Source organism: Serratia sp. 2C06 (assembly GCF_050037615.1).
Taxonomy (GTDB): Bacteria; Pseudomonadota; Gammaproteobacteria; order Enterobacterales; family Enterobacteriaceae; genus Serratia; species Serratia ureilytica.
This window is the reverse complement of sequence record NZ_CP188299.1, coordinates 5,043,118-5,099,619: the sequence shown is the minus strand read 5'-3', so window position 1 is coordinate 5,099,619 and position 56,502 is coordinate 5,043,118. Positions and strand designations below refer to the sequence as shown.

The following is a 56,502-nucleotide window of genomic DNA, read 5'->3' as shown; positions in this document are numbered from 1 at the left end:
CAGCGATCTGGGCCAGATCGAATACCGTGAAGTGCCGCTGGAAATGCAGCCGACCGTGCGCGTGGAAGGCGGCCAGCACCTGAACGTCAACGTGCTGCGTCGCGAAACCCTGGAAGACGCGGTCAAGCATCCGGAAAAATACCCGCAGCTGACCATCCGCGTGTCCGGCTATGCGGTGCGTTTCAATTCCCTGACGCCGGAACAGCAGCGCGACGTTATCGCCCGCACCTTTACCGAAAGCCTGTAATCGGCGGCGCAGTCAATCAGGGAGCTTCGGCTCCCTTTTTTGCGCTTGATGGCCGAAAACTGAAGGCGGATCACATTCTGCACAAAGATAAGCATTCCTGATACAGAACTCATCCGACCTGCCGATAGCTAAATCAGCACCTATTCAGGTGCTAAATAAAAAAGTCTATCGACAAGGAGTCGGCATGAGTATGCCTTTAAGTTTTACCTCTGCAGTATCCCCGGTGGCCGCGATCCCTACACCTCGCGCCGCTGCCGAAACGGCGACGGCGGCGCAGCCTGCGGCAGCGCCGGCAAATCCGGCGCCGGTGGCCACCCCTTCTCAGAATACGCTGAACGCGCAGAACCTGTTGAATACGCTGGTCGGCGATATCTCCGCGGCGGCGCCGACGGCGGTTGCGCCGGGCGTGACCCGGGGACAACAATCTCAGGAAGGCGATTATGCGTTGGCGCTGTTGGCCAAGGACGTTTACTCGCTGAACGGCCAGGGCGCCGCCGGGTTCAACCGTCTGAGCGACAGCGCGTTGCTCGGGTTCGGCATCGATCCCGCCAGCCTGCACGACGCGGGCAGCGGTTTCCAGGCCGGGATTTACAGCAACGACAAGCAGTATGTGTTGGCGTTCGCTGGCACCAACGACTGGCGCGACTGGCTGAGCAACGTGCGGCAGGCGACGGGTTATGACGATGTGCAGTACAATCAGGCGGTTGCCGCCGCCAAAAGCGCCAAGGCGGCCTTCGGCGATGCGCTGGTGATCGCCGGTCATTCGCTCGGCGGCGGTCTGGCGGCCACGGCGGCGCTGGCGACCGGCACCGTCGCGGTCACCTTCAACGCGGCCGGGGTCTCGGATTACACCCTGAATCGCCTGGGCATCGATCCGGCGGCGGCGAAGAAAGATGCCGAAGCCGGCGGTATTCGCCGCTACAGCGAACAATATGACATGCTGACCAGCACCCAGGAATCGACCTCGCTGATCCCGGACGCCATCGGCCACAACATCACCCTGGCCAACAACGATACCCTGACCGGCATCGATGACTGGCGGCCGAGCAAGCATCTGGATCGCAGCCTGACGGCGCACGGCATCGACAAGGTGATAAGCTCGATGGCGGAACAAAAGCCGTGGGAGGCGAAGGCCAATGCCTGAAGGGCGTCGCTTGCGGCGGGCGCTGGCGATAGCCTTACTGGCGCTGGTCGCGGTGACCGGTTTACTGATGATGGCTAAGGAGCAACAGATGGGGCAGGAGATTTCACCGTTTGACGGCCGCAGCAACCAGGCGCTGGCTCAGGCGGTGGCGCGCGGCGATACGCAGGGCATCGGTGCGCAGGCCACACAGGAGCGCTTGCGCGAACGGGGCGAGCGGCAGGTCACGCTGTTGCAGTGGGCGGTGCTTTCGCAACAGCCGACCAGCGTGCAGACGTTGCTGGAGCTCGGTGCCGACCCGGCGACGGCGGGGCTGGACGGCAACAGCGCGCTGCACACCGCGGCGATGTTGCAAGACGCACAGTATCTGCGGTTGTTGCTGACCGAAGGGGCGCCGGTGAACGTGCGCAATGCCGTTACCGGCGCCACGCCGCTCGCGGCGGCGGTGCTGGCCGGGCGTGAGGAGCAGTTGCGGCTGCTGCTGGCGGCCGGGGCGGACACCACGTTGAGCGATCGGCTGGGGGATACCCCGCTGCATCTGGCGGCGAAGATCAACGCGCCGCACCTGGCGCTGTTGCTGTTGCAGGCCGGTGCCGATGCCCGGGCGCGCAATCAGCAGGGTTATGCGTTCCAGTTTTACTTCTCGCAAACGCCGGCGCATTTGCAGAATGACGAGCTGAAGGCGCAGTTCCGCGAGCTGGATAAATGGCTGCAGGGGCGCCGCCTGGCCACGCATTACGCGCAGCAGTAAACGCCCATAAAAAAACCGCCTGTACAGGCGGTTTTTTCTTAGGCAGCGGCGGTTATTGCGCGTCGCCGGCCGGTTTGGCCTTCGCCTGACGGCGTTTGCCGACGTTTTTGGCGTCGCGATGGCGCACTTTCACCTTGGCCTTTTCTTTGTTCTTCGCCTTGTCTTCCGCGCGCTTGGCCAGCACTTTCTTCGACGGTTTACCGTTGCTCTTCTCGTTCGGCACCTTGGTTTTCGGCCGCAGTTCATCGATCACGCGCGCTTTCAGCGGCTCGTTCAGGTAACGGCCCACTTTGCCCAGCAGCAGATGATCGTGCGCTTCCACCAGCGAAATGGCGGTGCCTTTGCGCCCGGCGCGGCCGGTACGGCCGATGCGGTGCAGGTAGGTATCCGCAGTGCGCGGCATGTCGAAGTTGAACACATGGGTGATATCGAGGATATCCAAGCCGCGCGCGGCAACGTCGGTGGCCACCAGCACGTTAACCCGGCCATCCATCATGCGTTTGACCGCTTCGTTGCGTTTGGCCTGCACCATTTCGCCTTCGAGATAGCAGGTGTTGATGCCCGCTTCGCGCAGCCAGGTGGCCAGTTCGTGCACGCGCTCGCGCTTGCGCACGAAGATCACTGATTTCTGCACGTCCGGCTGCTTCAGCAGGTGGATCAGCAGCGCGGTTTTGTGCTGCACGTCATCGGCGCGATAGTACCATTGCAGGATCTTTTTGCGTTCGCGGCGCGACGGATCGGCTTCCACTTCCACCGGCTCTTTCAGGATGCGCTCGGCGAATTCGCGGATCGCTTCGCCTTCCAGCGTGGCGGAGAACAGCAGCGTCTGGTTGCGCCAGCGGGTTTCGGCAGAGATGGTTTCGATGTCCTGCGCGAAGCCCATGTCGAGCATGCGGTCGGCTTCGTCGAGGATCAGGGTTTCCACCGCGCGGCAGTCGAAGTTCTCTTCTTTAATGTATTGCAGCAAGCGGCCGGTGGTGGCGACCACCACGTCCTGGTTTTCGCTGAACACTTCCGCGTGGTTCATGTAAGCGACGCCGCCGGTGATGGTGGCGATATCCAGAGAGGTATGAGCAGCCAATTCACGCGCCTGGTCGGCGACCTGCATCGCCAGTTCACGCGTTGGCGTCAGGATCAGCACGCGCGGCGGGCCGGATTTCTTGCGTGGAAAGTCCAGCAGGTGCTGCAACACGGGCAGCAGGAAGGCGGCGGTTTTGCCGGTGCCGGTCGGAGCCGAACCTAAGACGTCGCGCCCGTCCATCGCCGGCGGGATCGCAGCGGCCTGAATGGCGGTGGGGCGATCGTAGCCTTTGTCGCGCAGCGCGTCGATCAGGCGATCATCGAGTTCGAGTTCGGAAAAAGTGGTTGCTGTCATGGTCTACCTCTACTTGGGGCGCCGATTATAGACGGGTTGGCCGCGATCTTCACCTATTTAAGCGGAAAGCCGCTCTTTTCCCGCCGATCAGATTGCCTTATGCTACGCCAGTTTTATAGCCAGGTGGTGAGTGTGAGCAAGCGATCGAAAGCCGATTTTACCCCGCGCCGCGGGGGTTTTACCTTTAAACAATTCTTTGTCGCCCACGATCGTTGCGCCATGAAAGTGGGCACCGACGGGGTGCTGCTCGGCGCCTGGGCGCCGCTGGGGCAGGCGCGCCGGGTGCTGGACATCGGCAGCGGCAGCGGGCTGATCGCGCTGATGCTGGCGCAGCGCAGCGGCGACGAAGTGACCATCGACGCGGTGGAGCTGGATGAAGCCGCCGCCGGCCAGGCGCGCGAAAACGCGGCGGAATCGCCGTGGCCGCAGCGCATCCGCGTGCATGCGCAGGATATTCACCATTATGCGCAGCAGCATGCCGCTGAGTATGATCTGATCGTCAGCAATCCGCCTTATTTTGAGCCGGCGGTGGCCTGCCGCGATCAGGCGCGCCACAACGCGCGCTACACCGAAACCCTGACGCACGAGGCGCTGTTGGCCTGCGCCGCGCAGCTGTTGGCCGCGCAGGGCACGTTCTGCGTGGTGCTGCCGCACGACATCGGCGCCGAATTCGAACGCCTGGCGCAGCAAAGCGGTTGGCACACGGCGGCGAAAGTGAACGTCAGCGATCGGGCCGATACGCCGCTGCACCGGGTGTTGCTGGCGTTGACGCGGCGGGAAACGCCGCTGCGGGAGCAGGCGCTGGCGATCAAACAGGCCGACGGCAGCTATACCGACGATTTCCGCCGGTTGATCACCGACTTCTACCTGTTCTACTGAAAAGAAAAGGGCGCCGATAAGGCGACCTGTCGCAGAGTTTAAGGCTGCAAAATGGTCGGCAGTGCTTCCGGCAGCAAATCCGGGTAGTCCAGCGTGTAGTGCAGGCCGCGGCTCTCTTTGCGCGCCATGGCGCTGCGCACGATAAGCTCGGCCACCTGCACCAGATTGCGCAGTTCCAGCAGGTTGTTGGAGATGCGGAAGTGAGCGTAGTACTCGTCGATTTCCGCCTGCAGCGTGTTGATGCGGCGCAGGGCGCGCTCAAGGCGCTTGGTGGTGCGCACGATGCCGACGTAATCCCACATGAACAGCCGCAGCTCGTGCCAGTTGTGTTGAATCACCACACGTTCGTCCGCATCGTCCACCCGGCTTTCATCCCAGTGCGGCACCTGTTTGGCCTGCTGGATGAACGGCAGGCGCTGCAGAATGTCTTCCGCCGCCGACCAACCGTAAACCAGGCACTCCAGCAGCGAATTCGACGCCATGCGATTGGCGCCGTGCAGGCCGGTGTAGCTGACCTCGCCGATGGCGTACAGCCCGTCGAGATCGGTGCGGCCGTGCTGATCGACCATCACGCCGCCGCAGGTGTAGTGCGCCGCCGGGACGATGGGGATCGGTTGCCGAGTCAGATCGAAGCCCAGCGTCAGCAGCTTTTCGTGGATCATCGGGAAATGCTGGGTGATGAACTCCGCCGGCTTGTGGCTGATATCCAGGTACATGCAGTCGGCGCCCAGGCGCTTCATTTCATGGTCGATGGCGCGGGCGACGATATCGCGCGGGGCCAGTTCGCCACGCGGGTCGAAATCGGGCATAAAGCGGCTGCCGTCCGGGCGCTTCAGGTAAGCCCCTTCGCCGCGCAGCGCTTCGGTCAGCAGGAAGTTGCGCGCCTGTGGGTGGAACAGGCAGGTCGGGTGGAACTGGTTGAACTCCAGGTTGGCGACCCGGCAGCCGGCGCGCCAGGCCATGGCGATGCCGTCGCCGGAGGAGATGTCCGGGTTGGTGGTGTATTGGTATACCTTGGCCGCGCCGCCGGTGGCCAGCACCACCGTTTTGGCGCGGTAGGTTTCCACCCGCTCGAGCTCGCGGTTCCAGACGTAAGCGCCCACGACTCGGCGGGTGCCCGGCAGGCCGATTTTGTTCGAGGTAATAAGGTCAACCGCGTTGCGGCGTTCCATCACGCAAATATTGGGGTGAGCGCTTGCTTTCCCCACCAGCGTGGTCTCTACTTCCTTACCGGTAGCGTCCGCGGCGTGCAGGATGCGGCGATGGCTGTGGCCGCCTTCGCGCGTGAGGTGATAATGCGCCTCGCCCTGCGCGTTGACCTCGGTGTCGAACAGCACACCCTGATCGATCAGCCACTGCACGCAGTGGCGCGCGTTGCCGGCGATGAATTCGACGGCCTCTTTGTCGCACAGGCCGGCGCCGGCAATCAAAGTGTCATCAACGTGTGAGGCAATGCTGTCCGTCTCATCGAACACCGCGGCGATCCCGCCTTGGGCGTAAAAGGTGGCCCCCTCGCTGAGCGGCCCCTTGCTGAGAACGGTAACCTTGCAATGCTGCGCCAGGCGCAGCGCCAGTGACAGGCCCGCAGCGCCGCTGCCGACGATCAGTACATCGCTAACATGTTCAGATGATGGTTGCATAACGTATGATGTGTGCAGAAGAAGAGTGAATTTCATGTTAGCCTAACTGTCCGGGCAAAAGCCACGGATAGGGTGACATCAACAGAAAAAACAATGGCGATATGGAACTTCGTGTTCTATATGAACTCCAAGCGAGTGCTTGCTCAGGAAAATAATGTATGGCTGGCAGTACAATTTTACGCGTGGAGACGGATTTGGGGAGAGTTTACCTCGGATGAGCGAGCAGTTAACGGATCAAGTTCTGGTTGAGCGGGTCCAAAAGGGCGACCAGAAATCGTTTAACCTACTGGTAGTGCGCTATCAGCATAAGGTGGCGAGTCTCGTTTCCCGCTATGTGCCGCAGGGCGATGTGCCCGATGTGGTGCAGGAGTCGTTTATCAAGGCCTATCGCGCACTGGAATCGTTCCGTGGCGACAGCGCTTTTTATACCTGGTTGTATCGAATCGCCGTGAACACGGCAAAGAATTATCTGGTTGCTCAGGGGCGCCGTCCGCCATCCAGTGATGTGGACGCCAACGATGCGGAAAATTACGAAAGTGCGGGCGCACTGAAAGAAATTTCGAACCCTGAGAACTTAATGTTGTCAGAAGAGCTGAGACAGATAGTTTTCCGTACCATTGAGTCTCTCCCTGAGGATCTTCGCATGGCGATTACCCTGCGGGAGTTGGATGGTCTAAGCTACGAAGAGATAGCCGCCATCATGGATTGCCCGGTCGGAACCGTACGTTCGCGTATTTTCCGCGCCCGGGAAGCTATCGATAATAAAGTTCAACCGCTGATCCAGCGTTAGCAATGGCGGGCACAGGAAGGGTACTTAGGCATGCAGAAAGAAAAGCTTTCCGCTCTGATGGATGGTGAATCGTTCGACAGCGAGCTGTTGAGTTCTCTGTCGCAAGATCGAACGCTTCAGCAAAGCTGGCAGAGCTATCACCTGATACGTGACACACTGCGGGGTGATATCGGACAAGTGATGCATTTCGATATCGCCGATCGCGTCGCCGCTGCACTTGAGAAAGAACCTGCCCGGCTGGTGCCTTCCGCCGTCCAGGAATCTCAGCCGCAGCCTCACACCTGGCAGAAAATGCCGTTCTGGGACAAAGTGCGTCCTTGGGCGAGCCAGATTACGCAAATCGGCATGGCGGCCTGCGTGTCGCTGGCGGTCATCGTCGGCGTGCAGCACTACAACCAGCCTTCTGCGTCATCGAACGCGTCCGAATCGCCGGCCTTCACCACGCTGCCGATCATGGGCCAGGCCTCACCGGTCAGCCTGGGCGTTCCTGCCGACAGTTTCTCCACCGGCAGCGGCCAACAGCAGCAGGTGCAGGAACAGCGTAAGCGTATCAACGCCATGCTGCAGGACTATGAACTGCAACGTCGCCTGCATTCGGATCAGCTGCAGCTTGAGCAAAGCAATCCGCAACAGGCTGCCATTCAGGTTCCCGGAACTCAGTCTTTAGGAATGCAACAGCAGTAATGAAGCAAATCTGGTTCTCCGTTTGTTTATTGACGGGCAGCCTGCTCTATTCCAGCATCGCCCCGGCGCAGCCGACTGCGTCCGGGGCGTTATTGCAACAGATGAGCAGCGCCAGCCGTTCTCTCAATTACGAGCTCGCCTACATCAGCATCAGCAAGCAGGGAATCGAGTCGTTGCGCTATCGCCATGCGGTGATCGGCAACGTGCCGCTCGGCCAGCTGTTGCACATGGACGGCCCGCGCCGCGAAGTGCTGCAGCGCGGCGGCGGGATCAGCTACTTCGAACCCGGCCTGGAGCCGTTCACGCTCACCGGCGATCACATCGTCGATGCGCTGCCGGCGATCGTTTATGCCGATTTCACCCGCCTGGCCAAGTACTACGACTTCATCTCCGTGGGCAGCACCCGCATCGCCGATCGGCCGTGTGAAGTGCTGCGCGTGGTGGCGCGCGACGGTTCCCGCTACAGCTACATCGTCTGGATGGACGAGGACACCAAGCTGCCGCTGCGGGTGGATTTGCTCGATCGCGACGGCGAAACGCTGGAGCAATATCGGGTGATCTCCTTCGCGGTCGGCGCCGACGTGCAGGGCGCGATGCAGGGGCTGCTCAAAGCCAACCTGCCGCCGCTGCTGTCGCTGCCGGCGGTGGAAAACGTCCAGCTGAGCTGGAGCACCGGCTGGCTGCCGGCGGGGGTAGACGAGGTGGCGCGCAACCGCCGCAAATTGCCTAACGTCGCCGTGCCGGTTGAATCCCGCCTTTACAGCGACGGCTTGTTCAGCTTCTCGGTCAACGTCAGCCCGGCGGGCAGCGGAGCCGGGCAGCAGTACTACCGTCAGGGGCGCCGCACCATTCAGACCGAAGTGCGCGCGGGCAACGAAATCACGATTGTGGGCGAATTGCCGCCGGCTACGGCCAAGCGCATCGCCGACAGCATTTCTTTCAAGGTATCGCCGTAATGATGAAAGAGTGGGCCACGGTGGTGTCGTGGCAACAGGGCGTAGCGCTGCTGCGCTGTGAACCCAAGGCCGGCTGCGGCAGCTGCACCGCGCGTTCCGGCTGCGGCGCACGTGCGTTGAACGAGCTGGTGCCGGAAACCGAGCATCAGCTGCAGGTGCATATCGATCAGCCGCTCGAACCGGGGCAGCGCGTCGAGGTCGGCATCGCGGAAGGCAGCCTGCTGCGCTCCGCCATGCTGGTTTACCTGACGCCGCTGCTGGGCATGATGCTGGGCGGCACGTTGCTGCAATATTGTTTCGGCAGCGACGCCTCGGCGGCAGTCGGCGCCGTGCTGGGCGGCGGGGCGGCCTTTATGCTGGCGCGCCGGTTGGCCCGGCGTCTGGGCGAGCAGGCCGACTATCAGCCGGTGGTGCTGCAGATTGGGTTGCCGCCTACCGCGATGCGCATGCAGACGGAAAACTCCCCGCTGATTTAAACCGACGGTCGCGTCATCGCCGGGTTGTGATAGGCGGGGATGCGGTTGTGGATCATATGCTCCAACAGCGCGATGAACAGATCGGCGCTGAGCAGCGAATCGTAGTTAATCGCGAACAGCACATTTCCCTGGCCGTCGAGCAAGCGGATGCCGCGCTGCGGATGATTTTCCAATGCGCGGATCTGTTCGATGGGCACGTTTCCCCGTTCAGTGGTCAGCAAGGTGGCGCTCAGCCGCAGCGTTTCGGTCGGCGTGCCTTGCCGTTTGCCGAGCAGCAACTGCCACAGCCAGCGTGCGTCGCCCTCAACCGTGTGAAACGACACCGTCTCCCCCTGATAGAGCGCGTTCAACGCCAATGGCCCGCGCTGCTGCAGCTGCTGATCGACGATCACGTCCGCCAGTCGCCACGAATGGGCGACATTGCTGAAGACCGTGCACCAGGGCTGATCCGCGCCGGCGCGGAACGCCGTGACGTCAAACAACCCGCCAAAAGCCTTGCCGCCGCGAAAGCGATAGATGTCGCCGATTTTCTCAAACGGAATGAAACGCTCTTTGTGATGGTGGCCGTCAAAGACCCGCACGCCGTGCTCGTAGAGCCGATACGTCAACACCGGGCGCAGGTAATGCCGCAGCGCCAGCAGCGTACAGCCGAGTAAAATTGTGCCCGCGCCGGCCTGCAACAGCGTGATGACGTCGTTCTCATCAATGCTGCTCAGCAGCGGCAGCACCAACAGCGCCGCACCCACGCTGAACAGCAGCGCCGCCGCCGCCAGAATGCCCCAGTTGACCTTCGAAAAATCGTGCCGGCTCAGCATTTGCCCTTTATCGATCATATGCACCTTCCAATCAACGTACGCAGATATGCTGGTGAACCCCGGTGGGCTGCCGATGTAGTGCCCGGAATAATGTTTTGTCGCGGAGTTCATGCCCTTTCTATCCGAGGGACGGTGGTGGCGTATATGGGGTTTTTCCTAAAGGATGTGGGGCAAAATCGAATTCTAAGAGGTTGATCCAAATATTCTTTTTCGATAATTTCAGAAGGGGTTTATTGCGCTGCGGCCGGTTATGTATTAGCGCCGGAGTTTGACGGCCACGGAGCGCCTGCAAGCCTTGGGTTCAGGCCGTATAGCCCGTGTTAACATCTGTTTTCATCAGCCGGGGCGCCCTGTAACATTTAGCTGCGCATAATAGAATGCCTTCACTGCACCGATCGCTAGGTTTTCAGTGGTGTGGCATGTAGAATGCAGCGATTCAGGTGCAAGACGGCCTAACCCATTCACTGTCGCTTTAGGTCCATGCGGGTTTCTATAGGCGAGTAATTCAGAAATACCAAGGCAGAAAAACTTTTATAATGAAGCATATACGAAATTTCTCCATTATTGCCCATATTGACCACGGTAAGTCGACGCTGTCTGACCGCATTATCCAAATTTGCGGTGGCCTGTCCGACCGTGAAATGGCTGCGCAGGTGCTCGATTCCATGGATCTGGAGCGCGAGCGCGGCATCACCATCAAGGCGCAAAGCGTCACGCTGGATTACAAGGCGCTGGATGGGCAGACCTATCAGCTTAACTTTATCGACACCCCAGGCCACGTTGACTTCTCCTATGAAGTGTCCCGCTCGCTGGCGGCCTGCGAAGGCGCGCTGCTGGTGGTGGACGCCGGCCAGGGCGTAGAAGCCCAGACGCTGGCCAACTGCTACACCGCGATCGAAATGGATCTGGAAGTGGTGCCGGTGTTGAATAAAATCGACCTGCCGGCCGCCGATCCGGATCGCGCCGCGCAGGAAATTGAAGACATCGTCGGCATCGACGCCACCGATGCCGTGCGCTGCTCGGCCAAAACCGGCGTCGGCGTGCCCGACGTGCTGGAGCGCCTGGTGCGCGACATTCCTGCACCGCAGGGCGATCCGGATGCGCCGCTGCAGGCGCTGATCATCGACTCCTGGTTCGATAACTACCTGGGCGTCGTGTCGCTGGTGCGCGTCAAGAACGGCACGCTGCGCAAGGGCGACAAGATCAAGGTCATGAGCACCGGCCAGGTGTACAACGCCGATCGTTTGGGCATTTTCACGCCGAAGCAGGTCGATCGCGACGTGCTGAACTGCGGCGAAGTGGGCTGGCTGGTCTGTGCGATCAAAGACATCCTCGGCGCGCCGGTGGGCGATACCCTGACGCAGGCGCGTCAGCCGGCGGATAAAGCGTTGCCGGGCTTCAAAAAAGTGAAGCCGCAGGTGTACGCCGGTCTGTTCCCGATCAGCTCCGACGACTATGAATCTTTCCGCGATGCGCTGGGCAAGCTGAGCCTTAACGACGCCTCCCTGTTCTACGAACCGGAAAGCTCCACCGCGTTGGGCTTCGGCTTCCGCTGCGGCTTCCTTGGTCTGCTGCACATGGAGATCATTCAGGAGCGTCTGGAGCGTGAATACGATCTGGATCTGATCACCACCGCGCCGACGGTAGTCTACGAAGTGGAAACCACCGGCAAAGAAGTGATCTACGTCGACAGCCCATCCAAGCTGCCGCCGTTGAACAACATCCAGGAACTGCGCGAGCCGATCGCCGAATGCCACATGCTGATGCCGCAGGAATACCTGGGCAACGTCATCACCCTGTGCGTTGAGAAACGCGGCGTGCAGACCAACATGGTCTACCACGGCAACCAGGTGGCGTTGACCTATGAAATCCCGATGGCGGAAGTGGTGCTCGACTTCTTCGACCGCCTGAAGTCCACGTCGCGCGGTTATGCGTCGCTGGATTACAACTTCAAGCGCTTCCAGGCCTCCGACATGGTGCGCGTGGACGTGCTGATCAACAACGAGCGCGTGGATGCGCTGGCGCTGATCACCCACCGCGACAACTCGCAGTATCGCGGCCGTGAATTGGTGGAAAAGATGAAAGATCTGATCCCGCGTCAGCAGTTCGACATCGCGATTCAGGCGGCGATCGGCACGCACATCATCGCGCGCTCCACCGTGAAGCAGCTGCGTAAAAACGTGCTGGCGAAATGCTACGGCGGTGACGTCAGCCGTAAGAAAAAGCTGCTGCAGAAACAGAAAGACGGTAAGAAGCGCATGAAGCAGGTCGGCAACGTCGAGCTGCCGCAGGAAGCGTTCCTGGCCATTCTGCACGTCGGTAAAGACGGCAAGTAACCGCGACGAGTTCGCGAAACGAGGGAGTTTGCATGGCGAATATGTTTGCCCTGATCCTGGCGTTGGCCACCCTGGTCACCGGGATCATCTGGTGCTTCGAGCGCTTTAAATGGGCGCCGGCCCGCCGCGCGAAGATTGCGGCGGTCAACGAGCAGACCGCGGGCGCAGTAGACGATAAAACGCTGGCGAAAGTGGCTAAGCAGCCAGGCTGGGTAGAGACCGGGGCATCGGTCTTCCCGGTGTTGCTGCTGGTCTTTGTGGTGCGCTCGTTTATTTACGAACCGTTCCAAATCCCGTCCGGCTCAATGATGCCGACGCTGTTGATTGGCGATTTCATTCTGGTGGAGAAATATGCCTACGGCATTAAAGATCCGATAACCCAGACCACGCTAATTGAAACCGGTCATCCGAAGCGCGGCGATATTGCGGTATTTAAATATCCGCTGGATCCGAAGCTGGATTATATCAAGCGCGTGATTGGCCTGCCGGGCGACCGTATTACTTACGATCCGGTGAATAAGCGCGTTACGGTGCAGCCGTCGTGCAACAGCGGGCAGTCCTGCGATACCGCGCTGGCGGTCACCTACGCCGACGCGCAGCCGAGCGACTTCGTACAGCTGTTCAGCCGCAGCGGCATGGGCGAGGCCAGCAACGGTTTCTACCAGATCCCGCTGAATGACAACGTGCCGCAGGGCGGCATTCGTCTGCGTGAACGTCAGGAGAGCCTGGGCAACGTGACGCACCGCATCCTGACCGTGCCGGGCACGCAGGATCAGGTGGGCGCTTACTACCAACAGCCGGGCAAACCGCTGGCGGAGTGGGTGGTGCCGGCCGGGCATTACTTCATGATGGGCGACAACCGCGACAACAGCGCGGACAGCCGTTACTGGGGCTTTGTGCCGGAGAAGAATCTGGTGGGTAAAGCCACGGCCATCTGGATGAGCTTTGAAAAGCAGGAAGGCGAGTGGCCTACCGGCGTGCGTTTCAGCCGGATTGGCGGCATTCATTAATCGCTGATTTATTCCCTGTCAATTTCACGCCGCAGCCTGCTGCGGCGTGAAAGATTAAGGGGATATAAACACAGCATTATGTTTCCACTCGTTGTAGAATACTTTCTCGAGCGATAAAAGTTGGCTCCTGCTGGGAGCCACTGCAAACGAAACAGCTTTGGATCGGCTTTCGGCGAAGCAGGCCTGTTCCGTATGCTGCAAGTTTTTGACGCATTCTTGATCTATTGGTAACTCATGAACCCCATCGTAATAAACAGGCTGCAGCGGAAGCTGGGCTACACTTTTCAACAGCAGGAGCTTTTACTGCAGGCTTTGACTCACCGCAGCGCCAGCAGTAAACACAATGAACGTCTTGAGTTTCTGGGTGACTCGATTCTTAGTTTTGTCATCGCCAATGCGCTCTATCACCGCTTTCCTCGCGTAGACGAGGGCGATATGAGCCGCATGCGCGCCACGCTGGTGCGCGGCAACACGCTGGCGGAGATGGCGCGCGAGTTTGACCTGGGCGAATGTCTGCGGCTTGGGCCGGGCGAATTGAAAAGTGGTGGGTTCCGCCGCGAGTCAATCCTGGCGGATACGGTGGAGGCATTGATCGGCGGCGTGTTCCTGGACAGCGACATCCAGACCGTCGAGCGCCTGATTTTGGACTGGTATCGCAGCCGGTTGGACGAAATCAGCCCCGGTGATAAGCAGAAGGACCCGAAAACCCGTTTGCAGGAATTTTTGCAGGGGCGTCATCTGCCGTTGCCTTCTTATTTGGTGGTGCAGGTTCGCGGTGAAGCGCACGACCAAGAGTTTACCATCCACTGCCAGGTGAGTGGTTTGAGCGAGCCCGTGGTGGGCACCGGCTCGAGCCGCCGTAAAGCCGAGCAGGCGGCAGCGGAACAAGCGCTGAAAAAGCTGGAGCTTGAATGAGTGAAGTAAAACAACACTGCGGTTTTATCGCCATCGTCGGCCGCCCGAACGTGGGCAAATCGACGTTGCTGAACCAACTGCTGGGGCAGAAGGTTTCCATTACGTCGCGTAAGCCGCAGACGACCCGTCACCGCATCATGGGCATCGACACCGATGGCGCCTATCAGGCGATCTACGTCGATACCCCAGGGCTGCACATCGAAGAAAAACGCGCCATCAACCGTTTGATGAACCGCGCGGCCAGTAGCTCGATCGGCGACGTCGAACTGGTTATCTTCGTGGTCGAAGGCACCAACTGGACCGCCGACGACGAAATGGTGGTCAACAAGCTGCGCAGCCTGCGTTGCCCGGTATTGCTGGCGATCAACAAGGTCGATAACGTCACCGACAAATCCAAGCTGTTGCCACACATTGCGTTCCTCAGCCAGCAGATGAATTTCCTCGACGTGGTGCCTATCTCAGCCGAGAAAGGGATGAACGTCGACACCATCGCCGGCATCGTGCGCAAGCTGCTGCCGGAAGCGGAACACCACTTCCCGGAAGACTACATCACCGATCGCTCCCAGCGCTTTATGGCGTCCGAGATCATCCGTGAGAAGCTGATGCGTTTCCTGGGTGAAGAGCTGCCGTATTCGGTGACGGTGGAAATCGAACAGTTCGTGGCCAACGATCGCGGCGGCTACGATGTGCACGGCCTGATCCTGGTCGAGCGCGAAGGCCAGAAGAAAATGGTCATCGGCAACAAGGGCGCCAAGATCAAAACCATCGGCATCGAAGCGCGCCAGGACATGGAACAGATGTTCGACGCTAAAGTGCATCTGGAGCTGTGGGTGAAAGTGAAATCCGGTTGGGCGGACGACGAACGTGCGCTGCGCAGCCTGGGCTATGTTGACGATCTGAAGTAACGATCCGTGGACGGCTGGGAGCGCGCTTTCGTCCTGCATGGGCGGCCGTACAGTGAAACCAGTCTGATGCTGGATTTGTTTACCGAAGGTCATGGGCGGGTGCGCTTGCTGGCAAAAGGCGCGCGCAGCCGCCGCTCCAATCTGAAGGGTTGCCTGCAGCCCTTTACCCCCCTGTTAGTGCGCTGGGGCGGCCGCGGCGAAGTGAAAACGCTGCGCAACGCCGAAGCGGTCTCTCTCGGTTTACCCCTCAGCGGCATGATGCTTTACAGCGGCCTGTACGTGAACGAACTGCTGGCGCGCGTGCTGGAGCAGGAAACCAACTACTCGGTGCTGTTCTTCGACTACCTGCAGTGCTTGCAGGCGCTGGCGGCGGAAGACAGCTCGCCGGAACAGGCGTTGCGCCAGTTCGAACTGGCCTTGTTGCAGCACCTGGGTTACGGCCTCGATTTCCTGCACTGCGCCGGCAGCGGCCTGCCGGTGGATGACGCCATGACCTACCGCTACCGCGAAGAGAAGGGCTTTATCGCCAGCCTGGTGGTGGATCACTACAGCTTCACCGGGCGCGAACTGCGCGCGCTGGCGGAGCGGCAGTTTCCCGATGCCGAGACGCTGCGCGCCGCCAAGCGTTTCACCCGCATGGCGCTGAAACCCTACCTCGGCGGCAAGCCGTTGAAGAGCCGCGAACTGTTTCGCCAATTCGTGCGCAAACAGCCGAATGCGCCGGTCGACGACGCCTGACCTTTTCCCCTTTTGCCGTTCTGCACCCGCGTGTAAACTGCTGGCACTGAAAATCGTATTTAGAGGTTGTCATGGCTGATTTACTGCTGGGCGTCAATATCGATCACATCGCCACGTTACGTAACGCGCGCGGAACCCAATACCCGGATCCGGTTCAGGCGGCATTCATTGCCGAACAGGCGGGGGCCGACGGCATTACCGTGCATCTGCGCGAAGACCGCCGCCACATCACCGACCGCGACGTGCGTTTGCTGCGCCAGACCATCCAGACGCGCATGAATCTGGAGATGGCGGTGACCGACGAGATGCTGGACATCGCCGTGGAGCTGAAGCCGCACTTCTGCTGCCTCGTGCCGGAAAAGCGTGAAGAAGTGACTACCGAAGGCGGCCTGGACGTTGCCGGCCAGCTGGACAAAATGAGCGTGGCGGTCGAGCGCCTGGCGCAGGTGGGCATTCTGGTCTCGCTGTTCATCGATCCCGATCATCGCCAAATCGACGCGGCGGTGGCGGTGGGCGCCCCCTATATCGAAATCCACACCGGCGCCTACGCCGAAGCGCAGGGCGAGCTGGCGGTACAGGCCGAGCTGCGCCGCATCGCGGTCGCCGCCGCCTACGCGGCCGAGAAGGGGCTGAAGGTCAACGCCGGCCACGGCCTGACCTATCACAACGTGCAGCCGATCGCCGCGCTGCCGGAAATGCACGAGCTGAACATCGGCCATGCGATTATCGGCCAGGCGGTGATGAGCGGGCTGCCGGCTGCGGTTGCCGACATGAAAGTGCTGATGCGGGAAGCGCGCCGGTAATGGCGGTGCTCGGGCTGGGTACCGACATCGTCGAGATGGCGCGTATCGAAGCGGTGGTGGAACGCAGCGGCGATCGTCTGGCGCGCCGCGTGCTGAGCGACGCCGAATGGGCGCTGTACCAGCAGCACCAGCAGCCGATTCGCTTTCTGGCCAAGCGTTTCGCCGTGAAAGAGGCCGCCGCCAAGGCGTTCGGCACCGGCATTCGCAACGGCCTGGCGTTCAACCAGTTCGAGGTTTTCAACGATGCGTTGGGCAAACCGAATATTCGTTTGCACGGCCGCGCCGCCGAGCTGGCGGGGGAGATGGGGGTCACCGCGATCCACGTTTCGCTGGCCGATGAAAGGCGCTATGCCTGCGCGACGGTGATCGTCGAAAGCTGAAAATAGAAAGGGCGCCCTGCGGCGCCCTTGTCAGTCCTGCGGCGGGTTAAATGCGATCGGCGTGGTGCAACACCACGAACTTATCCCACAGCTGCTCATTAGTCTCGCGATGCTGCGGATCGGTAATGATGGTGTTGTCGATGGGGCAGACCTGCTGACAGGTTGGCGTATCGTAATGGCCAACGCACTCGGTGCAGCGGTCGGTATCGATTTGGTAGATCTCATCGCCCATCGAAATCGCCTGGTTTGGGCATTCCGGCTCGCACATGTCGCAGTTGATGCATTTGCGTGTGATTAGCAGGGCCATGACGTATCTCTCATTATTAACAGGGGTATTTTTCGCAGCGGCGATTATACCGGTTAAACCAACTTTTTCATCAATTGTTCGCTGTGCCTGATACGGTCGCGGGCATGATCGAGGTCGTGCTGGATCAGCGCCATAAACAGCAGGTCGGTGAGAGCGTACTGGGCGGTGCTGGAAGAGATGGCCGCGCTGCGGGTGCGGGGCTCTTCGGCGATGGTATAGAGGCAGTGATCGGCGCGTTGCTGCAGGCCGTTGGGCGAGAAGCTGGTCAGCGCCAGCACCCTGGCGCCGGCCTGGCGCGCTTCTTCCGCCGCCAGATTGATTTCACGCCGCTCGCCGCTGAAGGAGATCGCCACCAGCAGATCGCGTTTGTCCAGCGCCTGCACCGCCGCCAGTTGAACGTGCATATCCGCTTCGGCCACCGCCATCACCCCGATTTTCAGCAGCTTGAAGGAAAAATCCTTGGCCACCAGCCCGGAGGCGCCGATGCCGATCAGCATCACCCGGCGCGCCTGGCGCAGCATGTCCAGCGCCTGATGCAGCCGTTCTTCGCTGTTGATGTCCAGCGTCGCGCGCAGCGCCGCCTGCTTTTCCGCCAACAGCTTTTCACCGACGGTTTTCAGCGTGTCGCTGCTGAGAATGTGGTTATGAACGGTCACTACCGGTTCGGCCTGCGGCTGGGCCAGCGTCTCGCTCAGCGCCAGCTTCAGCGCCGGGAAACCTTTATAGCCCAGCTTTTGGGCGAACTTCACCACGCTCGACTGGCTGACGCCGGCCAGCTGGGCCAGCTTTTGCGAGCTGAGATGGCGCGCCTGTTCGGCGTTGTTCAGCAAAAAATCCGCCAGCTTGCGGTCGTTTTGCGCCAGTGTCGGATACATCTGGCGAATGCGCAGAAGGGTACTCATTGATCTTTCCCTGGAAACCAGCGGCCATTTTGCCACGCAGGCAGCGAAAACGCGCGGTGAAAATTTTTGTGAGCTCGTCGTTAAAATAGCAAATAGCGCTCGCTTTGTTGAATAAAATATTCAAATATTGATTTAATTTTGTGAATTAAAAATTCAAAGGTGAACAGATGAACTTAGGCGCACTGGTATCGGAAACCCGCAACCCGGCCACCATGGGGCTGGATGAGATGTCGACGCTGGACATGGTCCGCTGCTTTAACCAGGAAGATCGCAAGGTGCCGGAGGCGATTGAAAAGGTGCTGCCGGCGATCGCGCAGGCGGTCGATTTGGCCGCGGTGGCGCTGAAGGCCGGCGGGCGGCTGATTTATTTGGGCGCCGGCACCAGCGGGCGCCTGGGCGTATTGGATGCCTCCGAGTGCCCGCCGACCTTCGGCGTGCCGCACGGCGTGGTGGTGGGGCTAATCGCCGGCGGGCCGGGCGCGCTGCTCAAAGCGGTGGAAGGGGCGGAAGATGACGCAGCCCTGGGCGAGGCCGACCTCCGGGCGCTGAACCTGACCGCCGTCGATATGGTGGTGGGGTTGGCGGCCTCGGGGCGCACGCCCTACGTGATCGGCGCGCTGCGCTATGCGCGCGGGCTGGGTTGCCCGACGGCGGCCATCTCCTGCAACCCGGATTCGCCGATCGCGCACGAAGCGCAGGTGGCGATCTCGCCGGTGGTGGGGCCGGAGGCGCTGACCGGTTCGACGCGCCTGAAATCCGGCACCGCGCAGAAGCTGGTGCTCAACATGCTGTCGACCGGCGCGATGGTCAAGCTGGGCAAGGTCTATCAGAACCTGATGGTGGACGTGAAGGCCACCAACGTCAAACTGGTGGATCGCGCCTGCCGCATCGTGGTGGAGGCCACCGGCGCCGAACGCGCTCAGGCGGAGGCGGCGCTGGCGCAGACCGGCTTTGAGGTCAAACCGGCGATCCTGATGATTTTAGCCGGCGTCAGCGCCGATGAGGCGCAGCAGCGGCTGCAGCGGCACGACGGCTACCTGCGCGCGGCGTTGGCGCGTTAATTCACGGTGGGGGCGGCGATGGACAAGACAACGGCATTGGCGACACAGATCCTGGCGGGCGTGGGGGGCGAGGGCAATATCCTCAAACTGGAGAACTGCATGACGCGGGTGCGCGTCGAGGTCAGCGACGAACAGCGTCTGGATCTGGCGGCCCTCAAGCAGTTGCCCGGCGTGAAGGGCTATATCAAGCAGGGTGAACAGCATCAGTTTATCGTCGGCCCGGGCGCCGCCGCCAAGGTGGTGGACGCCATGCGCGCTTTGCTGAGCGGCAGCGCGCAGCCCGCCGTTGGTGACGCCGCCCGCACCAAGGCGCAGGCCAAACAGAAATACGCGGCGCCGATGAGCGGCGCGCTGAAAAAGCTGGCCGACGTTTTTATTCCGCTGATCCCGGCGTTTATCGCCTCGGGCCTGATCACTGGCATCATCAACCTGCTGAAACGGCCCGACATCGCCGGACAGTTGGCGTTGGACTACCCGAACGCGCTGGGGCTGCTGGCGATCTTCGGCAGCGCGGTGTTCGCCATCATGAACATTCTGGTTGGGGTGAACGCCGCGCGGGTGTTCGGCGGCTCACAGGCGATGGGCGGCGTGATGGCCGGGATCCTTTCCAGCCCGGCGCTGGCGCAGATCACCCTGTTCGGCGAGGCGCTGCAGCCGGGGCGCGGCGGGGTGATCGCCGTACTGCTGGTGGTGGCGTTGATGTGCTGGGTGGAGAAACGCCTGCGCACGCTGCTGCCGGAGTCGGTCGAACTGATCCTCAATCCGCTGCTGACCACGCTGGTGACCGCCTCGTTGGCGATCCTGATCCTGCAGCCGATCGGCGGCGCCATTTCCGATGCCATCGCCCACGGCGCCAATCTGGCGATCGACAAGGGCGGGCTGCTTGTCGGGGCGCTGCTCTCCGGGCTGTTCCTGCCGCTGGTGCTGTCTGGCTTGCACCAGGGGCTGGTGCCGATCCACGTCGAGCTGGTGCAGGCGCACGGTTCCAACCCGCTGTTGCCGATCCTGGCGATGGCCGGCGTCGGTCAGGTGGGGGCGGCGCTGGCGGTGCTGTTGAAAACCCGTAACGCGCGGCTGAAGAAGGTGATCAAAGGGGCGTTGCCGGTCGGCATTCTCGGCATCGGCGAGCCGCTGATCTTCGGGGTGACGCTGCCGCTGGGCCGGCCGTTTATCGGCGCCTGCCTCGGCGGTGCGGTAGGCGGCGCGCTGATCAGCTACTGGAAAGTGGCGACGGTGATTACCTTTGGCATTTCGGGGCTGCCTTTGGCGTTGACCATCGTCTCAGGTAAGGTGATGTTGTATCTGGCGGGGATGCTGATTACGATTATCGCCGGTTTTCTCTTCACCTGGATGATGGGGTTCAACGATCCCGAGGAGTAGCGTTTGAGCGACAAGCAGCAACCATCGGCCGCAGCAGGGCGCCGCGTGGTCTTTTTCGATCTGGACGGCACTCTGCATCAGGAGGATATGTTCGGCAGTTTCTTGCGTTTCCTGCTGCGCCGTTTACCGCTGAATTTGCTGCTGGTGATACCGCTGTTGCCATTGATTGGTCTGGCGCTGTTGCTGCTGGGGCGCGCCGCGCGCTGGCCGATGAGCCTGTTGTTGTGGGCTATCACCTTCGGGCGTACCGAAGCGACGCTGAAGGCGCTGGAGCGGCAGTTCATCGAGGTTTTCCGCCAGAGGGTGACTGCGTTTCCGGTGGTGCAAATGCGCTTGCGGCAGTATCTGGATGAGCACGATGCCGAGGTGTGGCTGATTACCGGCTCGCCGGAGCAACTGGTGGCGCAGGTGTATCGGGATTCGGCGTTTCTGCCGCGGGTGCGGTTGGTCGGCAGCCGCATCGCGCGCCGCTATGGCGGCTGGGTGCTGACCTTGCGCTGTCTGGGCGTACAAAAAGTGGTGCAGCTGGAGCAACGGCTCGGCGCGCCGCTGAAGCTGTACAGCGGTTACAGCGACAGCAAGCAGGATAACCCGCTGCTGTTTTTTTGCGAGCACCGTTGGCGGGTGAGCAAGCAGGGCGAGCTGCAGCAGCTGGAATAAACAAAGGGCGGAGAATTCCGCCCTTTGCTGTTACCGCTGCCGCGATCAGTCGTCGGTTACGTCGTGCGGTTTGCGTCCGAGCTGCCAAATCTTCTCCGCATAATGCCCCAACGCCCACAGGCTCAGGCCGAGCAGCGCGAAGAAAACCGCCTTCGGCATGCTGTCCCAGAAAAACTCGAACAGACGGGTATACAGGTTAATGCCGAGGAAGGTCAGCCCGAAGCCGCGCAGCATGGCGTCGTCATGCTTCAACCCCAGCCAGATGGCGGCGAGGGCGGCCAGCCCGAACAGCAGGCTCCAGTGGAACAGCTCGATCTGGCGCGCGCGGTACCAGCTGTCGAGATCGCCGTAGTTGCCGAAGATAGACAGCAGCCACAGAGCGATAAACAGGTACAGCAGGCCCATCGCCAGCGACACCCGCTGCAGGCCGCGTTGCGCCAACAGCGGCCGCAACAGCAGCGCGGCGGCGATCAGCACCGCACCAAAGGCGATAAAGCGAATCGGGTAGCTCATGCCGAGCCAGTAGGCGCCCCAGCCGGACAGGTAGCCGGTCTCGGCGCCGAAGGCATTGCCGAGCGACAGCAGGGCGAACCACCATACCAGCCCGGAGCGGCTGAACCAGCCGATGGCGCCGTACAGCAGCGCGGCGACCAGCAGCAGCACGGAAACCCGCCCGCTGCCGTTATCCAGCCAGACGCCCAGTTGCCATAAGGCGCAGGCGGTGAGCAACACGGCGACAAACAGCGCCGCCTCATTGCCGTAGCGTTTTTCCGGGTGGCGTTGACGACGACGCAGCGCCCAGACGTAGGCCAGCGCCGCCAGTACGCCGGCGATCGCCATGCGCACCGGCGCGTCGAAGCGGAACAGTTCGCTCAGCCATTCAAGCAGTGCGCTGCCGGCGAACAGGCTGGTGACGGCGATCAGCAACGAGGCCAGCGCGGCGAGAAACGCATAGCGCGCCAGCCGTCGCCAGTCGAAAGGCTGCACGTCCACATGCAGCAGCAGTTGCTGTTGTTGCTCGGGGGTCAAGGCGCCTTCCCCAACCCAGCCGTCCAGCGCCTTGCGCACCACGACGGCGTTCTTTTTACTGAGTTTCATGTTTCTTGTCCCTGAATCACACGCTGATGTGGCCAGTATAGCCATTGGCGGGCGGCTACGACAAAGGGAGGCTAGTGTGTATAATGCCCGCCGCAAAAGCGCACGAGGAATTATGCGATGACTGAATATAACGATGAGTACTGGATGCGTCAGGCATTGCAGCTGGCCCTGCGCGCGCAGGAAGAGGGCGAGGTGCCGGTGGGTGCGCTGCTGGTGCTGGACAATCAGGTGATCGGCGAGGGCTGGAACCGGCCGATCGGCCGGCACGATCCTACCGCGCACGCCGAGATCATGGCGCTGCGGCAGGGCGGCGCGGTGCTGCAAAACTACCGCTTGTTGAACGCCACGCTGTACGTCACGCTGGAACCCTGCGTGATGTGCGCCGGCGCGATGGTGCACAGCCGCATCCGCCGGTTGGTGTACGGCGCCGCCGACGAGAAAACCGGCGCGGCCGGTTCGCTGGTGGATATTTTGCGCCATCCGGGCATGAATCATCAGGTGGAGATCGTCTCGGGCGTGCTGGCGGACGAATGCGCCGCCACCCTGAGCAATTTCTTCCGCCTGCGCCGCGAACAGAAAAAAGCGCTCAAGCTGGCGCAGCGGGCGGCGGATAAGCCGGAATAATCAGTAGTTGAGCGCCAGTTCCGGCATCACCGTCGGATAGCCTTTTCCCAACGCTTCCTGCTCGGCGGCCGCTTGCGCCGCCTTTCTCTCTTTTTCCTGCAGATAACCCACCAGGCTGACCTGGTAGCGGCGGATGTTTTCTACATAGTTGTAGGCTTCACGCCCGCGCGCATAGCCATAGGTCAGCTGCGGGTAGTAGCGCTTTTGGCTGAGCATCGGCAGGCGCTGTTTGACGTCGACCCAGCTGTCCGGATTGCCTTTTTGCGTTTTGGTCAGCTTGCGTGCGTCCAGCATATGGCCCCAGCCCATGTTGTAGGCCGCCAGCGAGAACCAGATGCGCTCATCTTCCGGCACGCTGTCCGGCACCTTGGCCATCAGCCGCTGCAGGTACAGGGCGCCACCCTGAATGCTCTCTTCCGGATCGAGGCGATCGTTGACCCCCAGGCCGTCGGCGGTGGCGCGGGTCAGCATCATCAGGCCGCGCACGCCGGTGGGGGAGGTGGCCTGCGGATTCCAGTGCGATTCCTGATAGGCGATGGCCGCCAGCAGCTTCCAGTCGATCTCGTTGGCGTGTTTCTCGAACAGCGGGCGGAAGTTGGGCAGCACCGAGTCGATGGCCGACAGGAAGGTTTTGGTGTCCACGTAGTCGAAGCTGCCGACGTGGCCGAGGTATTTCTCTTCCAGCCGCGCCAGGGTGCCGTCGTCCACCATTTGACTGTAGAAATCCAGCATCGCCGCGTACAGGCTGTCGTCGCCGTCGCGTTTGAGGTACCAGGTGACCGGCTCTTCGTCGGTGACGTCGAACGCCACCGCCAGCTGCGGATGGATGCGCTGCAGCAACGCGATGGTCACCGAATCGCCGAGGGTATAGTCCAGCTTGCCGTCGGCAACCCGCTCCAGCAGCTCTTTGGAGGTGAGATCGCTGGAGGACTCCCAGGCGAGATCCGGGTATTTATCCTGTTTGAGCTGCTTTAGCGTGCTGACGTGCGCGGAACCGGAGGCGACCGCCAGCTTGCCTTTGATGTCGGCGAAGCCTTTTGGCCGCGGGGTGCCCAGCCGGTACACCAGCTGTTGGGAAACGGAGTAGTAGGCGGGGCCGGTGCGCGCGCGGCTGAGGCGCTCCTGGTTGTAGATAAGGCCCGCCGCCAGCAGGTCGGCGTCGTCGTCGTCCAGATCGTCGAACAGGTCATTGATGTTCTGATGGGGGATCACCACCAGTTTTACCCCGAGGTAGTTGGCGAAGCGCTTGGCCAGTTCGTAGTCGAGCCCACCCGGCCCTTGCTTGGTGTTGAAATAGGTCAGCGGTGAGTTCAGCGTGCTGATACGCAACTCGCCGCGGGAAATGATCTCCTGGAGTTGCCCGCCCTGGCCGCTGCGCCAGGTGATATTGGGCCACAGCGCGAGAGCCAGAAGCAGGGTGACAACGCCGATGAGGATGTAGTTTATTTTAAGACGTTTCAAATAGTTATCCAGTGGTGGCACAGGTACGCCGGCGACGACAACCGCGACTTTTCTCATGGTTAAATCACCAGTGCGGGGGGCATTTTGCGCAACAAAACGCCAGTGTGCAACTTTATTGACACGTTATGACAATTCGACGGTGCGGCGCGCTTTTATCAATAATCCCTACGCAAACGGTTTCGTCGGCGGCGAGGATTCTCTATAATGACGCGCGTTTTCCCCTGTTGCGCCCAATGAAGCGTCTTATCCGTCGCTTCGAAGACGAGAGAACTTTGATTATGGAAATTCTGCGTGGTTCGCCCGCTTTATCGGCTTTTCGCATTACCAAACTGCTGTCCCGCTGCCAGGACGCCCACTTGCCCGTCAGTGATATCTACGCCGAGTATGTCCACTTTGCCGATGTTAGCGCACCGCTAAGTGCCGAAGAACACGCCAAACTTCAGCGCTTGCTCAAGTACGGTCCTTCTCTCGCCGAACACGCCCCCGAAGGCCGGCTGCTGCTGGTCACGCCGCGCCCGGGCACCATTTCCCCCTGGTCTTCCAAAGCCACCGACATCGCCCACAACTGCGGTTTGCAACAGGTGCTGCGGCTGGAGCGCGGTCTGGCGTTCTACGTCAAGGCGCCTGAGCTGACGGAAGCCCAGTGGCACCAGCTCGCCGCGCTGCTGCACGATCGCATGATGGAAACCGTCTTCAGCGAGCTGCAACAGGCTGAACAGCTGTTCGCGCACCATCAGCCGGCGCCGTATCAGTCGGTCGACGTGCTGGGCGCAGGGCGCGCCGCGCTGGAGCAGGCCAACGTCCGGCTCGGCCTGGCGCTGGCGCAGGACGAGATCGATTACCTGCTGAATGCCTTTACCGGTTTGGGGCGCAACCCGACGGATATCGAACTCTATATGTTTGCGCAGGCCAACTCTGAGCACTGCCGCCACAAGATTTTCAATGCCGATTGGATCATCGACGGCGAACAGCAGCCCAAGTCGCTGTTCAAAATGATCAAGAACACCTATGAGCAGACGCCGGACTATGTGCTGTCGGCGTATAAAGACAACGCCGCGGTGATGGAAGGCTCGCAGGTCGGCCGCTTCTTCGCCGCGCCGGAGAACGGCACGTACGATTACCATCAGGAAGACGCGCATATCCTGATGAAGGTGGAAACCCACAACCACCCGACGGCGATCTCGCCGTGGCCGGGCGCCGCGACCGGCTCCGGCGGCGAGATCCGCGACGAAGGCGCCACCGGCCGCGGCGCCAAGCCGAAGGCCGGCCTGGTGGGCTTCTCGGTGTCCAACCTGCGCATTCCCGGCTTTGAACAGCCGTGGGAGCAGGACTTCGGCAAACCGGAGCGCATTGTCACCGCGCTGGACATCATGACCGAAGGCCCGCTGGGCGGCGCGGCGTTCAACAACGAATTCGGTCGCCCGGCGCTGCTGGGCTACTTCCGCACCTATGAAGAGCGCGTCAACAGCCATAACGGCGTGGAGCTGCGCGGCTACCACAAACCGATCATGCTGGCGGGCGGTATCGGCAACATCCGCGCCGATCACGTGCAGAAAGGGGAAATCACCGTCGGCGCCAAGCTGGTGGTGCTGGGCGGCCCGGCGATGAATATCGGTCTGGGCGGCGGCGCGGCGTCATCGATGGCGTCCGGCCAGTCCGATGCCGATTTGGACTTCGCGTCGGTGCAGCGCGACAACCCGGAAATGGAACGCCGCTGTCAGGAAGTGATCGACCGCTGCTGGCAGCTGGGCGACCAGAACCCGATCCTGTTTATCCATGACGTCGGCGCCGGCGGCCTGTCCAACGCCATGCCGGAGCTGGTGAGCGACGGCGGCCGCGGCGGCCGTTTCGAACTGCGCGACATCCTCAACGACGAGCCGGGCATGAGCCCGCTGGAAGTATGGTGCAACGAATCGCAGGAACGTTACGTGATGGCGATCGCCCCGGCGCAGATGGCGCAGTTCGACGAGATCTGCCGCCGCGAGCGCGCGCCTTACGCGGTGATCGGCGAAGCGACCGAAGAGCAACATCTGACGTTGAACGATCGTCACTTCGACAATCAGCCGATCGACATGCCGCTGGACGTGCTGCTCGGCAAGACGCCGAAGATGACCCGCGACGTGACCCGTCTGCAGGCGCAGGGCCAGGCGGTACAGCGTGAGAACATCACGCTGGCCGACGCGGTGAAGCGCGTGCTGCATCTGCCGGCCGTCGCGGAGAAAACCTTCCTGATCACCATCGGCGACCGCACCGTCACCGGCATGGTGGCGCGCGACCAAATGGTCGGCCCGTGGCAGATCCCGGTAGCCGACTGCGCGGTCACCACCGCCAGTCTGGACAGCTATTATGGCGAAGCGATGTCGCTCGGCGAACGCGCGCCTGTGGCGCTGCTGGACTTCGCCGCCTCCGGCCGCCTGGCGGTCGGGGAAGCGCTGACCAACCTGGCCGCCACGGAAATCGGCAGCCTGAAGCGCGTGAAGCTGTCCGCCAACTGGATGGCCGCCGCCGGCCACCCGGGTGAAGACGCCGGCCTGTACGAAGCGGTGAAAGCGGTGGGCGAAGAGCTGTGCCCGGCGCTGGGCATCACCATTCCGGTGGGCAAAGACTCCATGTCGATGAAAACCCGCTGGCAGGAAGGCAATGAACAGCGTGAAATGACCTCGCCGCTGTCGCTGGTCATCACCGCCTTCGCCCGCGTGGAAGACGTGCGCCACACCGTGACGCCGCAATTGCGCACCGATAAGGGCGACAGCTCGCTGCTGTTGATCGACCTGGGCAACGGCCATAACGCGCTGGGTGCTACCGCGCTGGCGCAGGTTTATCGCCAACTGGGCGACAAACCGGCCGATGTGCGCGATGTCGCGCAGCTGGCGGGCTTCTTCAACGCCATGCAGCAGCTGGTGGCCGATCGCGCGCTGCTGGCTTATCACGACCGCGCTGACGGCGGCCTGCTGGTGACGCTGGCGGAGATGGCCTTCGCCGGTCACTGCGGCGTAGAGGTTAACCTCGATGGCCTCGGCGACGATGCGCTGGCGGTGCTGTTCAACGAAGAGCTGGGCGCGGTGATCCAGGTGAGCGCCGAACGTCTCGACGACGTGAAGCGGGCGTTCGCGCAGCACGGTCTGACCGACAACGTGCATCACATCGGCAGCGTACAGGCCGGCGATCGTTTCGTCATCAATCAGCACGGCAAAGCGTTGTACAGCGAAAGCCGCAATACCCTGCGCACCTGGTGGGCGGAAACGACCTGGCAGATGCAGCGTCTGCGCGACAACCCGGCGTGCGCCGATCAGGAACATCAGGCCAAGCAGGATGAACAAGACCCCGGTCTGAACGTGAAGCTGACCTTCGCACCCGAGGAAGACATCGCTGCGCCGTACATCGCCAAGGGCGCTCGCCCGAAAGTGGCGGTGCTGCGCGAGCAGGGGGTGAACTCCCACGTTGAAATGGCGGCGGCGTTCCACCGCGCCGGCTTTGACGCCGTGGACGTGCACATGAGCGATCTGCTGGCCGGGCGTCGCGATCTGCAGGACTTCCACACGCTGGTGGCCTGCGGCGGCTTCTCTTACGGCGACGTTCTGGGCGCCGGTGAAGGCTGGGCGAAGTCTATCCTGTTCAACGAGCGGGTGCGCGACGAGTTCGCGGCGTTCTTCCACCGTCCGCAGACGCTGGCGCTGGGCGTGTGCAACGGCTGCCAGATGATGTCCAACCTGCGTGAGCTGATCCCGGGCGCCGAACACTGGCCGCGCTTCGTGCGCAACCTGTCGGATCGCTTCGAGGCGCGCTTCAGCCTGGTGGAAGTGGCGGCCAGCCCGTCGCTGTTCATGCAGGGCATGACCGGCTCGCGCATGCCGATCGCCGTTTCCCATGGCGAAGGGCATGTCGAAGTGCGCGATGCGGCGCATCTGGCGGCGTTGGAAAGCCACGGCTTGGTGGCGCTGCGTTTCGTCAACAACGCCGGTCAGGTCACGGAAGCTTACCCGGCTAACCCGAACGGTTCGCCGAATGGCATCACCGCCGTGACCAGCGCCAACGGGCGCGCAACGGTGATGATGCCGCACCCGGAACGCGTGTTCCGCACCGTCAGCAACTCCTGGCACCCGGAAGAGTGGGGCGAGGATAGCCCGTGGATGCGCATGTTCCGCAACGCCCGTAAGCAACTGGGCTAAAAACGGCCACCACCGTACAGAGGGCGCAAGTAATTGCGCCCTTTTTTATGGCCGGCACTCGGCGATTGGCGGCAGTGTCTGCATTTAGCGACAAGCGCTGGTTTGCTTGTCGCTAAATGGAGACATTTAACCCATTGATTTTATTGTCGGTAAACAGGTTTGACTTTAGTTGTCGGCGTTTGGCGACAGGGTGGTGTTTTTTTCATCGTGCATTGGTGCTGATTGGGCGCATGGATTTACCTTTCTTTATTTATTATCAAATAAAATCATTGTGTTATGATTTTTGTTGCAAAGTTGGCACGTAACGTGCATTATTCTCGGCGGCTGCTCATTCACCTTTTTATGACGGTGCCGAAATTAGACGGCAAATTACCTCATAAGCCTCCGAATGATGCCAAAGAAATGGTGCCTATCGTCCAACCAAACCGATAACAGACCGCGCAAGCGGCTTTATCAAGCATCGGGCGACACGTGGAGTGAGGCACCGCCTGTATCCAACTGTGATGAAGGGTTCATCAATCCTGGATACTTACGGATGCTATTCGTCCTGTTCGATGCCAGCCGCTGCGCTACATCACCCTGGGGACGAGGTTCAAGGGCATCCACACTTTCCTTGCGGCGGGGCAAGCTTATTGCCCCGGCGTCAATTCTCAACGCTGCGCTTACTCCTGTTTCGTTGCCTATGCCCTCGAACGCAGACGCTATTCCCACACTCTCGCTTTCGTACCGGTTTTTGTTACCGGGACCGTATGTCATTGGCAGGCCAACCTTATCGGCGCGGTTCACCGATCCCACGGCTTTTTCCTTGTGCGTTCAGGATTCTCCCTTGTCGGGCTTTTCTCTTTCCGGCGAGTCAGTTAGCATCGTGACAGAGCTGAGAGAATGAGATGATTTCGTTGAAAAAATGGCGTTTATTCCCCCGTTCGCTGCGGCAATTGGTGCTGCTGGCCTTCCTGTTGGTGCTGCTGCCGCTGTTGGTGCTGGCCTATCAGGCCTACCAGAGCCTGGATCACCTGAGCGCGCAGGCGGCGGACATCAACCGCACCACGCTGGTGGACGCTCGGCGCAGCGAGGCGATGACCAGCGTGGCGCTGGAGATGGAGCGCAGCTATCGTCAGTACTGCGTGTTGGTCGATCCTACGCTGCAGAAGCTGTACCAGAACCAGCGCAAACAGTATTCGCAGATGCTGGACGCCCACGCGCCGATTCTGCCGGACGAGCGCTACTACCAAACGCTGCGCCAGTTGCTGACCCAACTGGCGGCGATCAAATGCCATAACAGCGGGCCGGACCAAGAGGCTTCGGCCTTGCTCGAGTCGTTCTCCCGTTCCAACGCCGAAATGGTGCAGGCCACGCGCGCGGTGGTGTTCTCGCGCGGCCAGCAGCTGCAGCAGGCCATTGCCGAGCGGGGCCAGTTCTTCGGCTGGCAGGCGCTGCTGCTGTTCCTGGTCAGCGTGCTGCTGGTGGTGCTGTTCACCCGCATGATCATCGGGCCGGTCAAGGCCGTGGAGCGGATGATCAACCGCCTGGGGGAAGGGCGCGCGTTGGGCAGCACCGCATCATTCAAAGGGCCGCGCGAGCTGCGTTCGCTGGCGCAGCGCATCATCTGGCTGAGCGAACGGCTGGCGTGGCTGGAGTCGCAGCGCCACGAGTTCCTGCGCCATATCTCGCACGAATTGAAAACGCCGCTGGCCAGCATGCGCGAAGGCACCGAACTGCTGGCCGACGAGGTGGCGGGGCCGCTGACTTCCGACCAGAAAGAGGTGGTGACGATCCTCGACAACAGCAGCCGCCACCTGCAGCAGCTGATTGAACAACTGCTGGATTACAACCGCAAACTGGCCGATGGCCCGGCGGAGCACGAGAACGTCGAGCTGCGCGAGATGGTCGATTTGGTGGTCGCCGCGCACAGTTTGCCGGCGCGGGCGAAGATGATTTCCACCGAAATCGCGCTGGAAGCGGAAATCTGCTGGGCAGAGCCTACGCTATTAATGCGCGTGCTGGATAATCTCTACTCCAATGCGGTGCACTACGGCAAGGAATCCGGTAACATTTGGATCCGCAGCCGTCAGGTTGGACAACGGGTGCAAATCGACGTCGCCAATACCGGCACGCCGATCCCCGAGGCTGAAAGAGCCATGATTTTCGAGCCTTTTTTCCAGGGTAGTCACCAGCGAAAAGGGGCGGTAAAAGGAAGCGGACTGGGGTTGAGCATCGCTCAGGACTGTATCCGTCGCATGCGCGGTGAGCTGCAACTGGCGACGGTCGCCGGTGCAGACGTCTGCTTCCGCATTGAACTGCCGTTAACCGCCGAGAATGAATAAATAATGTACACATGGTCTAAACGCCTTCGTCTTTCACAGACCGAACGTTCACCGCGTGCCACGCACAGAGCGCCGCTCGGCAAACGCCCGATCACCTGGCTGGGCGCCGTTTTCTTTATGCCGCTGTTGCTGGCGGGCTGCGTCGATCGCGCCGTCAGCGGCGGATTGAGCGCTCAGCAGCAAGAGGCGATCCCGGATACCAAGGTGATCGATTACCGCACCGCGGCTTGCGATACCCTGTGGCAATTGGACGACAAGGACGCGCTGGATAACGCGCTCTACTGGCTGCGCGCGATGGACTGCGCCGATCGCATCGGCTCGACCCAGGCGCGTGCGCTGGCGAAAACGGTGCCGGGCGACAGCTGGTCCGGCGTTTTCAAACAGAGCATCCTGCTGGGGAGCGCACAGCCGACCTCCGGTGAACGCCGCCAGATGCTCGACAGGATCAACAGTTACCGGATGGAGTTCCCCGGTTCGCTGCGTCCGTTGACGCAGCTGTGGCGCCAGCAGCAGATGCTGCAGATCACGCTGTTCGATGAGAAAGCGCGCTATCAGCATCTGCAGGAGAGCAGCGACAGCCAGATCGATTCGCTGCGCCAGAATCAGGCGCGCCTGCAGTCGCAGCTGCAGGACACCTCGCGCAAGCTGGAAAACCTGACCGATATCGAGCGCCAGCTCTCATCGCGCAAGCAGCTGCAAGGGGAAATCCCGGAAAACGGCGCGGGCCAGCAGAAGGGCGAAGCTGCCGGTAAAAGCGGCGCGGCCGCCAAAGGCGCTGAAACGCAGGACGAACCGGAAAAAGGCACCGCGCTGCCGGTTGAACCGGAAGACACCTATACGCCGCATCCCGCCAATAAGGAGTCCCACGCGCAATGACCGCACGCAAACCGGCCAACCTGTTATTGGTTGACGACGATCCCAGCCTGCTGAAGCTGCTGGGCATGCGCCTGACCAGCGAAGGTTTTCACGTCACCACCGCCGAAAGCGGCCAGGAGGCGCTGCGCCTGTTGGTGCGCGAACAGATCGATCTGGTGATCAGCGATCTGCGCATGGATGAGATGGACGGCATGGCGCTGTTCGCCGAAATCCAAAAGCATCAGCCGGGCATGCCGGTGATCATTCTTACCGCGCACGGTTCGATTCCCGATGCGGTGGCCGCCACCCAGCAGGGAGTGTTCAGCTTCCTCACCAAACCGGTGGATCGCGATGCGCTCTATAAGGCCATCGACGAGGCGCTGTCGCTGTCGGCCTCCCCCGCGGGTGACGACGCCTGGCGCGAAGACATCGTCACCCGCAGCCCGTTGATGCTGCGCCTGCTGGAGCAGGTGAAAATGGTGGCCCAGTCCGACGTCAGCGTGTTGATCAACGGCCAGAGCGGCACCGGCAAAGAGGTGTTGGCGCAGGCGATCCACGCCGCCAGCCCGCGCGCCGGCAAGGCGTTCATCGCCATCAACTGCGGGGCGCTGCCGGAGCAACTGCTGGAGTCCGAACTGTTCGGCCACGCCAAGGGCGCCTTCACCGGCGCGGTCAGCAGCCGCGAGGGGCTGTTCCAGGCGGCGGCGGGCGGCACGCTGTTCCTCGACGAGATAGGCGACATGCCGTTGTCGCTGCAGGTGAAACTGCTGCGCGTGCTGCAGGAGCGCAAGGTGCGGCCGCTGGGCAGCAACCGCGATCTGGACATCGACGTGCGCATTATCTCCGCCACCCACCGCGATCTGCAAAAGGCGATGGCGAAGAACGAGTTCCGCGAGGATCTCTACTATCGTCTCAACGTGGTGAATCTGAAGATCCCGGCGCTCAACGAGCGCGCCGAAGACATTCCGCTGCTGGCCAATCACCTGTTGCGCGAAGCGGCTCAGCGGCACAAGCCGTTCGTGCGCAGCTTCTCGACCGACGCCATGAAGCGGCTGATGACCGCCAGCTGGCCGGGCAACGTGCGTCAGTTGGTCAACGTCATCGAACAGTGCGTGGCGCTGACCTCGGCGCCGGTGATCAGCGAGGCGCTAGTGGAACAGGCGCTGGAAGGGGAAAACACCGCGCTGCCGACTTTCGCCGAAGCGCGCAACCAGTTTGAGTTGCACTATCTGCGCAAACTGCTGCAGATCACCAAGGGCAACGTGACCCAGGCCGCGCGCATGGCGGGCCGCAACCGCACCGAGTTTTACAAATTGCTGTCGCGCCACGAGCTGGACGCCAACGATTTCAAAGAATGACAGATTCCCGCCGGCGCCTGCCACGCAGGTTCTCAACAAATCCGGCGGAATGATTTACACTCCGTTCTCTTTGCCGCGGCGCGCCCCGGCGTAGAGCACCATGGAACGTATTAAGCGGGATCGTACACAAATGAGCAGATCACTTTCCATCGCCCTGGCCCAGCTGAACCTGCTGGTCGGCGACATTGAAGGCAACACCGAACGCATGTTGCAAATCGTGCAGGAGCAGCAGAAGGCGGGAGCCGATCTGGTCATGTTCACCGAACTGGCGCTGTCCGGCTACCCGCCGGAAGACCTGTTGTACCGCAATGATTTCTATCAGCGCTGTGATGCGCAGCTGCTGCGCCTGCAGCAGGCTTCCGCCGAGACGGCGATCCTGGTCGGCCACCCGTGGCGCGAAGGCGACAAGCTGTACAACGCGCTGTCGCTGTTTGCCGAAGGCCGCCTGCTGACCCGCTACTTCAAACAGCAGTTGCCGAACTACGGCGTGTTCGATGAGAAGCGCTATTTCCACGCCGGCAACGACACCTGCGTGGTGGAACTGAAAGGCTACCGTCTGGGACTGCTGATTTGCGAAGATCTGTGGTTCCCGGAGCCGATCGACGCCGCCAAGGCCGCCGGCGCGGAGATTATCCTGTCGATCAACGCCTCGCCGTATAACCGCGAAAAACCGTATATCCGCAAAACGCTGATGGCCGGCCACTGCCAGCGCACCCAGCTGCCGCTGGTGTACCTCAACCAGGTCGGCGGCCAGGATGAGCTGATCTTCGACGGCTGCTCCAAGGTCTTCGACGCCGCCGGCACCATGACCCACCGTCTGGCGGCCTTCGACGAGCAGGTCACTCGCCTGGAATTCAACGAGCTGGACGTGGTGCCGATGGCCGATCCGGCCGCTGAGTTGCCGCAGCTGGCGCAGGTGTATCAGGCGCTGGTGTTGGCGGTGCGCGACTACGTGACCAAGAACGGTTTCAAAGGCGCGGTGCTGGGGCTGTCCGGCGGCATCGACTCGGCGCTGACGCTGGCGATCGCCGTGGATGCGTTAGGTAAAGACAAGGTGCAGGCGCTGATGATGCCGTTCCGCTATACCGCAGATATCAGCATCGCCGACGCCAAGGAAGAGGCGGAAATCCTCGGCGTGGAGTTCGATATCGTCTCCATCGAGCCGATGTTCGATGCCTTTATGGGCCAGCTGTCGCCGATGTTCGCCGGCACCGAGCGCGACACCACCGAAGAGAACCTGCAGGCGCGTTGCCGCGGGGTGGTGCTGATGGCGCTGTCCAACAAACGCCGCAGCATCGTGCTGACCACCGGCAACAAGAGCGAAATGGCGGTGGGTTACGCCACGCTGTACGGCGATATGGCCGGCGGTTTCGACGTGCTGAAGGACGTGCCGAAAACGCTGGTGTTCAAGCTGTCCGAATACCGCAACACCGTCTCCTACGTGATCCCGCAGCGGGTAATCGATCGTCCGCCGTCCGCCGAGCTGGCGCCGGATCAGGTCGATCAGGACAGCCTGCCGCCGTACGATATCCTGGACGCGATCCTCGAAGGCTACGTTGAGCGCGACAAGTCGGTCGCCGATCTGGTGGCCGAAGGCTTCGACGAAGCGATCGTGCGCAAGGTGATCCGCCTGGTGGACATCAACGAATACAAGCGGCGTCAGGCCGCCGTCGGGCCGCGCATCACCGCCCGTAACTTCGGCAAAGACCGCCGTTATCCCATCACATCCGGTTTTGGCCGCAAAAATTGGTAATAAGGAAAGAAGATGAAAAAGATCGACGCGATTATCAAGCCGTTCAAACTGGATGACGTCCGCGAAGCGCTGGCCGAAGTGGGCATCACCGGCATGACGGTCACCGAAGTCAAAGGCTTCGGCCGCCAGAAGGGCCACACCGAGCTGTACCGCGGCGCCGAGTACATGGTCGACTTTCTGCCGAAGGTGAAGATAGAGATCGTGGTTGCCGACGACATCGTCGACACCTGCGTAGAAACCATCATGCAGACGGCGCAGACCGGCAAGATCGGCGACGGCAAGATTTTCGTCTTCGACGTGGCGCGCGTGGTGCGCATCCGTACCGGCGAGCAGGACGAAGAAGCGATCTGATCCTCCGCAGGATCATCGGTCATCAGGGCGCAGCTTGCTGCGCCCTTGCCATTTCTGTCCCCCGCACATCGCACTTCTTCGCCTCATTGTTCCCCCCATTTTTGCCTGTCAGCATTCTAAAAAAGCGAACGCTATCGCGTTTTTGATACTTTTCCCGATCGCTTCTCTCGCGAGATCTACAATCAACGTAACTATTTTGATTAAGGTGATCCCCAATGAATTTCAAGTTGCGGCTAGGCGGCAAGGGCGTGCATCCCCAGGAGCTTACTCAAGTAAGTGACTGGGGTAAGCGAACGCAGACAACAACGCAGCGGCTTGAAAGGCGATGGGGATGATGACGTTACGCCAAATCCGCCACTTCATCGCGGTGGCGGAAACCGGGTCGATCTCCGCCGGCGCCCAGGCGGTGTTTGTCTCCCAGTCTTCGCTGACGCTCGCTATCCAGCAGCTGGAAACCGAGATCGGCGTGCGGCTGTTCGAGCGCCACGCCAAGGGCATGACACTGACCCATCAGGGGCATCAGTTTCTACGCCAGTCGTATCTGATCCTGGCGACGGTGGACAACGCCAAGCGCAGCCTGCAGATCGGCACCGAAAGCCTGACCGGCAAGCTGACCATCGGCGTCACCAGCCTGGTGGCCGGCTACTTCCTGGTGGAACTGCTCACGCGCTTTAAATCGGCCTATCCCAACGTCACCGTGCAGGTGGTTGAAGACGAACGCCCGTACATCGAGCATCTGCTGGTCAGCGGCGAGATCGACATCGGCGTGCTGATCTTGTCGAACATCGAAGACCGCGACGCGCTGCAGACCGAGGTGCTGATGCACTCGCCGTATCGCCTGTGGCTGCCGCCGCTGCACCCGCTGCTGGAGCACGAGAGCATCAGCCTGGCGGACGTGGCTAAACAGCCGCTGATCCAGCTCAACGCCGATGAAATGGACGTGCACGCGCGGCGCATCTGGGCGCGCGCCGGGCTGAAGCCGGAGATCGCCATGAAGACCGCCTCGACCGAGGCGGTGCGCAGCCTGGTGGCGGCGGGGATGGGGGTGTCTATCCAGCCGGACATGGCGTACCGCGCCTGGTCGCTGGAAGGCAATATGATCGAGGCGCGCAAGCTGGACGATCTGCTGGAGCCGCTGGATATCGGGTTGGCGTGGCGGCGCGGCAGCGCGCGGCCGGAACTGGTGACGCCGTTCATCACCATCGCGCGCGAGAACGGCAGCAAACACGCCGCCGGGCTTAAGCATTCGATTTAATCGAACGCGTCGTTCAGTATTTAGAATTTGTTGCCCGCCAGAGGCTCGCTTAGGCTGATTAAAACTAACTTATTCACATTTGGTTAACGTTTTTGTCACTTAGGGGCGTCAGGCGATGGCAGATGTGCAAGTTCTCTCAGGTTTGTCCTGTCAGCAGTTCATTAACGGTCAGCTTATCGACGGCGAAGGCCAGCAGGAATGCATCGTCAATCCGGCCAACGGCGAGACGCTGATCGCCCTGACCGAAGCCTCTTCGGCGCAGGTCGGCAGCGCGGTAAAAGCCGCGCAGCAGGCGTTCAGCCACTGGTCGCGCACCACGCCGGCCCAGCGCGCCACGCTGCTGTTGCGCATCGCTGACGCCATCGAGCGGCAGGCGCCGCAGCTGGCGCAGCTGGAAGCCCTCAACTGCGGCAAGCCGCTGCATCAGGCGCTCAATGACGATCTGCCGGCGGCGGTCGACGTGTTCCGCTTCTTCGCCGGCGCGGTGCGTACGCAACAAGGGCAACTGGCCGGTGAGTATGTGCCGGGCCACACCTCGATGATCCGCCGCGATCCGATCGGCGTAGTCGCCTCGATCGCCCCCTGGAACTATCCGCTGATGATGGCGGCGTGGAAGATTGCGCCGGCGCTGGCGGCGGGCAATACCGTGGTATTCAAACCGTCCGAGCACACGCCGCTGACTATTCTGGCGCTGGTGCCGGCGCTGCAGGAGATCCTGCCGCCGGGCGTGCTGAACATCGTCTACGGCGGCGGTGAAGGGGTCGGCAGCCAGCTGGTGGGGCACCCGCAGGTGCGGCTGGTGTCGGTCACCGGCGATATCGTCACCGGGCAAAAAATTCTTCAGGCGGCGGCCAAAAGCGTCAAGCGCACCCATCTGGAGCTGGGGGGCAAGGCGCCGGTGATCGTCTGCGACGACGCCGATCTTGACGAAGTGGTCAACGGCATTCGCACCTATGGCTATTACAACGCCGGACAGGACTGCACCGCCGCCTGCCGCATCTACGCGCAGGCCGGCATCTATCCCAAACTGGTGGACGCGCTGGGCGAGGCGGTCGCCAGCCTGCGCTTCGCCCGCAAGCGCGATCAGGACAACGAGATCGGCCCGTTGATAAGCAGCCGCCAGCGCGATCGCGTCGCCAGCTTTGTCGAGCGGGCGCTCAGCCAACCGCATATCGAATTGATCACCGGCGCCGCGGCGCACTCCGGGCCGGGATTCTACTATCAGCCGACCCTGCTGGCGGGCTGCCTGCAAAGCGACGAGATCGTGCAGCGCGAGGTGTTTGGCCCGGTGGTCAGCGTCACGCGCTTCGAGCATCTGGCGCAGGCGGTCGAGTGGGCCAACGACTCGGAATACGGGCTGGCTTCGTCGGTGTGGACGCAAAATATCGATCGGGCGCTGCACATCGCCGCCCATCTGCAGTACGGCAGCACCTGGATCAACACCCATTTCACCTTGGCGAGCGAAATGCCGCACGGCGGCCTGAAACGCTCCGGCTACGGCAAGGATCTGTCCAGCGATTCGCTGCAGGATTACAGCGTTGTCAGGCACGTAATGGCGAAGTTCAAAGCCAGCTTCTAGCGGTTCTATAAAGCAAAATCGGGCGGCAGCCGTTCCCTGCCGCACACAGATACGCAACACAGGGGTAATTACGATGAGAAAAACTACCGCAGTCACCACCACCGTCTCCGCGCTCTGTCTCACCGTGCTGTGCGGCCTGGCTCAGGCGGCCGATCTGCCGCAGTCGCTGGGCAAAGGCGAAGGCCGGCTGGACATCATTGCCTGGCCCGGCTACATCGAACGCGGCCAGTCCGACAAAAACTACGACTGGGTCACCCAGTTTGAGAAGCAAACCGGCTGTGCGGTGAACGTGAAGACCGCCGCCACCTCCGATGAAATGGTCAGCCTGATGGCCAAGGGCGGCTACGATCTGGTGACCGCCTCCGGCGACGCCTCGCTGCGCCTAATCTTCGGCAAGCGGGTGCAGCCGATCAACACCGCGCTGATCCCGAACTGGAAGAACATCGATCCGCGCCTGCTGAACGGCGCCTGGTATACCGTGGACGGCAAAACTTACGGCACGCCGTACCAGTGGGGGCCGAACCTGCTGATGTACAACACCAAAACCTTCCCGACGCCGCCGGACAGCTGGGCGGTGATCTTCCAGCAGCAGAACCTGCCGGACGGCAAGAGCAACCAGGGGCGGGTGCAGGCTTACGACGGCCCGATCTACATCGCCGACGCGGCGCTGTTCCTGAAGGCCACCCAGCCGCAGCTCGGCATCAGCGATCCTTACCAGCTCAACGAAGAGCAGTATCAGGCGGCGCTGAAGCTGCTGCGCAGCCAGCACGCGCTGATCCACCGCTACTGGCACGATACCTCGGTGCAGATGAGCGACTTTAAAAACGAAGGCGTGGTGGCTTCCAGCGCCTGGCCGTATCAGGCCAACGCCCTGAAGGGCGAGGGGCAGCCGATCGCCACCGTGTTCCCGAAAGAGGGCGTGACCGGCTGGGCGGACACCACCATGCTGCATACCGATGCCAAGCACCCGAGCTGCGCCTACCAGTGGATGAACTGGTCGCTGGAGCCGAAGGTGCAGGGCGACGTGGCGGCCTGGTTCGGGTCGGTGCCGGCTTCACCGGCGGGCTGCAAGGCCAGCGCGCTGTTGGGTGAGAAGGGCTGCGAAACCAACGGCTTCAACCAGTTCGACAAAATCGCCTTCTGGAAAACGCCGCAGGCGCAGGGCGGCAAGTTCGTGCCGTACAGCCGCTGGACCCAGGATTACATCGCCATCATGGGCGGCCGCTAAGCCGCGGGGCGCAGCCCGCTGCGCCCGAACTACATCAGTATGGAGCACAGAAAATGACCATTGCCGTGCAATTCATCGATGTTTCGCGGACTTTCGGCGATGTTCGCGCCGTGGATCGGGTATCCATCGACATTCAGGACGGGGAATTTTTCTCCATGCTCGGGCCATCCGGCTCGGGCAAAACCACCTGCCTGCGCCTGATCGCTGGCTTTGAACAGCTCACTTCCGGCTCGATTCGCATTCACGGTCAGGAAGCTGCCAACCTGCCGCCGTATCAGCGCGACGTGAACACCGTGTTTCAGGATTACGCGCTGTTCCCGCACATGTCGGTGCTGGAAAACGTCGCCTACGGCCTGATGGTGAAGGGCGTCGCCAAACGCGAGCGGCTGGCGCGGGCGCAAGAGGCGCTGGAGAGCGTGGCGCTCGGTTTCGTTGCCGAACGCAAACCGGCGCACCTGTCGGGCGGCCAGCGTCAGCGCGTGGCGTTGGCGCGCGCGCTGGTCAATCGGCCACGGGTGCTGCTGCTGGACGAGCCGCTCGGCGCGCTGGATCTCAAGCTGCGCGAGCAGATGCAGGGTGAGCTGAAGAAGCTGCAGCGTCAGCTGGGCATCACCTTTATCTTCGTCACCCACGATCAAAGCGAAGCGCTGTCGATGTCCGATCGGGTGGCGGTGTTCAATAACGGCCGCATCGAACAGGTGGATACGCCGCGCGAACTTTACATGCGGCCGAAGACGCCGTTCGTCGCCGAGTTCGTCGGCACCTCCAACGTGGTGCGCAGCGAGCTGGCGCAGCGCCTGCTCGGCGAAAGCCGAACCTTCTCGATCCGGCCGGAACATATCCGCCTGCTGGAGCACGGCGGCGCGGCGCAGGACGAGATCCAGGTGCAGGGCACGCTGCAGGAAATCCATTACCAGGGCGCGGCCACGCGGTATGAAATCGCGCTGAACGGCGGCGAAAAGCTGCTGGTCAGCCAGGCCAATCCGCAGTGGATCGCCGAAGGGCAACAGCGGCAGATCGGCCAGCCGATCGTCGCCTGCTGGCCGCGCGCGGCGATGGTGCCGCTGCTGGAGGAGAGGTGAGATGGACATGAGCATCGATTCCCCCCCGGCGCGCGGCGGTACCGTGCGCGCGCTGTCGACCTGGCTCTATCGCCGGCCGACGCTGTATCTGCTGTTACTGCTGGTGCCGCCGCTGCTGTGGTTCGGCGCGGTGTACCTCGGTTCGCTGCTGACGCTGCTGTGGCAAGGATTTTACACCTTCGACGATTTCACCATGGCGGTGACGCCGGATCTGACCTTCGCCAACCTGGCGGCGCTGTTCAACCCGGCCAACTACGACATTATCCTGCGCACGCTGACCATGGCGGTGCTGGTGTCGCTGGCCAGCGCGGCGCTGGCGTTCCCCATCGCCTATTACATGGCGCGTTACACCAGCGGCCGCGTCAAGGCGTTCTTTTACATCGCCGTGATGATGCCGATGTGGGCCAGCTATATCGTCAAAGCCTATGCTTGGACTTTGCTGCTGGCGAAAGATGGCGTGGCGCAGTGGTTCCTGCAGCACCTGGGGCTGGAGCCGCTGTTGGCGTCGCTGCTGACGGTGCCCGGGGTCGGTGGCAACACGCTGTCGACCTCGGGGCTGGGGCGTTTTCTGGTGTTCGTCTATATCTGGCTGCCGTTCATGATCCTGCCGATCCAGGCGGCGCTGGAGCGCCTGCCGCCCTCGCTGCTGCACGCTTCGGCGGATCTGGGCGCCCGGCCGGCGCAGACCTTCCGCCACGTCATTTTGCCGCTGGCGGTGCCGGGCATCGCCGCCGGATCGATCTTCACTTTCTCGCTGACGCTGGGCGACTTTATCGTGCCGCAGCTGGTGGGGCCGCCGGGTTATTTCATCGGCAGCATGGTGTACGCCCAGCAGGGCGCGATCGGCAATATGCCGATGGCCGCGGCCTTTACGCTGGTGCCGATCGTCCTGATCGCCATCTATCTTTCCATCGTCAAACGTCTGGGGGCTTTCGATGCACTCTGAACGCGCGCCCTTAGGGCTGAAGCTGGCCGCCTGGGGCGGACTTGTCTTCCTGCATTTCCCGTTGGCGATCATCGCCATCTACGCCTTCAACACCGAGGACGCGGCCTTCAGCTTCCCGCCGAAGGGCTTCACGCTGCACTGGTTCAACGTCGCCGCCGGGCGGCAGGACATTATCGATGCGGTGCTGCTGTCGGCGCAGATCGCCTGTCTGGCGACCGCCATCGCGCTGGTGCTCGGCACCCTGGCGGCGGCGGCGCTGTATCGGCGCGATTTCTTCGGCAAGGACAGCATTTCGCTGCTGTTGCTGCTGCCGATTGCGCTGCCGGGGATCGTCACCGGCTTGGCGCTGCTGGCGGCGTTCAAGGCGCTGAACATCGAGCCCGGCATCCTGACCATCGTCGTCGGCCATGCGACGTTCTGCGTGGTGATCGTGTTCAACAACGTCATCGCCCGGTTCCGCCGCACCTCGTACAGCCTGATCGAAGCGTCGATGGATCTCGGCGCCGACGGCTGGCAAACCTTCCGTTACGTGATCTTGCCGAACCTCGGCTCGGCGCTGCTGGCCGGGGGCATGCTGGCGTTCGCGCTGTCGTTCGACGAAATCATCGTGACCACCTTTACCGCCGGCCACGAGCGCACGCTGCCGCTGTGGCTGCTGAACCAGCTCGGCCGCCCGCGCGACGTGCCAATCACCAACGTGGTGGCGCTGTCGGTGATGCTGTTGACCATGCTGCCGATCCTCGGCGCTTACTACCTGACCAAAGGTGGAGAAAGCGTCGCCGGCAGCGGCAAATAATTTCCTTACCCGACCTCTGACAAAAGGATAACCCTATGCAAAGCCAACTGTTGATTGACGGCCAACTGGTGAATGGCCAGGGCGCGACCCAGCCGGTGTATAACCCGGCGACCGGCGAAGTGATCGCGCAGGTGGCGGAGGCCAGCCCGGAGCAGGTCGATCGCGCGGTGCTGGCGGCGGACGCCGCGTTCGCCGCCTGGGGGCAAACCACGCCGAAGGAGCGCGCCGAGCATCTGCTCAAGCTGGCGGATCTGATCGACGAGCATGCCGAGACCTTCGCCAGGCTGGAGTCGCTCAACTGCGGCAAGCCTTATCACTGCGTATTGAATGACGAACTGCCGGCGGTGGCCGACGTGTTTCGCTTCTTCGCCGGGGCCAGCCGCTGCCTGACCGGCATGGCCGCCGGCGAGTATCTGGCCGGGCACACTTCGATGATCCGCCGCGATCCGCTCGGCGTGGTGGCCTCGATCGCGCCGTGGAACTACCCGCTGATGATGGCGGCCTGGAAACTGGCGCCGGCGTTGGCGGCGGGCAACTGCGTGGTGATCAAGCCTTCTGAGCAGACGCCGCTGACCACCTTCAAACTGGCCGAACTGGCCGCCGGGCTGTTCCCGCCGGGCGTGCTCAACGTGCTGTTCGGGCGCGGCGCCGGCGTGGGCGATCGGCTGACCGGGCATGACAAGGTGCGCATGGTGTCGCTGACCGGGTCGATCGCCACCGGCGAGCACATCATCGCCCACACCGCCGCCGGCATTAAGCGCACCCATATGGAGCTGGGCGGCAAGGCGCCGGTGCTGGTGTTCGACGATGCCGATCTGCAGCAGGTGGTCGACGGCATTCGCGGTTTCGGCTTCTACAACGCCGGGCAGGATTGCACCGCCGCGTGCCGCATCTACGCGCAGAAAAGCATTTATCCCGAGCTGGTCAAGCGGCTGGGCGAGGCGGTGGCCAGCCTGAAGATCGGCGCGCCGGACGACGAGACCACCGAGCTGGGGCCGTTGATTACCGCCCAGCATCTGGAGCGGGTGGCCGGTTTTGTCGAGCGAGCCAAAGCGTTGCCGCACGTACAGGTGGTGACCGGCGGCGAGAAGGTGAAAGGGCCGGGCTACTACTTCCAGCCGACGCTGTTGGCCGGCGCGCGCCAGGACGATGAGATCGTGCAGCGCGAAGTGTTTGGCCCGGTGGTGACGGTGACGCCGTTCGACGACGAAGAGCAGGTGCTGGCCTGGGCGAACGAATCCAATTACGGGCTGGCGTCGTCCGTGTGGACCCGCGACGTGGGCCGCGCGCATCGCTTAAGCGCCCGCCTGCAATACGGCTGCACCTGGGTGAACACCCACTTCATGCTGGTGAGCGAAATGCCGCACGGCGGCCAGAAGTTGTCCGGCTACGGCAAGGATATGTCGATGTACGGGTTGGAGGATTACACGGCCATTCGTCATGTGATGTTCAAACATTGATTTTACAGTAATTATCCGCACAATAGCGCGGCCTTCGAGCCGGCTCCGGCCGGCTGATGATAATAAAAATTGAAAGGAAGCCTATATGGGTATCACCAGACGCGATTTTCTCAACGGAGTGGCGATCACCATCGCCGCCGGGTTGACGCCGCTGCAAATCTTGCGCGCGTCGCCGCAAACCGCCAATCAAACCCTGTACTATCCGCCGGCGCTGACCGGGTTGCGGGGCAACCATCCGGGCTCGTTCGAGCATGCGCACCAGTTGGGGCGCGACGGCAAAACCTTTGATTTCGGCAGCGTGCCCGCCGTTGAAGAGTTCGATCTGGTGGTGGTCGGTGCCGGCATCAGCGGGTTGGCGGCCGCCTGTTTCTGGCAGCAGCTGAAAGGCGAGCAGCAGCGCATTCTACTGATCGACAACCATGACGACTTCGGCGGCCACGCCAAGCGCAACGAATTCAACACCGACGACGGCATGCTGCTCGGCTACGGCGGCAGTGAATCGCTGCAGTCGCCGCGCTCCAACTTCAGCCCGGTGGCGATGGGGCTGCTGCACAAGCTCGGCGTCGATATCGACCAACTGGAGCAGGCGTTTGACACCACCTTCTACCCGGATCTTAACCTGAGCCGCGGGGTTTACTTCGATCGCAAGAACTTCGGCGTCGACAAGGTGGTGAGCGGCGATCCGGGCCGCACGGTGGCGGACGACATTCCGCGCGATCGCCTCAACGGCCGTTCGTATGAAGCGTTCATCGGCGATTTCCCGCTACCGGAAAGCGATCGCCAGGCGCTGATCGCACTGCATACGGTGGAGAAAGATTATCTGCCGGAGATGACGCTGGAGCAGAAGGTCGAGTGGCTCGATACCCACAGCTATACCCAGTTCCTGCGCGAGAAGGTGGGCCTGAGCGAGCTGGCGATCCGTTATTTCCAACAGACCACCAACGACTTCCAGGCGGTGGGCATCGACGGCACGTCGTGCAGCGATGCGCGCATCTGCGATCTGCCGGGCCTCGGCGGCATGAATCTGCCGCCGCTGGACGAAGAGTCGCAGGCGGATCTCGACGATCCTTACGTGTTCCACTTCCCGGACGGCAATGCCACGCTGACGCGCCTGATGGTGCGCAAGCTGATCCCGGCGGTGGCGCCGGCCGGCAAAGACATGAATGACGTGGTGCTGGCCAAATTCGACTACAGCCAGCTCGATCGGCCGGAATCGCCGGTGAAGCTGCGTTTGAACAGCACCGGGCTGCACGCGGCCAACGTCGGCGACAAGGTGGAAGTCACCTATATGACCGGCGAGAAGATGACCAAGGTGCGCGCCGGGCAGGTAGTGATGGCCGGCTACAACATGATGATCCCGTACCTGGTGCCGGAGATGTCGCACGAGCAGCAGGAGGCGCTGAAGCAGAACGTCAAGGCGCCGCTGGTGTACAGCAAGGTGGTGATCCGCAACTGGCAGCCGTTCATCAAGCTGGGCGTGCACGAGATCTATTCGCCGGCCGCACCGTACAGCCGCGTGAAGCTGGACTACCCGGTGAGCATGGGCGGGTATCAGCACCCGCGCGATCCGAACCGGCCAATCGGCCTGCACATGGTCTACGTGCCGACGCTGCCGGGCAGCGGCCTCAGCCCGCGCGAGCAGTCGCGCAAAGGGCGCGCGCTGCTGCTGGGCACGCCGTTCGAGGTGCACGAGCAGATGATCCGCGAGCAGCTGCAGGGCATGCTGGGCGCGGCCGGTTTCGATCATAAGCGCGACATTCAGGCGATCACCGTCAACCGCTGGTCGCACGGTTACTCCTACTTCCTCAACGGACTGTTCGACGACGAAGACGAAGCCAAGAAAATCATCGAAACGGCGCGGCAGCCGATCGGCAAGATCGTTATCGCCAACTCCGATGCCGACTGGAGCCCGTACGCCAACTCGGCGATCGATCAGGCGTGGCGCGCGGTGAACGAACTGGCCTACGGCAAGGTTGCCGCCAAGGAGGGAGCATGAGTCTGCGTTCGCTGTACCTGTTGAGCCTGCTGGCGGCCGGCGGCTCGGCCCAGGCGATGTCGGCCGGGGAATACGTCGCCAAAGCCGGCGACTGCACCGCCTGCCACACCGCGCCGGGCGGCGCTGAACTGGCGGGCGGCATGAAGTTCCCGACGCCGCTCGGGGCTATCTACGCCACCAACATCACGCCGGACAAGCTGCACGGCATTGGCGCCTATTCGTTCGAGGAGTTCGATCGCGCCATGCGCCAGGGGGTAGCCAAAGACGGCCACCGGCTCTACCCGGCGATGCCGTACACCTCCTACGCCAAAATGAGCGCGGAAGACATGCGCGCGCTGTATGACTACCTGATGAATGAGGTGCCGGCGCAAAACGTCGCCAACCGGGACAGTGACATCAGCTGGCCGCTGTCGATGCGCTGGCCGCTGGCGGTGTGGAACTCGCTGTTCCACGACGACCAGCCGTATCAGGCAGATCCGCAGCAAAGCGCCGAGTGGAACCGCGGCGCCTATCTGGTGCAGGGCGCGGGCCATTGCGGCAGCTGCCACACGCCGCGCGGCTGGGCGATGCAGGAGAAGGGCCTGGACGGTAAGGAGCCGGTGTTCCTGAGCGGCGCCGAGCTGGACGGCTGGTACGCCTCCAATCTGCGCGGCCTGCCGCCGGAAGAGGTGACGGCGCTGCTGAAAACCGGCCGCAGCCGCCATGCGGCGGTCGCCGGGCCGATGAGCGAGGTGGTGGCCCACAGCACGCAGTACCTCAGCGAGGGCGATCTGAACGCCATCGCGGTGTACCTGCGCAGTCTGGCGCCGGACCCCGTCGCCGGGGCCGCCTCGAAGGCTGCGCAGGCGGATAACCCGAGCGGCAAGGCGACCTATGCGATGTACTGCTCGACCTGCCACGGCAATAAGGGAGAGGGCACCGACTTCACCATCCCGGCGCTGGCGGGCAACGCCACGGTAACGGCGGACAATCCGCTGACCGCGCTGCGGGTGGTGCTGGAAGGGGCGCATACCCCGATCACGCAGCAGGCGATGGCGCTCGGGATGCCGGCTTACGGCTGGGCGTTGAACGATCGGCAGGCGGCCGATCTGATGAGCTATCTGCGGGGAAGCTGGGGCAACCAGGCGGCGCCGGTGACGGTGCAGCAGGTGCAGGACGCGCGCCAGCTGCAGGCGAAATGAAGAGGGAGCGCGGTCTGACGGCCGCGCTCCGCAAGCATTACAGCACCTTATGCGGGCCGAAGCATTCGTAGTGGATGCGTTCGGCCTCTACGCCCATCTCCAGCAGCTGTTTGCCCACGAACTGCATGAAGGCCACCGGGCCGCAGAAGTAATAGTGCATCTGCGGATCGGCCAGGCTGCCTTGCAGCGCGCTCAAATCCATCAATCCGCGGCTGTGGTAGTCGCGGCCTTCCACGTCATCGGCACCCGGCTCGCGGTACCACACATGGCGGCTCAGATTCGGCATACGCCCGGCAATATCCGCTACCTCATCGGCAAAGGCGTGTACGCTGCCGTTTTCCGCCGCGTGCAGCCAGTGGACCTGCGCCTGATGTTGGTTGTCGTGCAGGGTGTTGAGCATGCCGAGCATCGGGGTTTGGCCGACGCCGGCGGAGATCAGCGCCACCGGCGTGGTCGGCGCCACGTCGAGGAAGAAGTCGCCGTGCGGCGGGGCGATGTAGATCACGTCGCCTTCCTGCGCCTGCTGGTGCAGGTAGTTGGACACTTTCCCCTGATCTTCGCGCTTCACCGCGATGCGGTAGAACTCGCCGTTCGGTGAGGTGGTCAGCGAGTACTGGCGAATTTCCTGATGCTCCAGGCTGTCGTGCTTGATGTAGACCGCCAGGTATTGCCCCGGTTTGAAGTCCGCCACCCGGCCGCCGTCCACCGGCGCCAGCACGAAGCTGCAGATCACGTCGCTCTGCGGCTGTTTCTTCAGGATGCGGAATGCGCGCAGATCGCGCCAGCCGCCGTTGTCGGTTTCGCTCTGCTGATAAATCTGCTCTTCACGCTGGATAAATACGTTGGCCAGCACGCCGTAGGCCTTGCCCCAGGCGTCCAGCACTTCCTGGCCCGGGCTGAACATTTCGTCCAGGGTCGCCAGCAGGTGACCGCCGACGATGTTGTACTGCTCCGGCTGGATATTGAAGCTGGTGTGCTTCTGCGCGATGCGCTCCACCGCCGGCAGCAGCGCCGCCAGGTTCTCGATGTTGGCGGCATAGGCGCAGATGGCGTCGAACAGCGCCTGACGCTGATCGCCGTTGCGCTGGTTGCTCATGTTGAAAATATCTTTCAATTCCGGGTTGTGCGCGAACATGCGATCGTAAAAGTGGGCGGTCAGCTTCGGCCCGGTCGCAGCCAGCAGGGGAAGGGTGGATTTCACGGTGGCGATGGTTTGGCTATCCAGCATGGAAGCGCTCCTTGGGTTGGGATCTTGACGATAATTGTAATGATGTATTTTAAATGCATCTTATTGGGTTCCGCGTCGCTTGTAAATACCCTTGTTTTCGTTGCGGTGTTCTTCGGGCGTCGATCGCGCTCACAGAACATGAAAAAAGCGCATCGTTCGCATGAGGAAATGTCCGTTGATAAACGGCGGCATTTAGCGGATCAAAGCCTTGCGCCACCTTATGCCAATCGTTTGCGTAAAAACCTCTGTCAAGACCTATCTTCGGTGGGGTGAAACGGTTTACACTGTGGCCCAGAACCCAAACGGGTAGTTATTTGGTGATTTTTTAGTTAGCTGATTTAAGTCAGGAGATGCCGGATGTTAAAGCGTGAAATGAACATTGCCGATTACGATGCGGAACTGTGGCGTGCCATGGAGCAGGAAGTGGTGCGTCAGGAAGAGCACATCGAGCTGATCGCGTCTGAGAACTACACCAGCCCGCGCGTGATGCAGGCTCAGGGTTCCCAGCTGACCAACAAATACGCTGAAGGCTATCCGGGCAAGCGTTACTACGGCGGCTGCGAATACGTGGATATCGTTGAGCAGCTGGCTATCGATCGTGCCAAAGAATTGTTCGGCGCTGATTACGCCAACGTGCAGCCGCACTCCGGCTCCCAGGCTAACTTCGCCGTGTACACCGCGCTGCTGCAGCCGGGCGACACCATTCTGGGCATGAACCTGGCGCACGGCGGCCACCTGACCCACGGTTCCCCGGTTAACCTGTCCGGCAAACTGTATAACGTGGTGCCTTATGGCATCGACGACAAAGGTCAAATCGACTATGACGATCTGGCCAAACAGGCGCAAACCCACAAGCCGAAAATGATCATCGGCGGCTTCTCCGCATACTCCGGCGTGGTTGACTGGGCCAAAATGCGCGAAATCGCCGACAGCATCGGCGCTTACCTGTTCGTCGACATGGCGCACGTGGCGGGCCTGATCGCCGCCGGCGTGTACCCGAACCCGGTACCGCACGCGCACATCGTCACCACCACCACCCACAAAACCCTGGCGGGTCCGCGCGGCGGCCTGATCCTGGCGAAGGGCGGCGACGAAGATCTGTACAAGAAGCTGAACTCCGCCGTGTTCCCTGGCGGCCAGGGCGGCCCGCTGATGCACGTGATCGCCGGCAAGGCGGTGGCGCTGAAAGAAGCGATGGAGCCTGAGTTCAAGGTTTACCAGCAGCAAGTGGCGGTCAACGCCAAGGCGATGGTTGACGTGTTCCTGCAGCGCGGCTACAAAGTGGTCTCGGGCGGCACCCATAACCACCTGTTCCTGCTGGATCTGGTCGACAAAAACCTGACCGGTAAAGAAGCGGACGCCGCCCTGGGCCGTGCCAACATCACCGTCAACAAAAACAGCGTGCCGAACGATCCGAAGAGCCCGTTCGTCACCTCCGGCGTGCGTATCGGCACCCCGGCCGTGACCCGTCGCGGCTTCAAAGAAGCCGACGTGCGCGAACTGGCCGGTTGGATCTGTGATGTGCTGGACAACATCAACGATGAAGCCACCATCGAACGCACCAAGAAGAAAGTGCTGGATATCTGCGCCCGCCTGCCGGTTTACGCATAATCCCGCTTTTGCCTGAAAAAACCCGCTGCGGCGGGTTTTTTTGTGGCCGCTCGCGGCAAACTGTGAGCTGTCTGGCACTCTAACGCATTGACGTGGAATGAAGATTGCGGGCAGGTGTGAGCTCTGTCAAAGTATTGCCCTCACTCCGGAGGGATCATGGTTCTGCAATCCACGCGTTGGCTCGCGCTCAGTTATTTCACCTACTTCTTTTCCTACGGCATTTTCTTACCGTTCTGGGGCGTGTGGCTGAAAGGCGAGGGCATCGCGCCCGAAACCATCGGCATATTGCTCGGCGCCGGTTTGGTGGCCCGCTTCCTCGGCAGTTTACTGATTGCTCCCCGCGTTAAAGATCCCTCTCATCTGGTTTCCGCGCTGCGCCTGCTGGCGCTGTTGACCCTGGCTTTCGCGGTTGGCTTCTGCTTCGGCAACGGCTGGGGCTGGCTGATGCTGGTGATAGCGGGCTTCAACCTGTTCTTCTCGCCGCTGGTGCCGCTGACCGACGCGCTGGCCGCCACCTGGCAAAAGCAGATCCGCATGGACTATGGCCGGGTGCGGCTGTGGGGCTCGCTGGCGTTCGTCATCGGCTCGGCGCTGACCGGGCAACTGGTGGCGGTGTGGGGCCATAACGCCATTCTCTACAGCCTGATCCTCAGCGTGCTGGCGATGCTGCTGGGCATGCTGCTGAAGCCGAGCGTGATGCCGCAGGGCGAAGCGCGCACGCACGGCGGGGCCGAGGGTTCGCTGTGGGCGCTGTTGAAAGAAGGGCCGGTGTGGCGCTTCCTGCTGTGCGTCACGCTGCTGCAGGGCGCGCACGCCGGCTACTACAGCTTCGGCTCCATTTACTGGCAGGAGGCGGGCTATTCGGCCTCGACCATCGGTTATCTGTGGTCGCTGGGCGTGGTGGCGGAAGTGATTATTTTCGCCAGCAGCAACGTGCTGTTCCGCCGCTGGAATGCGCGCAACCTGCTGCTGCTTTCCGCCTGTTGCGGCGTGTTGCGCTGGAGCCTGATGGCCTACAGCACCGAGCTGGGTTGGCTGCTGCTGATCCAAATCCTGCACTGCGGCACCTTCACCGTGTGCCATCTGGCGGCGATGCGCTTTATCGCCGCGCGCCAGGGGCAAGAGGTGATCCAACTGCAGGCGGTGTATTCGGCGCTGGCGATGGGCGGCGGTATCGCCGTCATGACGGTCATTGCCGGGTTCCTGTTCGAACATTGGCAGGGCGGGGTGTTCTGGGTGATGGCGGCGGTCGCGGTGCCGGCCTTGTTCATCCGGCCGCCGGCGGTCAGCGTCAGCCGGTGATTAAGGGGCTTCCAGCAGCGCGCGGATGGCCTGGCGCTGGCGGTTTTCCAGCGGCAGTTCGGTATAGATCAGCGGCGGGTGCGGAGCGCTGTGCACCGCCGCGTAGGGGGTGATCACCAGCGTGACGCCCTGCGGCGCTCCGCCGCACAGATAGTCGCTCAGCGGCAGATACTTGATGTTCAGCGGCAGCAGCGTGAGCTCGCGGATCTGATATTCCACTTCCTCTTCCAACTGCGGGTTATCCAGCGTCAGCAGCAGCACCTGTTTTTCCTGCAGCGCGTTGTCCTGCATCAGCCAGGCGCCGAAGCTGATGGCCACCAGGCCCGCCTCCTCGTTGGAAAAATGCACGCCGTACTCCTGCTCCAGCGGTTTCAACGCTTCCTGCGTGGTGCGCATCAGCCGCGGGTATTTGCGCACCACTTCTTCCAGCAGCATATTGTCGATGCCGATGGCGAAACGGCAGCGCTCCAGCGCCGGCGCCAGATGGGCGAACAGCTGGCTGACCAGCTCCGCCTTGCTGCTGAAAGCCATGCCGGACAGCTGCTGGAACCGCTCGACCATGCTGTCGATCGCCGCCATCAATCTCTGCTCTTGCGCCGAGTCATTGCTGTGGTAGCTGTGGCTTTTCAACAGGGTGAAGGTCAGCGCCAAAAAATCGCGCTCGTCTGCCTGCGGCGGCTGGTTAAACAGCCGGTTGCAGGCCTGATGCAGCCAGGCGGCGGCTTGCTGCTCCAGTTTTTGCCGCAGCCAGTCGCGCTGAACGGCGTCGAAACGCGGGTGTTGCTGCAGGCGGTTTTGCCAGGCGCAGTAGAGCAGATAATGCTGCAGGAATTGGCGGTCGCGCGCGTCAAAGTGACGATTGAGCAGCGGCTCGCAGGCGTCGAGCGCCTGGGCCAACAGCGATGTCAACTCGGCATCGGCCGCCAGCGCTTGCCGCAGGCGCGGGGCGAAATCGTCTTCGACGAACCGCGGGCTGCAGCGCAGGGTGCGCCTTAGCCAATGGAGCAGGCACAGGCGTTGGTTGAGCGCGCTGCCCCTCAATCGGTAGCCATGGTCGGGATCGACGGCGATCTCCAGATGGTGGAAACGCTGGATTTCACTGGCCACCTCGGCTATATCTTGCCGGGTTATCGGGGGGGCGACGCCATTGATTCGGCTGAGGGTCTCCAGCTGTAACTCGGGCTCCGGCGTGTACAGCATCAGCAGCAGATGGCAGCGCCGTTGTTGTCCGGAGAGCTCAGGCACGGGAGAGGTGTCCAGGCTCATATCACCTTCCGGCATAAAAGGTTGCGATTATGCCTAAGCATAGCAAAAGGCTTTGTGCCGGCAGGGTTAACGCGCGGCTTTTACTTCGGCTTACAACTTTCGTCACAAATATCGCCGGCAGAGGCGGGCCGTTCGACATTTATTTGTGTTACGTTATAACAAATATAGGTAAAGCAGGATAATGATGAAGTTACGTCGACTTTTGGCTGCCTTTGGCGCCGTGTTCAGCGCCGGTGCGATCGCGCATCCGCACAGCTTTATCGATATGAACACCACCTTCGTCGCCAAGGATCAGCGGTTGGTCGGCCTGAAAATGGTGTGGGTGATGGATGAAATCACCTCGGCGGATCTGCTCTACGATGCGAAAAACGCCAAGAGCGATTCGGAAGTGTGGAAAAAGCTGGCGGCGGAAGTGATGGCCAACGTGCTGGGGCAGCACTATTTCACCGACCTTTACCGCGACGGCAAGCCGGTGAAATACCTGAACTTGCCCAGCGAATATCACCTGTCGCGCCAGGGCAACCAGGCGGTACTGGAGTTCGTGCTGCCGTTGGCCGAGCCGCAGCCGCTGGCGGGCAAGCCGTTCGAGCTTTCTACTTACGATCCGACTTATTTCGTGGATATGACCTATAAAGACCAAAATGCGCTGCATTTGCCGCCGGAGATGGCGCAGCAGTGCAGCTACAAGCTGATGACGCCGAAGCCGAATGCGTCGCTGCAGGCCTATGCGCTGTCGCTCGACAAGAACGACTCGCCCGGTGAAGACCTGGCGCTGGGGCAGCAGTTCGCCCAGCGGGTGACGCTGCAATGTCGCTGAATCTCTCGCAACCGACGATAAACCGGCGCCACTGGGCTTTCGGCCTGTGGCCGCTGCTGCCGTTCACGCTGGCGCTGGCGGCCGCCGCGCTGCTGGCGTGGCACTATTGGCCGCAGCTGCTGATGCAGAGCGTGGTATGGCAAAAAGCGCTGCACCAGCAGATGGCGGGGTTGTTGCAGCAGGTGAAGGCCGCGCCGCAGCAGGCAGGGTTGGCGCTGACGCTGTTCAGCCTCGGCTATGGCGTTTTGCATGCGCTCGGCCCCGGCCACGGCAAAGTGGTGATCGCCACCTATCTGGCCACTCACCCGGCGCGGCTGAAAAGCAGCCTGAAGCTGACCTTCGCCGCTTCGCTGGTGCAGGGCGGGGTGGCGATCGCGCTGGTTACGCTGATGCTGGTGGTATTGCAGCTCTCTTCGCGCCAGCTTCACCAAAGCAGCTTCTGGCTGGAGAAGGGCAGCTTTATTTTGGTGATGTTGCTTGGCGTGTTGCTGAGTTGGCGCGCGCTGAAACGTCTGTTTGCGGCGATCAAGGCGATGCGCCCGGCGCCGGCGCTGCGCATCAACAGCCTGACGCCATTGGCGGCGGATCATGTGCACAGCGCCAATTGCGGCTGCGGCCACCGGCATCTGCCGAGCGACAGCGAGCTGCAGGCGGGAAGCGACTGGCGCACTCAGGCCGCCATCGTGCTGGCGATGGGCATGCGTCCCTGTTCGGGGGCGATTTTGGTGCTGTTGTTCTCCAAGGTGATCGGCGTGTTCGGCTGGGGAGTGATCTCCGCGCTGGCGATGGCGTTTGGCACGTCGTTGACCATCTCCATGCTGGCGCTGCTGGTGCATTACAGCCGCCGGCTGGCGGTGCGCCTCAGCCGTTCGCGCGCGCCCGCCGCCTGGAGCGCGGTGGCCTGGGGCTCGCTGGCGCTGGCCGGCGGTCTGATCCTGCTGGCCGCCGGGCTGTTGCTGTACGTCAGCGCGCAGCCGGAATTCGGCGGCGGCATCCGCCCCTTCTCCCGCTAACGGGCATAAAAAAAGCGCTGCATCGGCAGCGCTTTTTTCGATTCGCTTCTGGCGATTAACGCTTCAGCGCTTCGCTCAGTTCTTCGCGCATGGTGGCCAGCATGGCTTTCACGACGCGCGGGTTGCCTGCTACCACGTTGCCGGAGCTGAAGTGGTTGTGGCCGCCGACGAAGTCGGTGACCAGGCCGCCGGATTCACGCACCAGCAGTTCGCCCGCGGCGAAGTCCCACGGCTTCAGGCCGATTTCGAAGAAACCGTCTACGCGGCCGGCGGCCACATAGGCCAGATCCAGCGCAGCGGAACCGGTGCGGCGGAAGTCTGCGCACTGGGTGAACAGCTTGCCGACGATGTTGATGTAAGGCGTTGCGTGCTGTTTGACTTTGAACGGGAAGCCGGTCGCCAGGATGGTGCCATCCAGATCTTTGGCGTTGGTGCCGCGCAGACGGTAACCGTTGAGCTGTGCGCCCTGACCGCGCGTGGCGGTGAACAGTTCGTTGCGCATCGGATCGTAAACCACGGCCACTTCAGTGCGGCCTTTGATGCGTACGGCGATGGAAACGGAGAAATGAGGGAAACGTTTGATGAAGTTTGCAGTGCCATCCAGTGGATCGATCACCCATTGCACATCGCGATCTTCGCCGATCAGCTCACCGCGTTCTTCGCTCACGATACTGTGTTGCGGATAAGACTTGCGGATGACGTCGATGATCAGATGCTCTGCATCGCGATCGACGTTGGTGACGAAGTCATTGGTCCCTTTCTGGCTCGCTTCTACAGCGTCCGGGGTTTCGTAGTTTTTGGCAATCAGGTTACCGGCCTTGCGCGCAGCGCGCACGGCGATAGTCAGCATCGGATGCATGGGTATCTTCCAACTAGGATGTTAAAGAACAGGAAACGGCGCGAAGTATAGCAGCTGTTCGGCAAATTGCCTACGGCTGTGTTAAGATGCTGCGATTTTCCGCCACGCTCAGAGTTTGTATGCTGCACAATATCCGCATTGTTCTGGTAGAGACTTCACATACCGGCAACATGGGCTCGACCGCCAGAGCCATGAAAACCATGGGGTTAACCAACCTTTATCTGGTTAATCCGCTGATCAAACCCGATTCTCAGGCCATCGCCCTGGCCGCCGGCGCCAGCGACGTGATCGGCAACGCCACCATCGTCGATACCCTCGATGACGCCATCGCCGGCTGTAGCCTGGTGGTGGGCACCAGCGCGCGCTCTCGCACCCTGCCGTGGCCGATGCTGGAGCCGCGCGAATGCGGCGTGCGCGCGGTGCACGAGGGCGAGCACGCGCCGGTGGCGCTGGTGTTCGGCCGTGAACGCGTCGGGCTGACCAACGATGAATTGCAGAAGTGCCACTACCATGTCGCCATTCCGGCCAACCCGAACTACAGCTCGCTGAACCTGGCGATGGCGGTGCAGATCCTGGCGTACGAAGTGCGCGTGGCTTACCTCGATCGCCAACAGGCGGGCGCGCCGCAGCTGGAAGAGACGCCGTATCCGCTGGTGGACGACCTTGAGCGTTTCTATCAGCACCTTGAGCAGACGCTGCAGCGTACCGGCTTCATTCGCCCGTCCCATCCGGGCCAGGTGATGAGCCGCCTGCGTCGGCTGTTCACCCGCGCACGCCCGGAAGGGCAGGAGCTGAATATCCTGCGCGGCATGCTGACCTCGATCGAGAAACAGGATAAACATCAAGGTAATTAATTGATGTGGCATAACGGTGGGCGACAATAGTATTAGTTATCCAAAGGTTATAACATGTATTTTATATACCTTTGTTCTTGCTAAGTTCAAAACGTGCTAATACTTGAGTCAATTACTAGGTTAAATAGTTGACTGTTTTACTCAGGAATGTCAGACTTTCGGCCATATTTGACCAACAGGTAACCATTGAGCTATGAGACTGACATCCAAAGGCCGTTATGCCGTAACCGCTATGCTCGACGTAGCGCTGCATTCCCAGGAAGGGCCGGTGCCACTGGCGGACATTTCCGAACGCCAGGGTATTTCGCTCTCTTATCTGGAACAATTATTCTCCCGTCTGCGCAAGAATGGCCTGGTGGCCAGCGTGCGCGGTCCGGGCGGTGGTTATCTGCTGGGTAAAGACGCGGGTGAGATCGCCGTTGGCGCTGTCATCACTGCCGTCGATGAATCGGTAGATGCAACCCGTTGCCAGGGCAAAGAAGGCTGTCAGGGCGGCGATCGCTGCTTGACCCACGCCCTGTGGCGCGATCTGAGCGAGCGCATCAGCGGGTTCCTGAACAACATTACGCTGGCTGAACTGGTCAACAACCAGGAAGTGCTGGTGGTGGCGGATCGTCAAAACAACGATACGCGCCGCACGGCCAACGGTCGTCCGCAAGAAACTATCAACGTTAATCTGCGCGCATAAGCAGCTGGCGAAATTATTTTAGTTTTTGGAAGTGATGTACGGAGCACAAGAGCAATGAAATTACCGATTTATCTGGATTACTCAGCAACGACGCCGGTTGACCCGCGCGTTGCTGAGAAGATGATGCAGTTTTTGACCCTGGACGGCACTTTCGGCAACCCGGCTTCCCGTTCCCACCGTTTCGGTTGGCAGGCGGA

At 61.8% G+C, this 56,502-nt stretch carries 51 protein-coding genes (2 of these 51 cut by a window edge); 41 read left to right on the top strand and 10 right to left on the bottom strand.

What is annotated here, in order from left to right:
• The 3 genes from grcA to ACP3TA_RS24835 form a co-directional block, all read left to right on the top strand.
• On the top strand, positions 1-247 hold the 3' portion of the coding sequence (gene grcA / locus ACP3TA_RS24845; protein WP_004929114.1) for an autonomous glycyl radical cofactor GrcA. Its footprint begins 137 nt before the window's first position; only the last 247 of its 384 coding nucleotides appear in the window; its start codon lies beyond the left edge, outside the window; the stop codon is at positions 245-247.
• Between the two features lie 184 nt (positions 248-431).
• Entirely contained in the window at positions 432-1,391 is a 960-nt protein-coding gene (locus tag ACP3TA_RS24840) for a DUF2974 domain-containing protein (protein WP_122004494.1), read from the top strand.
• Positions 1,384-2,139 carry an ankyrin repeat domain-containing protein gene (locus ACP3TA_RS24835; protein WP_426784472.1) on the top strand — a complete coding sequence of 252 codons (756 nt, stop codon included), beginning with the start codon at positions 1,384-1,386 and terminating at the stop codon, positions 2,137-2,139. Before ACP3TA_RS24840 ends, ACP3TA_RS24835 begins: the two co-directional genes overlap by 8 nt.
• 52 nt (positions 2,140-2,191) lie before the next feature.
• Here ACP3TA_RS24835 and srmB read toward each other — a convergent pair whose 3' ends face one another.
• Positions 2,192-3,514 carry an ATP-dependent RNA helicase SrmB gene (gene srmB / locus ACP3TA_RS24830; RefSeq protein ID WP_004929122.1) on the bottom strand — a complete coding sequence of 441 codons (1,323 nt, stop codon included), beginning with the start codon at positions 3,512-3,514 and terminating at the stop codon, positions 2,192-2,194.
• A 99-nt stretch (positions 3,515-3,613) separates the two neighbouring features.
• On the opposite strand from srmB, the gene trmN reads away from it, so the two are divergent.
• Positions 3,614-4,393 (top strand): tRNA(1)(Val) (adenine(37)-N(6))-methyltransferase TrmN, encoded by a 780-nt coding sequence (trmN, locus tag ACP3TA_RS24825; RefSeq protein WP_241016128.1) that lies wholly within the window; start codon positions 3,614-3,616, stop codon positions 4,391-4,393.
• 38 nt (positions 4,394-4,431) lie between these two features.
• Here trmN and nadB read toward each other — a convergent pair whose 3' ends face one another.
• On the bottom strand, positions 4,432-6,033 hold the full coding sequence (gene nadB / locus ACP3TA_RS24820) for an L-aspartate oxidase (RefSeq protein WP_016929796.1): 1,602 nt from the start codon (positions 6,031-6,033) through the stop codon (positions 4,432-4,434).
• Between the two features lie 214 nt (positions 6,034-6,247).
• Between nadB and rpoE the strand changes: the two genes are divergently transcribed.
• Genes rpoE through rseC form a run of 4 tightly spaced genes read left to right on the top strand, consistent with a single transcriptional unit; the run spans position 6,248 to position 8,939 of the window.
• Positions 6,248-6,823 (top strand): RNA polymerase sigma factor RpoE, encoded by a 576-nt coding sequence (gene rpoE / locus ACP3TA_RS24815; RefSeq protein ID WP_004929136.1) that lies wholly within the window; start codon positions 6,248-6,250, stop codon positions 6,821-6,823.
• Positions 6,824-6,853: 30 nt separating this feature from the next.
• Entirely contained in the window at positions 6,854-7,507 is a 654-nt protein-coding gene (rseA, locus tag ACP3TA_RS24810; RefSeq protein ID WP_033644125.1) for an anti-sigma-E factor RseA, read from the top strand.
• Positions 7,507-8,463, top strand: coding sequence for a sigma-E factor regulatory protein RseB (gene rseB, locus ACP3TA_RS24805; RefSeq protein WP_025303948.1), 957 nt, complete (start codon positions 7,507-7,509; stop codon positions 8,461-8,463). The genes rseA and rseB overlap by 1 nt, the downstream gene beginning before the upstream one ends.
• Complete coding sequence (gene rseC, locus ACP3TA_RS24800) at positions 8,463-8,939, top strand: SoxR-reducing system protein RseC (RefSeq protein WP_069100120.1); 477 nt, start codon at positions 8,463-8,465, stop codon at positions 8,937-8,939. The genes rseB and rseC overlap by 1 nt, the downstream gene beginning before the upstream one ends.
• On the opposite strand, the gene ACP3TA_RS24795 is transcribed toward rseC, so the two are convergent.
• Positions 8,936-9,772, bottom strand: a complete 837-nt coding sequence (locus ACP3TA_RS24795) for a hypothetical protein (protein WP_206196255.1) — start codon at positions 9,770-9,772, stop codon at positions 8,936-8,938. The two genes, rseC and ACP3TA_RS24795, sit on opposite strands and share 4 nt — an antisense overlap.
• Before the next feature lie 518 nt (positions 9,773-10,290).
• Here ACP3TA_RS24795 and lepA point away from each other — a divergent pair.
• The 7 genes from lepA to acpS all read left to right on the top strand — a co-directional run bounded on the left by lepA (position 10,291) and on the right by acpS (position 16,841).
• A complete protein-coding gene (lepA, locus tag ACP3TA_RS24790) occupies positions 10,291-12,090 on the top strand; it encodes a translation elongation factor 4 (RefSeq protein ID WP_019452315.1) in 1,800 nt (599 codons plus the stop codon).
• Between the two features lie 32 nt (positions 12,091-12,122).
• Positions 12,123-13,100: a signal peptidase I gene (gene lepB, locus ACP3TA_RS24785; RefSeq protein WP_033644122.1), complete on the top strand. Its 978-nt coding sequence runs from the start codon at positions 12,123-12,125 to the stop codon at positions 13,098-13,100.
• Between the two features lie 234 nt (positions 13,101-13,334).
• Complete coding sequence (gene rnc, locus ACP3TA_RS24780; RefSeq protein ID WP_004929158.1) at positions 13,335-14,015, top strand: ribonuclease III; 681 nt, start codon at positions 13,335-13,337, stop codon at positions 14,013-14,015.
• Positions 14,012-14,920 (top strand): GTPase Era, encoded by a 909-nt coding sequence (gene era, locus ACP3TA_RS24775; protein ID WP_004929162.1) that lies wholly within the window; start codon positions 14,012-14,014, stop codon positions 14,918-14,920. The genes rnc and era overlap by 4 nt, the downstream gene beginning before the upstream one ends.
• 6 nt (positions 14,921-14,926) lie before the next feature.
• On the top strand, positions 14,927-15,658 hold the full coding sequence (gene recO, locus ACP3TA_RS24770) for a DNA repair protein RecO (protein ID WP_047573979.1): 732 nt from the start codon (positions 14,927-14,929) through the stop codon (positions 15,656-15,658).
• 71 nt (positions 15,659-15,729) lie between these two features.
• Positions 15,730-16,461 carry a pyridoxine 5'-phosphate synthase gene (gene pdxJ / locus ACP3TA_RS24765; protein WP_033644120.1) on the top strand — a complete coding sequence of 244 codons (732 nt, stop codon included), beginning with the start codon at positions 15,730-15,732 and terminating at the stop codon, positions 16,459-16,461.
• Positions 16,461-16,841: a holo-ACP synthase gene (gene acpS, locus ACP3TA_RS24760; RefSeq protein ID WP_004929169.1), complete on the top strand. Its 381-nt coding sequence runs from the start codon at positions 16,461-16,463 to the stop codon at positions 16,839-16,841. Before pdxJ ends, acpS begins: the two co-directional genes overlap by 1 nt.
• 46 nt (positions 16,842-16,887) lie before the next feature.
• Here the strand turns inward: acpS and ACP3TA_RS24755 are convergent, their stop codons facing one another.
• Together ACP3TA_RS24755 and ACP3TA_RS24750 are read right to left on the bottom strand one after the other, a co-directional pair.
• Positions 16,888-17,148, bottom strand: a complete 261-nt coding sequence (locus ACP3TA_RS24755) for a YfhL family 4Fe-4S dicluster ferredoxin (protein WP_033632309.1) — start codon at positions 17,146-17,148, stop codon at positions 16,888-16,890.
• A gap of 53 nt (positions 17,149-17,201) precedes the next feature.
• Positions 17,202-18,050 (bottom strand): MurR/RpiR family transcriptional regulator, encoded by an 849-nt coding sequence (locus tag ACP3TA_RS24750; protein WP_033644119.1) that lies wholly within the window; start codon positions 18,048-18,050, stop codon positions 17,202-17,204.
• 167 nt (positions 18,051-18,217) lie between these two features.
• Between ACP3TA_RS24750 and murQ the strand changes: the two genes are divergently transcribed.
• The 3 genes from murQ to yfhb are packed head-to-tail and all read left to right on the top strand — an operon-like array spanning position 18,218 to position 21,151.
• Complete coding sequence (murQ, locus tag ACP3TA_RS24745) at positions 18,218-19,111, top strand: N-acetylmuramic acid 6-phosphate etherase (RefSeq protein ID WP_033644118.1); 894 nt, start codon at positions 18,218-18,220, stop codon at positions 19,109-19,111.
• Between the two features lie 18 nt (positions 19,112-19,129).
• Positions 19,130-20,491, top strand: coding sequence for a PTS transporter subunit EIIC (locus ACP3TA_RS24740; protein WP_033644117.1), 1,362 nt, complete (start codon positions 19,130-19,132; stop codon positions 20,489-20,491).
• A gap of 3 nt (positions 20,492-20,494) precedes the next feature.
• A complete protein-coding gene (gene yfhb / locus ACP3TA_RS24735; protein ID WP_089195089.1) occupies positions 20,495-21,151 on the top strand; it encodes a phosphatidylglycerophosphatase C in 657 nt (218 codons plus the stop codon).
• A gap of 45 nt (positions 21,152-21,196) precedes the next feature.
• Here the strand turns inward: yfhb and ACP3TA_RS24730 are convergent, their stop codons facing one another.
• Positions 21,197-22,249, bottom strand: coding sequence for a DUF2157 domain-containing protein (locus tag ACP3TA_RS24730; RefSeq protein WP_426784471.1), 1,053 nt, complete (start codon positions 22,247-22,249; stop codon positions 21,197-21,199).
• 117 nt (positions 22,250-22,366) lie between these two features.
• Here ACP3TA_RS24730 and tadA point away from each other — a divergent pair, with 117 nt between their 5' ends.
• A complete protein-coding gene (gene tadA / locus ACP3TA_RS24725; RefSeq protein ID WP_033644114.1) occupies positions 22,367-22,873 on the top strand; it encodes a tRNA adenosine(34) deaminase TadA in 507 nt (168 codons plus the stop codon).
• On the opposite strand, the gene mltF is transcribed toward tadA, so the two are convergent.
• Positions 22,874-24,334, bottom strand: a complete 1,461-nt coding sequence (gene mltF / locus ACP3TA_RS24720) for a membrane-bound lytic murein transglycosylase MltF (protein ID WP_033644113.1) — start codon at positions 24,332-24,334, stop codon at positions 22,874-22,876.
• A 275-nt stretch (positions 24,335-24,609) separates the two neighbouring features.
• Here mltF and purL point away from each other — a divergent pair, with 275 nt between their 5' ends.
• From purL to ACP3TA_RS24645, 15 genes are all read left to right on the top strand, one after another.
• Entirely contained in the window at positions 24,610-28,503 is a 3,894-nt protein-coding gene (purL, locus tag ACP3TA_RS24715) for a phosphoribosylformylglycinamidine synthase (protein WP_426784649.1), read from the top strand.
• Between the two features lie 887 nt (positions 28,504-29,390).
• The gene (locus ACP3TA_RS24710; RefSeq protein ID WP_044030659.1) at positions 29,391-30,827 is read left to right on the top strand and encodes a sensor histidine kinase; all 1,437 of its coding nucleotides are present in this window, start codon (positions 29,391-29,393) and stop codon (positions 30,825-30,827) included.
• A 3-nt stretch (positions 30,828-30,830) separates the two neighbouring features.
• The gene (gene qseG, locus ACP3TA_RS24705; RefSeq protein WP_052133764.1) at positions 30,831-31,703 is read left to right on the top strand and encodes a two-component system QseEF-associated lipoprotein QseG; all 873 of its coding nucleotides are present in this window, start codon (positions 30,831-30,833) and stop codon (positions 31,701-31,703) included.
• Positions 31,700-33,040 carry a two-component system response regulator GlrR gene (glrR, locus tag ACP3TA_RS24700; protein WP_046687667.1) on the top strand — a complete coding sequence of 447 codons (1,341 nt, stop codon included), beginning with the start codon at positions 31,700-31,702 and terminating at the stop codon, positions 33,038-33,040. The genes qseG and glrR overlap by 4 nt, the downstream gene beginning before the upstream one ends.
• 130 nt (positions 33,041-33,170) lie before the next feature.
• On the top strand, positions 33,171-34,793 hold the full coding sequence (locus tag ACP3TA_RS24695; RefSeq protein WP_033644110.1) for an NAD+ synthase: 1,623 nt from the start codon (positions 33,171-33,173) through the stop codon (positions 34,791-34,793).
• A 12-nt stretch (positions 34,794-34,805) separates the two neighbouring features.
• Positions 34,806-35,144 (top strand): nitrogen regulatory protein P-II, encoded by a 339-nt coding sequence (gene glnB / locus ACP3TA_RS24690; protein ID WP_004847623.1) that lies wholly within the window; start codon positions 34,806-34,808, stop codon positions 35,142-35,144.
• A gap of 331 nt (positions 35,145-35,475) precedes the next feature.
• Positions 35,476-36,399 carry a LysR substrate-binding domain-containing protein gene (locus tag ACP3TA_RS24685; protein WP_046687665.1) on the top strand — a complete coding sequence of 308 codons (924 nt, stop codon included), beginning with the start codon at positions 35,476-35,478 and terminating at the stop codon, positions 36,397-36,399.
• A 115-nt stretch (positions 36,400-36,514) separates the two neighbouring features.
• On the top strand, positions 36,515-37,978 hold the full coding sequence (locus tag ACP3TA_RS24680; RefSeq protein WP_043138131.1) for a gamma-aminobutyraldehyde dehydrogenase: 1,464 nt from the start codon (positions 36,515-36,517) through the stop codon (positions 37,976-37,978).
• 73 nt (positions 37,979-38,051) lie between these two features.
• Positions 38,052-39,206 (top strand): putative ABC transporter substrate-binding protein YdcS, encoded by a 1,155-nt coding sequence (ydcS, locus tag ACP3TA_RS24675; protein ID WP_033644107.1) that lies wholly within the window; start codon positions 38,052-38,054, stop codon positions 39,204-39,206.
• 53 nt (positions 39,207-39,259) lie between these two features.
• On the top strand, positions 39,260-40,288 hold the full coding sequence (locus tag ACP3TA_RS24670; protein ID WP_033651579.1) for an ABC transporter ATP-binding protein: 1,029 nt from the start codon (positions 39,260-39,262) through the stop codon (positions 40,286-40,288).
• Between the two features lies 1 nt (position 40,289).
• On the top strand, positions 40,290-41,234 hold the full coding sequence (locus tag ACP3TA_RS24665; protein ID WP_016929775.1) for an ABC transporter permease: 945 nt from the start codon (positions 40,290-40,292) through the stop codon (positions 41,232-41,234).
• A complete protein-coding gene (locus tag ACP3TA_RS24660) occupies positions 41,224-42,030 on the top strand; it encodes an ABC transporter permease (RefSeq protein WP_016929774.1) in 807 nt (268 codons plus the stop codon). The genes ACP3TA_RS24665 and ACP3TA_RS24660 overlap by 11 nt, the downstream gene beginning before the upstream one ends.
• A 35-nt stretch (positions 42,031-42,065) precedes the next feature.
• Entirely contained in the window at positions 42,066-43,490 is a 1,425-nt protein-coding gene (gene patD, locus ACP3TA_RS24655; protein WP_046687663.1) for an aminobutyraldehyde dehydrogenase, read from the top strand.
• A gap of 85 nt (positions 43,491-43,575) precedes the next feature.
• Positions 43,576-45,486, top strand: a complete 1,911-nt coding sequence (locus ACP3TA_RS24650) for an NAD(P)-binding protein (protein WP_129993523.1) — start codon at positions 43,576-43,578, stop codon at positions 45,484-45,486.
• Positions 45,483-46,667: a c-type cytochrome gene (locus ACP3TA_RS24645; RefSeq protein WP_206196258.1), complete on the top strand. Its 1,185-nt coding sequence runs from the start codon at positions 45,483-45,485 to the stop codon at positions 46,665-46,667. The genes ACP3TA_RS24650 and ACP3TA_RS24645 overlap by 4 nt, the downstream gene beginning before the upstream one ends.
• Positions 46,668-46,704: 37 nt before the next feature.
• On the opposite strand, the gene hmpA is transcribed toward ACP3TA_RS24645, so the two are convergent.
• Positions 46,705-47,895 (bottom strand): NO-inducible flavohemoprotein, encoded by a 1,191-nt coding sequence (hmpA, locus tag ACP3TA_RS24640; RefSeq protein WP_197658718.1) that lies wholly within the window; start codon positions 47,893-47,895, stop codon positions 46,705-46,707.
• 357 nt (positions 47,896-48,252) lie between these two features.
• Here hmpA and glyA point away from each other — a divergent pair, with 357 nt between their 5' ends.
• Complete coding sequence (gene glyA / locus ACP3TA_RS24635) at positions 48,253-49,506, top strand: serine hydroxymethyltransferase (protein WP_047570908.1); 1,254 nt, start codon at positions 48,253-48,255, stop codon at positions 49,504-49,506.
• A gap of 156 nt (positions 49,507-49,662) precedes the next feature.
• Positions 49,663-50,808 carry a 3-phenylpropionate MFS transporter gene (locus tag ACP3TA_RS24630; RefSeq protein WP_033644100.1) on the top strand — a complete coding sequence of 382 codons (1,146 nt, stop codon included), beginning with the start codon at positions 49,663-49,665 and terminating at the stop codon, positions 50,806-50,808.
• Here ACP3TA_RS24630 and csiE read toward each other — a convergent pair whose 3' ends face one another.
• Positions 50,809-52,074, bottom strand: a complete 1,266-nt coding sequence (gene csiE, locus ACP3TA_RS24625) for a stationary phase inducible protein CsiE (RefSeq protein ID WP_206196259.1) — start codon at positions 52,072-52,074, stop codon at positions 50,809-50,811.
• A gap of 181 nt (positions 52,075-52,255) precedes the next feature.
• On the opposite strand from csiE, the gene ACP3TA_RS24620 reads away from it, so the two are divergent.
• Together ACP3TA_RS24620 and ACP3TA_RS24615 are read left to right on the top strand one after the other, a co-directional pair.
• Positions 52,256-52,891, top strand: a complete 636-nt coding sequence (locus tag ACP3TA_RS24620; protein WP_046687657.1) for a DUF1007 family protein — start codon at positions 52,256-52,258, stop codon at positions 52,889-52,891.
• Positions 52,882-53,904, top strand: a complete 1,023-nt coding sequence (locus tag ACP3TA_RS24615; protein ID WP_426784470.1) for a nickel/cobalt transporter — start codon at positions 52,882-52,884, stop codon at positions 53,902-53,904. Before ACP3TA_RS24620 ends, ACP3TA_RS24615 begins: the two co-directional genes overlap by 10 nt.
• A gap of 55 nt (positions 53,905-53,959) precedes the next feature.
• On the opposite strand, the gene suhB is transcribed toward ACP3TA_RS24615, so the two are convergent.
• Entirely contained in the window at positions 53,960-54,763 is an 804-nt protein-coding gene (gene suhB / locus ACP3TA_RS24610; protein WP_033644096.1) for an inositol-1-monophosphatase, read from the bottom strand.
• A 119-nt stretch (positions 54,764-54,882) separates the two neighbouring features.
• On the opposite strand from suhB, the gene trmJ reads away from it, so the two are divergent.
• From trmJ to iscS, 3 genes are all read left to right on the top strand, one after another.
• The gene (trmJ, locus tag ACP3TA_RS24605) at positions 54,883-55,617 is read left to right on the top strand and encodes a tRNA (cytosine(32)/uridine(32)-2'-O)-methyltransferase TrmJ (RefSeq protein ID WP_033644095.1); all 735 of its coding nucleotides are present in this window, start codon (positions 54,883-54,885) and stop codon (positions 55,615-55,617) included.
• Between the two features lie 193 nt (positions 55,618-55,810).
• Positions 55,811-56,305: a Fe-S cluster assembly transcriptional regulator IscR gene (gene iscR, locus ACP3TA_RS24600; protein ID WP_004941404.1), complete on the top strand. Its 495-nt coding sequence runs from the start codon at positions 55,811-55,813 to the stop codon at positions 56,303-56,305.
• A 54-nt stretch (positions 56,306-56,359) separates the two neighbouring features.
• Positions 56,360-56,502, top strand: partial view of a cysteine desulfurase gene (gene iscS / locus ACP3TA_RS24595; RefSeq protein WP_015378780.1) — the beginning only. The gene runs 1,072 nt beyond the window's last position; 143 of the gene's 1,215 nt are visible here — the first part of the coding sequence; the start codon lies at positions 56,360-56,362; its stop codon lies off the right edge, out of view.

What these genes read in the sequence shown, in the direction of transcription:
- ACP3TA_RS24630 (WP_033644100.1), top strand. Translation starts at nt 49,663, where the DNA reads ATGGTTCTGCAATCCACGCGTTGGCTCGCGCTCAGTTATTTCACCTAC.
- ACP3TA_RS24840 (WP_122004494.1), top strand. Translation starts at nt 432, where the DNA reads ATGAGTATGCCTTTAAGTTTTACCTCTGCAGTATCCCCGGTGGCCGCG.
- ACP3TA_RS24795 (WP_206196255.1), bottom strand. Translation starts at nt 9,772, where the DNA reads ATGATCGATAAAGGGCAAATGCTGAGCCGGCACGATTTTTCGAAGGTC.
- ACP3TA_RS24615 (WP_426784470.1), top strand. Translation starts at nt 52,882, where the DNA reads ATGTCGCTGAATCTCTCGCAACCGACGATAAACCGGCGCCACTGGGCT.
- ACP3TA_RS24730 (WP_426784471.1), bottom strand. Translation starts at nt 22,249, where the DNA reads ATGAAACTCAGTAAAAAGAACGCCGTCGTGGTGCGCAAGGCGCTGGAC.
- lepB (WP_033644122.1), top strand. Translation starts at nt 12,123, where the DNA reads ATGGCGAATATGTTTGCCCTGATCCTGGCGTTGGCCACCCTGGTCACC.
- rseB (WP_025303948.1), top strand. Translation starts at nt 7,507, where the DNA reads ATGAAGCAAATCTGGTTCTCCGTTTGTTTATTGACGGGCAGCCTGCTC.
- rseA (WP_033644125.1), top strand. Translation starts at nt 6,854, where the DNA reads ATGCAGAAAGAAAAGCTTTCCGCTCTGATGGATGGTGAATCGTTCGAC.
- era (WP_004929162.1), top strand. Translation starts at nt 14,012, where the DNA reads ATGAGTGAAGTAAAACAACACTGCGGTTTTATCGCCATCGTCGGCCGC.
- glyA (WP_047570908.1), top strand. Translation starts at nt 48,253, where the DNA reads ATGTTAAAGCGTGAAATGAACATTGCCGATTACGATGCGGAACTGTGG.
- ACP3TA_RS24835 (WP_426784472.1), top strand. Translation starts at nt 1,384, where the DNA reads ATGCCTGAAGGGCGTCGCTTGCGGCGGGCGCTGGCGATAGCCTTACTG.
- iscR (WP_004941404.1), top strand. Translation starts at nt 55,811, where the DNA reads ATGAGACTGACATCCAAAGGCCGTTATGCCGTAACCGCTATGCTCGAC.
- suhB (WP_033644096.1), bottom strand. Translation starts at nt 54,763, where the DNA reads ATGCATCCGATGCTGACTATCGCCGTGCGCGCTGCGCGCAAGGCCGGT.
- srmB (WP_004929122.1), bottom strand. Translation starts at nt 3,514, where the DNA reads ATGACAGCAACCACTTTTTCCGAACTCGAACTCGATGATCGCCTGATC.
- hmpA (WP_197658718.1), bottom strand. Translation starts at nt 47,895, where the DNA reads ATGCTGGATAGCCAAACCATCGCCACCGTGAAATCCACCCTTCCCCTG.
- tadA (WP_033644114.1), top strand. Translation starts at nt 22,367, where the DNA reads ATGACTGAATATAACGATGAGTACTGGATGCGTCAGGCATTGCAGCTG.
- ACP3TA_RS24660 (WP_016929774.1), top strand. Translation starts at nt 41,224, where the DNA reads ATGCACTCTGAACGCGCGCCCTTAGGGCTGAAGCTGGCCGCCTGGGGC.
- ACP3TA_RS24685 (WP_046687665.1), top strand. Translation starts at nt 35,476, where the DNA reads ATGATGACGTTACGCCAAATCCGCCACTTCATCGCGGTGGCGGAAACC.
- ACP3TA_RS24695 (WP_033644110.1), top strand. Translation starts at nt 33,171, where the DNA reads ATGAGCAGATCACTTTCCATCGCCCTGGCCCAGCTGAACCTGCTGGTC.
- trmN (WP_241016128.1), top strand. Translation starts at nt 3,614, where the DNA reads ATGCTACGCCAGTTTTATAGCCAGGTGGTGAGTGTGAGCAAGCGATCG.
- rnc (WP_004929158.1), top strand. Translation starts at nt 13,335, where the DNA reads ATGAACCCCATCGTAATAAACAGGCTGCAGCGGAAGCTGGGCTACACT.
- ACP3TA_RS24620 (WP_046687657.1), top strand. Translation starts at nt 52,256, where the DNA reads ATGATGAAGTTACGTCGACTTTTGGCTGCCTTTGGCGCCGTGTTCAGC.
- rpoE (WP_004929136.1), top strand. Translation starts at nt 6,248, where the DNA reads ATGAGCGAGCAGTTAACGGATCAAGTTCTGGTTGAGCGGGTCCAAAAG.
- glrR (WP_046687667.1), top strand. Translation starts at nt 31,700, where the DNA reads ATGACCGCACGCAAACCGGCCAACCTGTTATTGGTTGACGACGATCCC.
- ACP3TA_RS24750 (WP_033644119.1), bottom strand. Translation starts at nt 18,050, where the DNA reads ATGAGTACCCTTCTGCGCATTCGCCAGATGTATCCGACACTGGCGCAA.
- patD (WP_046687663.1), top strand. Translation starts at nt 42,066, where the DNA reads ATGCAAAGCCAACTGTTGATTGACGGCCAACTGGTGAATGGCCAGGGC.
- ACP3TA_RS24665 (WP_016929775.1), top strand. Translation starts at nt 40,290, where the DNA reads ATGGACATGAGCATCGATTCCCCCCCGGCGCGCGGCGGTACCGTGCGC.
- lepA (WP_019452315.1), top strand. Translation starts at nt 10,291, where the DNA reads ATGAAGCATATACGAAATTTCTCCATTATTGCCCATATTGACCACGGT.
- ydcS (WP_033644107.1), top strand. Translation starts at nt 38,052, where the DNA reads ATGAGAAAAACTACCGCAGTCACCACCACCGTCTCCGCGCTCTGTCTC.
- ACP3TA_RS24650 (WP_129993523.1), top strand. Translation starts at nt 43,576, where the DNA reads ATGGGTATCACCAGACGCGATTTTCTCAACGGAGTGGCGATCACCATC.
- ACP3TA_RS24670 (WP_033651579.1), top strand. Translation starts at nt 39,260, where the DNA reads ATGACCATTGCCGTGCAATTCATCGATGTTTCGCGGACTTTCGGCGAT.
- pdxJ (WP_033644120.1), top strand. Translation starts at nt 15,730, where the DNA reads ATGGCTGATTTACTGCTGGGCGTCAATATCGATCACATCGCCACGTTA.
- glnB (WP_004847623.1), top strand. Translation starts at nt 34,806, where the DNA reads ATGAAAAAGATCGACGCGATTATCAAGCCGTTCAAACTGGATGACGTC.
- nadB (WP_016929796.1), bottom strand. Translation starts at nt 6,033, where the DNA reads ATGCAACCATCATCTGAACATGTTAGCGATGTACTGATCGTCGGCAGC.
- qseG (WP_052133764.1), top strand. Translation starts at nt 30,831, where the DNA reads ATGTACACATGGTCTAAACGCCTTCGTCTTTCACAGACCGAACGTTCA.
- acpS (WP_004929169.1), top strand. Translation starts at nt 16,461, where the DNA reads ATGGCGGTGCTCGGGCTGGGTACCGACATCGTCGAGATGGCGCGTATC.
- trmJ (WP_033644095.1), top strand. Translation starts at nt 54,883, where the DNA reads ATGCTGCACAATATCCGCATTGTTCTGGTAGAGACTTCACATACCGGC.
- murQ (WP_033644118.1), top strand. Translation starts at nt 18,218, where the DNA reads ATGAACTTAGGCGCACTGGTATCGGAAACCCGCAACCCGGCCACCATG.
- ACP3TA_RS24710 (WP_044030659.1), top strand. Translation starts at nt 29,391, where the DNA reads ATGATTTCGTTGAAAAAATGGCGTTTATTCCCCCGTTCGCTGCGGCAA.
- ACP3TA_RS24680 (WP_043138131.1), top strand. Translation starts at nt 36,515, where the DNA reads ATGGCAGATGTGCAAGTTCTCTCAGGTTTGTCCTGTCAGCAGTTCATT.
- ACP3TA_RS24755 (WP_033632309.1), bottom strand. Translation starts at nt 17,148, where the DNA reads ATGGCCCTGCTAATCACACGCAAATGCATCAACTGCGACATGTGCGAG.
- ACP3TA_RS24645 (WP_206196258.1), top strand. Translation starts at nt 45,483, where the DNA reads ATGAGTCTGCGTTCGCTGTACCTGTTGAGCCTGCTGGCGGCCGGCGGC.
- ACP3TA_RS24740 (WP_033644117.1), top strand. Translation starts at nt 19,130, where the DNA reads ATGGACAAGACAACGGCATTGGCGACACAGATCCTGGCGGGCGTGGGG.
- csiE (WP_206196259.1), bottom strand. Translation starts at nt 52,074, where the DNA reads ATGAGCCTGGACACCTCTCCCGTGCCTGAGCTCTCCGGACAACAACGG.
- rseC (WP_069100120.1), top strand. Translation starts at nt 8,463, where the DNA reads ATGATGAAAGAGTGGGCCACGGTGGTGTCGTGGCAACAGGGCGTAGCG.